Annotated in this window: 72 protein-coding genes and 2 pseudogenes (1 of these 74 running past the window's edge); 43 read left to right on the forward strand and 31 right to left on the reverse strand. The window is 61.6% G+C overall.

Going from position 1 to position 51,356, the window contains the following annotated elements; all coding sequences use genetic code 11:
- Window positions 1–250: 250 nt before the first annotated feature.
- On the forward strand, window positions 251–580 hold the full coding sequence (locus VB739_RS05845) for a nucleotidyltransferase domain-containing protein (RefSeq protein WP_323356170.1): 330 nt from the start codon (window positions 251–253) through the stop codon (window positions 578–580).
- The gene (locus VB739_RS05850; RefSeq protein ID WP_323356171.1) at window positions 573–911 is read left to right on the forward strand and encodes a HEPN domain-containing protein; all 339 of its coding nucleotides are present in this window, start codon (window positions 573–575) and stop codon (window positions 909–911) included. Before VB739_RS05845 ends, VB739_RS05850 begins: the two co-directional genes overlap by 8 nt.
- A gap of 88 nt (window positions 912–999) precedes the next feature.
- On the opposite strand, the gene VB739_RS05855 is transcribed toward VB739_RS05850, so the two are convergent.
- From VB739_RS05855 to VB739_RS05865, 3 genes are read right to left on the reverse strand one after another with little or no spacing between them, the layout of a single operon-like run.
- Window positions 1,000–1,332, reverse strand: coding sequence for a DUF86 domain-containing protein (locus VB739_RS05855; protein WP_323356172.1), 333 nt, complete (start codon window positions 1,330–1,332; stop codon window positions 1,000–1,002).
- Window positions 1,332–1,619: a nucleotidyltransferase family protein gene (locus VB739_RS05860; RefSeq protein ID WP_254951794.1), complete on the reverse strand. Its 288-nt coding sequence runs from the start codon at window positions 1,617–1,619 to the stop codon at window positions 1,332–1,334. Before VB739_RS05860 ends, VB739_RS05855 begins: the two co-directional genes overlap by 1 nt.
- Window positions 1,620–1,661: 42 nt before the next feature.
- Window positions 1,662–2,276: a DUF3427 domain-containing protein gene (locus VB739_RS05865; protein WP_416233305.1), complete on the reverse strand. Its 615-nt coding sequence runs from the start codon at window positions 2,274–2,276 to the stop codon at window positions 1,662–1,664.
- A 98-nt stretch (window positions 2,277–2,374) separates the two neighbouring features.
- Here VB739_RS05865 and VB739_RS05870 point away from each other — a divergent pair, with 98 nt between their 5' ends.
- Window positions 2,375–2,617: a hypothetical protein gene (locus VB739_RS05870; protein ID WP_037981546.1), complete on the forward strand. Its 243-nt coding sequence runs from the start codon at window positions 2,375–2,377 to the stop codon at window positions 2,615–2,617.
- Complete coding sequence (locus tag VB739_RS05875; RefSeq protein ID WP_323356174.1) at window positions 2,601–3,041, forward strand: putative toxin-antitoxin system toxin component, PIN family; 441 nt, start codon at window positions 2,601–2,603, stop codon at window positions 3,039–3,041. Before VB739_RS05870 ends, VB739_RS05875 begins: the two co-directional genes overlap by 17 nt.
- 14 nt (window positions 3,042–3,055) lie before the next feature.
- On the opposite strand, the gene VB739_RS05880 is transcribed toward VB739_RS05875, so the two are convergent.
- A complete protein-coding gene (locus VB739_RS05880; protein WP_323356175.1) occupies window positions 3,056–4,822 on the reverse strand; it encodes a DUF3427 domain-containing protein in 1,767 nt (588 codons plus the stop codon).
- 34 nt (window positions 4,823–4,856) lie between these two features.
- Window positions 4,857–4,967 (reverse strand): annotated as a pseudogene (locus tag VB739_RS05885) (hypothetical protein); the annotation flags it as partial.
- A gap of 374 nt (window positions 4,968–5,341) precedes the next feature.
- Between VB739_RS05885 and VB739_RS05890 the strand changes: the two are divergent.
- Genes VB739_RS05890 through VB739_RS05905 form a run of 4 tightly spaced genes read left to right on the forward strand, consistent with a single transcriptional unit; the run spans window position 5,342 to window position 10,863 of the window.
- A complete protein-coding gene (locus tag VB739_RS05890; protein WP_323356176.1) occupies window positions 5,342–7,048 on the forward strand; it encodes a hypothetical protein in 1,707 nt (568 codons plus the stop codon).
- A gap of 4 nt (window positions 7,049–7,052) precedes the next feature.
- Window positions 7,053–8,102 (forward strand): hypothetical protein, encoded by a 1,050-nt coding sequence (locus VB739_RS05895; RefSeq protein ID WP_323356177.1) that lies wholly within the window; start codon window positions 7,053–7,055, stop codon window positions 8,100–8,102.
- Entirely contained in the window at window positions 8,099–8,821 is a 723-nt protein-coding gene (locus VB739_RS05900; RefSeq protein ID WP_323356178.1) for a DUF6339 family protein, read from the forward strand. Before VB739_RS05895 ends, VB739_RS05900 begins: the two co-directional genes overlap by 4 nt.
- Entirely contained in the window at window positions 8,821–10,863 is a 2,043-nt protein-coding gene (locus VB739_RS05905) for a DNA cytosine methyltransferase (RefSeq protein ID WP_323356179.1), read from the forward strand. Before VB739_RS05900 ends, VB739_RS05905 begins: the two co-directional genes overlap by 1 nt.
- A 12-nt stretch (window positions 10,864–10,875) precedes the next feature.
- Here the strand turns inward: VB739_RS05905 and VB739_RS05910 are convergent, their stop codons facing one another.
- The 13 genes and pseudogenes from VB739_RS05910 to VB739_RS05965 all read right to left on the reverse strand — a co-directional run bounded on the left by VB739_RS05910 (window position 10,876) and on the right by VB739_RS05965 (window position 26,813).
- Window positions 10,876–12,699: an ATP-binding protein gene (locus tag VB739_RS05910; protein WP_323356180.1), complete on the reverse strand. Its 1,824-nt coding sequence runs from the start codon at window positions 12,697–12,699 to the stop codon at window positions 10,876–10,878.
- 168 nt (window positions 12,700–12,867) lie between these two features.
- Entirely contained in the window at window positions 12,868–13,257 is a 390-nt protein-coding gene (locus VB739_RS05915) for a DNA mismatch endonuclease Vsr (protein WP_323356181.1), read from the reverse strand.
- 40 nt (window positions 13,258–13,297) lie between these two features.
- The gene (locus tag VB739_RS05920) at window positions 13,298–14,281 is read right to left on the reverse strand and encodes a hypothetical protein (RefSeq protein WP_323356182.1); all 984 of its coding nucleotides are present in this window, start codon (window positions 14,279–14,281) and stop codon (window positions 13,298–13,300) included.
- Window positions 14,278–15,177 (reverse strand): hypothetical protein, encoded by a 900-nt coding sequence (locus VB739_RS05925; protein WP_323356183.1) that lies wholly within the window; start codon window positions 15,175–15,177, stop codon window positions 14,278–14,280. The genes VB739_RS05920 and VB739_RS05925 overlap by 4 nt, the downstream gene beginning before the upstream one ends.
- Window positions 15,174–17,000, reverse strand: coding sequence for a hypothetical protein (locus VB739_RS05930; RefSeq protein ID WP_323356184.1), 1,827 nt, complete (start codon window positions 16,998–17,000; stop codon window positions 15,174–15,176). Before VB739_RS05930 ends, VB739_RS05925 begins: the two co-directional genes overlap by 4 nt.
- A gap of 94 nt (window positions 17,001–17,094) precedes the next feature.
- The gene (locus VB739_RS05935) at window positions 17,095–18,090 is read right to left on the reverse strand and encodes a PD-(D/E)XK motif protein (RefSeq protein ID WP_323356185.1); all 996 of its coding nucleotides are present in this window, start codon (window positions 18,088–18,090) and stop codon (window positions 17,095–17,097) included.
- A complete protein-coding gene (locus VB739_RS05940; protein ID WP_323356186.1) occupies window positions 18,087–20,864 on the reverse strand; it encodes a Z1 domain-containing protein in 2,778 nt (925 codons plus the stop codon). Before VB739_RS05940 ends, VB739_RS05935 begins: the two co-directional genes overlap by 4 nt.
- A gap of 342 nt (window positions 20,865–21,206) precedes the next feature.
- A pseudogene (locus VB739_RS05945) lies at window positions 21,207–21,464 on the reverse strand (IS3 family transposase); the annotation flags it as partial.
- A 451-nt stretch (window positions 21,465–21,915) separates the two neighbouring features.
- Complete coding sequence (locus VB739_RS05950; RefSeq protein WP_323356187.1) at window positions 21,916–23,643, reverse strand: AAA family ATPase; 1,728 nt, start codon at window positions 23,641–23,643, stop codon at window positions 21,916–21,918.
- Between the two features lie 901 nt (window positions 23,644–24,544).
- Window positions 24,545–24,733 carry an HIT domain-containing protein gene (locus tag VB739_RS05955; protein ID WP_323356188.1) on the reverse strand — a complete coding sequence of 63 codons (189 nt, stop codon included), beginning with the start codon at window positions 24,731–24,733 and terminating at the stop codon, window positions 24,545–24,547.
- Window positions 24,717–25,010, reverse strand: coding sequence for an HNH endonuclease (locus VB739_RS16670; RefSeq protein ID WP_416233304.1), 294 nt, complete (start codon window positions 25,008–25,010; stop codon window positions 24,717–24,719). The genes VB739_RS05955 and VB739_RS16670 overlap by 17 nt, the downstream gene beginning before the upstream one ends.
- A gap of 27 nt (window positions 25,011–25,037) precedes the next feature.
- Window positions 25,038–25,214: a hypothetical protein gene (locus VB739_RS05960; RefSeq protein ID WP_323356189.1), complete on the reverse strand. Its 177-nt coding sequence runs from the start codon at window positions 25,212–25,214 to the stop codon at window positions 25,038–25,040.
- Between the two features lie 237 nt (window positions 25,215–25,451).
- Window positions 25,452–26,813: a 3'-5' exonuclease gene (locus VB739_RS05965; RefSeq protein WP_323356190.1), complete on the reverse strand. Its 1,362-nt coding sequence runs from the start codon at window positions 26,811–26,813 to the stop codon at window positions 25,452–25,454.
- Window positions 26,814–27,247: 434 nt separating this feature from the next.
- Between VB739_RS05965 and VB739_RS05970 the strand changes: the two genes are divergently transcribed.
- Window positions 27,248–27,529, forward strand: coding sequence for a hypothetical protein (locus tag VB739_RS05970; RefSeq protein WP_323356191.1), 282 nt, complete (start codon window positions 27,248–27,250; stop codon window positions 27,527–27,529).
- Window positions 27,530–27,631: 102 nt separating this feature from the next.
- On the forward strand, window positions 27,632–28,669 hold the full coding sequence (locus VB739_RS05975) for a hypothetical protein (RefSeq protein ID WP_323356192.1): 1,038 nt from the start codon (window positions 27,632–27,634) through the stop codon (window positions 28,667–28,669).
- Window positions 28,670–28,761: 92 nt separating this feature from the next.
- Here the strand turns inward: VB739_RS05975 and VB739_RS05980 are convergent, their stop codons facing one another.
- Together VB739_RS05980 and VB739_RS05985 are read right to left on the reverse strand one after the other, a co-directional pair.
- Window positions 28,762–29,142: an HIT family protein gene (locus VB739_RS05980; protein ID WP_323356193.1), complete on the reverse strand. Its 381-nt coding sequence runs from the start codon at window positions 29,140–29,142 to the stop codon at window positions 28,762–28,764.
- The gene (locus VB739_RS05985; protein WP_323356238.1) at window positions 29,043–29,402 is read right to left on the reverse strand and encodes an HNH endonuclease signature motif containing protein; all 360 of its coding nucleotides are present in this window, start codon (window positions 29,400–29,402) and stop codon (window positions 29,043–29,045) included. The genes VB739_RS05980 and VB739_RS05985 overlap by 100 nt, the downstream gene beginning before the upstream one ends.
- On the opposite strand from VB739_RS05985, the gene VB739_RS05990 reads away from it, so the two are divergent.
- From VB739_RS05990 to VB739_RS06000, 3 genes are all read left to right on the forward strand, one after another.
- On the forward strand, window positions 29,376–29,699 hold the full coding sequence (locus VB739_RS05990; RefSeq protein WP_323356243.1) for a hypothetical protein: 324 nt from the start codon (window positions 29,376–29,378) through the stop codon (window positions 29,697–29,699). The genes VB739_RS05985 and VB739_RS05990 overlap by 27 nt on opposite strands.
- Window positions 29,700–29,859: 160 nt before the next feature.
- A complete protein-coding gene (locus VB739_RS05995) occupies window positions 29,860–30,072 on the forward strand; it encodes a type II toxin-antitoxin system HicB family antitoxin (protein ID WP_255024643.1) in 213 nt (70 codons plus the stop codon).
- A gap of 92 nt (window positions 30,073–30,164) precedes the next feature.
- A complete protein-coding gene (locus VB739_RS06000; RefSeq protein WP_323356239.1) occupies window positions 30,165–30,299 on the forward strand; it encodes a type II toxin-antitoxin system HicA family toxin in 135 nt (44 codons plus the stop codon).
- Here VB739_RS06000 and VB739_RS06005 read toward each other — a convergent pair.
- Window positions 30,290–30,571 (reverse strand): HNH endonuclease signature motif containing protein, encoded by a 282-nt coding sequence (locus tag VB739_RS06005; RefSeq protein ID WP_323356194.1) that lies wholly within the window; start codon window positions 30,569–30,571, stop codon window positions 30,290–30,292. The two genes, VB739_RS06000 and VB739_RS06005, sit on opposite strands and share 10 nt — an antisense overlap.
- 95 nt (window positions 30,572–30,666) lie before the next feature.
- Window positions 30,667–30,951 (reverse strand): hypothetical protein, encoded by a 285-nt coding sequence (locus VB739_RS06010; protein WP_323356195.1) that lies wholly within the window; start codon window positions 30,949–30,951, stop codon window positions 30,667–30,669.
- Here VB739_RS06010 and VB739_RS06015 point away from each other — a divergent pair.
- Window positions 30,950–31,258, forward strand: a complete 309-nt coding sequence (locus tag VB739_RS06015) for a nucleotidyltransferase family protein (RefSeq protein WP_323356196.1) — start codon at window positions 30,950–30,952, stop codon at window positions 31,256–31,258. The two genes, VB739_RS06010 and VB739_RS06015, sit on opposite strands and share 2 nt — an antisense overlap.
- Before the next feature lie 40 nt (window positions 31,259–31,298).
- On the forward strand, window positions 31,299–31,607 hold the full coding sequence (locus VB739_RS06020) for a DUF86 domain-containing protein (protein WP_323356197.1): 309 nt from the start codon (window positions 31,299–31,301) through the stop codon (window positions 31,605–31,607).
- Between the two features lie 125 nt (window positions 31,608–31,732).
- Here VB739_RS06020 and VB739_RS06025 read toward each other — a convergent pair whose 3' ends face one another.
- Window positions 31,733–31,948, reverse strand: a complete 216-nt coding sequence (locus tag VB739_RS06025; protein ID WP_323356198.1) for a hypothetical protein — start codon at window positions 31,946–31,948, stop codon at window positions 31,733–31,735.
- 152 nt (window positions 31,949–32,100) lie between these two features.
- On the opposite strand from VB739_RS06025, the gene VB739_RS06030 reads away from it, so the two are divergent.
- Together VB739_RS06030 and VB739_RS06035 are read left to right on the forward strand one after the other, a co-directional pair.
- A complete protein-coding gene (locus VB739_RS06030) occupies window positions 32,101–32,436 on the forward strand; it encodes a type II toxin-antitoxin system RelE/ParE family toxin (protein WP_323356199.1) in 336 nt (111 codons plus the stop codon).
- A complete protein-coding gene (locus VB739_RS06035) occupies window positions 32,429–32,764 on the forward strand; it encodes a helix-turn-helix transcriptional regulator (protein WP_323356200.1) in 336 nt (111 codons plus the stop codon). Before VB739_RS06030 ends, VB739_RS06035 begins: the two co-directional genes overlap by 8 nt.
- Here VB739_RS06035 and VB739_RS06040 read toward each other — a convergent pair.
- Window positions 32,750–33,070 (reverse strand): hypothetical protein, encoded by a 321-nt coding sequence (locus VB739_RS06040; protein WP_323356201.1) that lies wholly within the window; start codon window positions 33,068–33,070, stop codon window positions 32,750–32,752. The two genes, VB739_RS06035 and VB739_RS06040, sit on opposite strands and share 15 nt — an antisense overlap.
- Window positions 33,071–33,226: 156 nt before the next feature.
- Between VB739_RS06040 and VB739_RS06045 the strand changes: the two genes are divergently transcribed.
- Entirely contained in the window at window positions 33,227–33,508 is a 282-nt protein-coding gene (locus VB739_RS06045) for a toxin (RefSeq protein WP_323356202.1), read from the forward strand.
- Entirely contained in the window at window positions 33,505–33,774 is a 270-nt protein-coding gene (locus VB739_RS06050; RefSeq protein WP_323356203.1) for a hypothetical protein, read from the forward strand. Before VB739_RS06045 ends, VB739_RS06050 begins: the two co-directional genes overlap by 4 nt.
- 224 nt (window positions 33,775–33,998) lie before the next feature.
- Here the strand turns inward: VB739_RS06050 and VB739_RS06055 are convergent, their stop codons facing one another.
- Window positions 33,999–34,622 carry an HNH endonuclease gene (locus VB739_RS06055; protein ID WP_323356204.1) on the reverse strand — a complete coding sequence of 208 codons (624 nt, stop codon included), beginning with the start codon at window positions 34,620–34,622 and terminating at the stop codon, window positions 33,999–34,001.
- A gap of 392 nt (window positions 34,623–35,014) precedes the next feature.
- Here VB739_RS06055 and VB739_RS06060 point away from each other — a divergent pair, with 392 nt between their 5' ends.
- From VB739_RS06060 to VB739_RS06095, 8 genes are all read left to right on the forward strand, one after another.
- Window positions 35,015–35,320 (forward strand): nucleotidyltransferase family protein, encoded by a 306-nt coding sequence (locus VB739_RS06060; protein WP_323356205.1) that lies wholly within the window; start codon window positions 35,015–35,017, stop codon window positions 35,318–35,320.
- The gene (locus tag VB739_RS06065; protein WP_323356206.1) at window positions 35,317–35,679 is read left to right on the forward strand and encodes a DUF86 domain-containing protein; all 363 of its coding nucleotides are present in this window, start codon (window positions 35,317–35,319) and stop codon (window positions 35,677–35,679) included. The genes VB739_RS06060 and VB739_RS06065 overlap by 4 nt, the downstream gene beginning before the upstream one ends.
- Window positions 35,680–35,786: 107 nt before the next feature.
- Complete coding sequence (locus tag VB739_RS06070) at window positions 35,787–35,993, forward strand: 2-oxoisovalerate dehydrogenase (RefSeq protein WP_323356207.1); 207 nt, start codon at window positions 35,787–35,789, stop codon at window positions 35,991–35,993.
- An 86-nt stretch (window positions 35,994–36,079) separates the two neighbouring features.
- Window positions 36,080–36,229: a hypothetical protein gene (locus tag VB739_RS06075; RefSeq protein ID WP_323356240.1), complete on the forward strand. Its 150-nt coding sequence runs from the start codon at window positions 36,080–36,082 to the stop codon at window positions 36,227–36,229.
- Complete coding sequence (locus VB739_RS06080; RefSeq protein ID WP_323356244.1) at window positions 36,196–36,381, forward strand: hypothetical protein; 186 nt, start codon at window positions 36,196–36,198, stop codon at window positions 36,379–36,381. The genes VB739_RS06075 and VB739_RS06080 overlap by 34 nt, the downstream gene beginning before the upstream one ends.
- A gap of 126 nt (window positions 36,382–36,507) precedes the next feature.
- Window positions 36,508–36,714 carry a DUF433 domain-containing protein gene (locus tag VB739_RS06085; RefSeq protein WP_323356241.1) on the forward strand — a complete coding sequence of 69 codons (207 nt, stop codon included), beginning with the start codon at window positions 36,508–36,510 and terminating at the stop codon, window positions 36,712–36,714.
- Window positions 36,711–37,064, forward strand: a complete 354-nt coding sequence (locus VB739_RS06090) for a DUF5615 family PIN-like protein (protein ID WP_323356208.1) — start codon at window positions 36,711–36,713, stop codon at window positions 37,062–37,064. Before VB739_RS06085 ends, VB739_RS06090 begins: the two co-directional genes overlap by 4 nt.
- Before the next feature lie 108 nt (window positions 37,065–37,172).
- Window positions 37,173–37,508, forward strand: coding sequence for a GNAT family N-acetyltransferase (locus VB739_RS06095; RefSeq protein ID WP_323356209.1), 336 nt, complete (start codon window positions 37,173–37,175; stop codon window positions 37,506–37,508).
- On the opposite strand, the gene VB739_RS06100 is transcribed toward VB739_RS06095, so the two are convergent.
- A complete protein-coding gene (locus VB739_RS06100; RefSeq protein WP_323356210.1) occupies window positions 37,418–38,185 on the reverse strand; it encodes an HNH endonuclease signature motif containing protein in 768 nt (255 codons plus the stop codon). The genes VB739_RS06095 and VB739_RS06100 overlap by 91 nt on opposite strands.
- A gap of 139 nt (window positions 38,186–38,324) precedes the next feature.
- Here VB739_RS06100 and VB739_RS06105 point away from each other — a divergent pair, with 139 nt between their 5' ends.
- From VB739_RS06105 to VB739_RS06125, 5 genes are all read left to right on the forward strand, one after another.
- Window positions 38,325–38,588 (forward strand): BrnT family toxin, encoded by a 264-nt coding sequence (locus tag VB739_RS06105; RefSeq protein ID WP_323356211.1) that lies wholly within the window; start codon window positions 38,325–38,327, stop codon window positions 38,586–38,588.
- Window positions 38,575–38,805: a type II toxin-antitoxin system BrnA family antitoxin gene (gene brnA, locus VB739_RS06110; protein ID WP_323356212.1), complete on the forward strand. Its 231-nt coding sequence runs from the start codon at window positions 38,575–38,577 to the stop codon at window positions 38,803–38,805. Before VB739_RS06105 ends, brnA begins: the two co-directional genes overlap by 14 nt.
- 161 nt (window positions 38,806–38,966) lie before the next feature.
- Complete coding sequence (locus tag VB739_RS06115; protein WP_323356213.1) at window positions 38,967–39,227, forward strand: AbrB/MazE/SpoVT family DNA-binding domain-containing protein; 261 nt, start codon at window positions 38,967–38,969, stop codon at window positions 39,225–39,227.
- 26 nt (window positions 39,228–39,253) lie between these two features.
- Window positions 39,254–39,607, forward strand: a complete 354-nt coding sequence (locus VB739_RS06120) for a type II toxin-antitoxin system PemK/MazF family toxin (RefSeq protein ID WP_323356214.1) — start codon at window positions 39,254–39,256, stop codon at window positions 39,605–39,607.
- Between the two features lie 49 nt (window positions 39,608–39,656).
- Window positions 39,657–39,926: a prevent-host-death protein gene (locus VB739_RS06125; protein ID WP_323356215.1), complete on the forward strand. Its 270-nt coding sequence runs from the start codon at window positions 39,657–39,659 to the stop codon at window positions 39,924–39,926.
- A 136-nt stretch (window positions 39,927–40,062) separates the two neighbouring features.
- Here the strand turns inward: VB739_RS06125 and VB739_RS06130 are convergent, their stop codons facing one another.
- Window positions 40,063–40,683, reverse strand: coding sequence for an HNH endonuclease (locus tag VB739_RS06130; protein WP_323356216.1), 621 nt, complete (start codon window positions 40,681–40,683; stop codon window positions 40,063–40,065).
- Between the two features lie 155 nt (window positions 40,684–40,838).
- Between VB739_RS06130 and VB739_RS06135 the strand changes: the two genes are divergently transcribed.
- The 8 genes from VB739_RS06135 to VB739_RS06170 all read left to right on the forward strand — a co-directional run bounded on the left by VB739_RS06135 (window position 40,839) and on the right by VB739_RS06170 (window position 43,569).
- Window positions 40,839–41,042, forward strand: a complete 204-nt coding sequence (locus VB739_RS06135) for a type II toxin-antitoxin system VapB family antitoxin (RefSeq protein ID WP_259735988.1) — start codon at window positions 40,839–40,841, stop codon at window positions 41,040–41,042.
- The gene (locus VB739_RS06140) at window positions 41,039–41,446 is read left to right on the forward strand and encodes a PIN domain-containing protein (RefSeq protein WP_323356217.1); all 408 of its coding nucleotides are present in this window, start codon (window positions 41,039–41,041) and stop codon (window positions 41,444–41,446) included. The genes VB739_RS06135 and VB739_RS06140 overlap by 4 nt, the downstream gene beginning before the upstream one ends.
- 213 nt (window positions 41,447–41,659) lie before the next feature.
- Window positions 41,660–41,878, forward strand: a complete 219-nt coding sequence (locus tag VB739_RS06145) for an addiction module protein (RefSeq protein ID WP_323356218.1) — start codon at window positions 41,660–41,662, stop codon at window positions 41,876–41,878.
- Complete coding sequence (locus VB739_RS06150) at window positions 41,875–42,171, forward strand: type II toxin-antitoxin system RelE/ParE family toxin (protein ID WP_323356219.1); 297 nt, start codon at window positions 41,875–41,877, stop codon at window positions 42,169–42,171. The genes VB739_RS06145 and VB739_RS06150 overlap by 4 nt, the downstream gene beginning before the upstream one ends.
- An 85-nt stretch (window positions 42,172–42,256) precedes the next feature.
- Window positions 42,257–42,526, forward strand: coding sequence for a nucleotidyltransferase family protein (locus VB739_RS06155; RefSeq protein ID WP_323356220.1), 270 nt, complete (start codon window positions 42,257–42,259; stop codon window positions 42,524–42,526).
- 76 nt (window positions 42,527–42,602) lie between these two features.
- The gene (locus VB739_RS06160) at window positions 42,603–42,842 is read left to right on the forward strand and encodes a DUF86 domain-containing protein (protein ID WP_323356221.1); all 240 of its coding nucleotides are present in this window, start codon (window positions 42,603–42,605) and stop codon (window positions 42,840–42,842) included.
- A 105-nt stretch (window positions 42,843–42,947) separates the two neighbouring features.
- Window positions 42,948–43,313: a hypothetical protein gene (locus tag VB739_RS06165; protein ID WP_323356222.1), complete on the forward strand. Its 366-nt coding sequence runs from the start codon at window positions 42,948–42,950 to the stop codon at window positions 43,311–43,313.
- On the forward strand, window positions 43,300–43,569 hold the full coding sequence (locus VB739_RS06170; protein ID WP_323356223.1) for a BrnT family toxin: 270 nt from the start codon (window positions 43,300–43,302) through the stop codon (window positions 43,567–43,569). The genes VB739_RS06165 and VB739_RS06170 overlap by 14 nt, the downstream gene beginning before the upstream one ends.
- 135 nt (window positions 43,570–43,704) lie before the next feature.
- Here VB739_RS06170 and VB739_RS06175 read toward each other — a convergent pair whose 3' ends face one another.
- The 3 genes from VB739_RS06175 to VB739_RS06190 form a co-directional block, all read right to left on the reverse strand.
- On the reverse strand, window positions 43,705–43,863 hold the full coding sequence (locus tag VB739_RS06175) for a hypothetical protein (protein WP_323356245.1): 159 nt from the start codon (window positions 43,861–43,863) through the stop codon (window positions 43,705–43,707).
- A 302-nt stretch (window positions 43,864–44,165) separates the two neighbouring features.
- Window positions 44,166–44,426: a hypothetical protein gene (locus VB739_RS06185; protein WP_323356242.1), complete on the reverse strand. Its 261-nt coding sequence runs from the start codon at window positions 44,424–44,426 to the stop codon at window positions 44,166–44,168.
- A 178-nt stretch (window positions 44,427–44,604) separates the two neighbouring features.
- The gene (locus VB739_RS06190) at window positions 44,605–45,192 is read right to left on the reverse strand and encodes a rhodanese-like domain-containing protein (protein ID WP_323356224.1); all 588 of its coding nucleotides are present in this window, start codon (window positions 45,190–45,192) and stop codon (window positions 44,605–44,607) included.
- Window positions 45,193–45,326: 134 nt separating this feature from the next.
- Here VB739_RS06190 and VB739_RS06195 point away from each other — a divergent pair, with 134 nt between their 5' ends.
- Together VB739_RS06195 and VB739_RS06200 are read left to right on the forward strand one after the other, a co-directional pair.
- The gene (locus VB739_RS06195) at window positions 45,327–46,853 is read left to right on the forward strand and encodes a glycosyl hydrolase family 57 (RefSeq protein WP_323356225.1); all 1,527 of its coding nucleotides are present in this window, start codon (window positions 45,327–45,329) and stop codon (window positions 46,851–46,853) included.
- A 28-nt stretch (window positions 46,854–46,881) separates the two neighbouring features.
- Window positions 46,882–48,558: an alpha-keto acid decarboxylase family protein gene (locus VB739_RS06200; protein ID WP_323356226.1), complete on the forward strand. Its 1,677-nt coding sequence runs from the start codon at window positions 46,882–46,884 to the stop codon at window positions 48,556–48,558.
- A gap of 36 nt (window positions 48,559–48,594) precedes the next feature.
- Here VB739_RS06200 and VB739_RS06205 read toward each other — a convergent pair whose 3' ends face one another.
- A complete protein-coding gene (locus VB739_RS06205; RefSeq protein WP_323356227.1) occupies window positions 48,595–49,320 on the reverse strand; it encodes a GAF domain-containing protein in 726 nt (241 codons plus the stop codon).
- Window positions 49,321–49,538: 218 nt separating this feature from the next.
- Here VB739_RS06205 and VB739_RS06210 point away from each other — a divergent pair, with 218 nt between their 5' ends.
- Window positions 49,539–51,356, forward strand: partial view of an ATP-binding protein gene (locus tag VB739_RS06210; protein WP_323356228.1) — the 5' portion only. Its footprint extends 39 nt past the window's final position; only the first 1,818 of its 1,857 coding nucleotides appear in the window; the start codon lies at window positions 49,539–49,541; its stop codon lies beyond the right edge, outside the window.

Here is a 51,356-nt window from a genome sequence, read left to right on the forward strand (position 1 = left end):
ACAACACCTACAGACCGCATTCGGCTCTTCAGGGGCGTACGCCACTGGAAGTCCTCCAGCAATGGAAAGCGGCCTGATCACCCCACCAGCTCTCATAGGAACTGGACCACTGATGGGGGTCACGTCACGTGCCGCCGAGCAGGGCGCGGTAGCGCAGGTCGAAGCGGTGGCAGGAACACGATGGCGCTCTCGGTGGGCCGCAGGAACAGCATCGTGGCCTGCTCGTTGAAGCTTCGCGATGATGAAGCCCATGACCACCACGCCGACACCTCTGGTGACCCGCGAGGCGCTGCTGGCCTTCACGCAGCGGCTGGTGGAGCGCTACGCCCCCGAGAAGGTGATCCTGTTCGGTTCCTTGGCCCGTGGTGAGGGGCGCTGGGATTCCGATGCCGACATCCTGGTCGTGATGCCCTTCGAGGGACGCCACCTGGCCAAGATCCGTGAAATGCGTCGACTCTGCAAGGCACTATTTCCCCTGGATCTCCTGGTCCGGCGGCCCGAGGAGATTGAGGTTCGCTACCGGGGGGGCGATCCGGTCGTGCGCGAGGCGCTTGATCATGGCGAGGTGCTGCATGGTTGAACCCTGGTCCGCCGTTCCGGAGTGGATAGCCAAGGCCGAGGGCGATTGGGAAGCCATGGAGATACTCCTGACCAGAAACACACCCGGCCTGCGTGATGCGGTGGTGTTCCACGCCCAGCAATGTGTGGAGAAACTGCTTAAAGCCCGGTTGATTCAGCTGGGGCAGACGGTCGACAAGATCCATGATCTGGCCGCCCTGTCCCGCCAGCTGGAAGCTGTGGATGGCCAATGGCGCTGGGACGGTGAGGAACAGGCAGATCTTGTGCAGATCGCCAGCAAGCTCAGGCAGGCCCTGAGGATCCTGCTTGGCCCAGAACAGCAGGAAGATTGAACAAAACGACTGATGTCGTTGGAGCTCACACAGCCAACGCCAACTCCGGCACCAACCCCGCCGGAATCGCCCGCTGTGGTTGTCGGCCTCAACTCTGATTGAGGATCGCGTCAATCTGGCGACGGATCTCAGCGAAGCGCTGATAGGCCATCCAGACCTCTTCAAGATCCACTTGGTCGTAGGCGTGAATCAGGTCATCTCGCATCCCTGCCATGGCCCGCCAGGGCAGAGCGGGGTGAAGACGGCGGAACTCAGGACTGAGACGCTTTGTGGCCTCGCCAAGGATCTCAAGGCAACGGATCACAGCATCCTGGAGATAAGCCTTAGCGAGGAATGTCTCTTCGTTGTCAATCGGGTAGCCGAGAGACCGATCCAGCACGCCTCGGATATCGACCAGAGCCTGTCGATCTCTCGCGTCCATCACAGGGGGATGGCTTCGGCTTCCACCGTGGCTTTGAGTTCGGGCTTGAGGTTGCGGCGGCGGATCAGATCCACCCGGGTGAGCAGTAGATCCTCAAGGGCCGATTTCAGCTCGACACGGTCAAACAGGCTGGCGCCGGCCGGAAGGTCCACGAGCAGATCCACATCGCTGCTTGGCGTGGCCTGATCCCGCGCCACGGAGCCGAACACGGCCGGATTGCTGGCGCCATGGCGTGCGAGCAGTTCATGGAGCTGGGGGGCCAGTTGCTGCAGCTCGGCGAGACGCATGGGCGCTCCAGGCCTGTCGTGCGCTGAGGGATACGGGACACGCTAAACCGCCAACGCCAACTCCGGCACGAACGCCGCCGGAATCGCCCTCTGCAACCGCCAGCGGATCGCCATCGGCCGCTCGCCCTCGTGGCTCACGTAATCCGCGAACCCCAGACAAAGAAACGGCAGCGTCACCCCACCGCGCCTGTTCTCCTCCCGCACGAACAGCATCACCCGGCTGCCGCGCTCGACGTGGTGGATATAGCGCTGACCGGTGGATGAGGCTTCCCGGGTGAGGCTCTGGCTCTCCCAGTGGAACTCCCACGGGGAGATCGCGTAATCGTTGTAGCGAGTGGTGGGGGAGAACAGGCGCTCGGACTTCTTGAGGGTGATGAAGAACACGTCGCATTGGGTGGCTTCATCGAAGAAGACTCCCTCACGGCCGGGGAAGGGGTGGGCCTCGTTCAACAACCCAAAGGCGGCGAACACCTCGGCGCGGGAGTAGCGGCCGTGGAGTTGGAGGGGGATGGGGGACGGATCGGCGCGGTCCCAGTCGAGCGGCGTCACCAGGTGGTCGGTGCGCTCGATCAGCAGCGCGAACAGCTCCACCAGTTCGGCGCGGAGGTCGGCGGCAGCCCAGAGCCGGACGAGGGCCTCGGCCAGGGGCAGGTGCAGCCGTTCAGGCGGCGGATCTGCCCGCGGCGGCCTGTGAGCTGTACCTCTGGGTGGAGATGCCGGCTACCCTCAGAGGCAAGCATGGTTGGGGTGCACCCTTGACCACCATCGAGATCACCCTCCCTGATGCGCTAGCGGCGGAAGCCAGCGGAGCTGGTCTGCTGGCGCCAGAAGCGATCGAGCGCCTGCTGCGGGACAAGCTGGCCTCAGACCGCATTGTCCGTTTGCAAGACGCCAGGGCTGCTCTTGCTGCTGACCCGCCAGAGGTTCTGACCCGGCAAGAGATCAACGAGGAGATCAGCGCTTACCGCAAGGGGCAACGACTTGCGGCTGGTTCTTGACACCAACACGGCTCTCTCTGCCCTGATCTGGCAGGGAGTTCCCGGGCAGCTCATGGATGCGGCCGTTGTTGGGCGGGTTCAGCTGATCAGTACCGTTCCTCTCCTCGCCGAGTTGGAAGGCGTGCTGCAGCGTCCGAAGTTCAGAGAGCCCATTTATCGGCTTGGTGTGAGGATTGCCGATCTGTTTGATGGCTATGCCGCCCTGATTGAGCGCGTGGAACCTGCTGATCTGGGAGGTCCCGTCAGTAGGGATCCCGACGACGATCAGGTCCTGGCTGCGGCCGTTGGTGGCCTCGCCGATCTGATCGTCTCTGGCGATGACGACCTCTTGGCCTTGGGCAATTTTCAAGGGATTGCGATAGTTCTTGCCAGGGAGGCCACGAGGCGCCTGCAGGAACCAGAGGGCCAATGGGATAAGCCTTGATCAGCTCCACGCCCTCAAACCGCCAACGCCAGCTCCGGCACGAACGCCGCCGGAATCGCTCTGTGCAACCGCCAGCGAATCGCCATCGGCCGCTCGCCCTCGTGGCTCACGTAGTCGGCAAAGCCCAGACACAGAAACGGCATCGTCACCCCGCCGCGCCTGTTCTCCTCCCGCACGAACAGCATCACCCTGCTGCCGCGCTCAACGTGGTGGATGTATCTCTGCCCGGTGGCGGACGCTTCCCGGGTGAGGCTCTGGCTCTCCCAGTGGAACTCCCACGGAGAGATGGCGTAGTCGTTGTAGCGGGTGGTGGGGGAGAACAGGCGCTCGGACTTCTTGAGGGTGATGAAGAAGACGTCGCACTGGGTGGCTTCGTCAAAGAACACCCCCTCCCGGCCGGGGAAGGGGCGAGCCTCGTTCAACAGCCCAAAGGCGGCGAACACCTCGGCGCGGGAGTAGCGGCCGTGGAGTTTGAGGGGAACGGGGGGCGGATCGGCGCGGTCCCAGTCGAGCGGGCTCACCAGGTGGTCGGTGCGCTCGAGTAGCAGCGCGAACAGCTCCACCAGCTCGGCGCGGATCGCGGGGGCGGCCCAGAGCCGCCCCAACGCCTCGGCCAGGGGCAGGTGCTGGCGGCCGCTGCCCCACAGCTGGGCCATCAGCATGCGCCAGCTGCGTTCCGTCTCCGGATTGAAGCCCGCTGGGTCCGGCGGCGCCGGGCGCTGCAGCTGATCCACCAGCCAGCGCAACCGCTCCGGGTCGTCCAGATGCAGCAGGCCGCCGGCGATCCCCCGCCCCAGCCGCTCCTCGTCGCCGCTGGCCGCCCCGGCACCCCACCCCAACTCCCGCTGCAGCAACGCCCACGACCCCGCCACCCGATAGAACTCCCCCACCTCCATCCCAAGCCCCTCCAGCAACCCCGCCAGCGAACAACGCCCGAGGCGGCGGGCTTCGGCGAGCAGCTGGGGCCGGCGCGTGGGCAGCGACTCGCGCAGATTGGCCAGCACCCGCTCGCTGGACACCCGATCGAGCTGCAGGCTGCAGCCGGCCGGCAGGAAGGGAAACCCGTCTTTGATCTGTTGCTCCAGCTGGTCGCGCGTGCCGCCGAGCAGGGCGCGGTAGCGCAGGTCGAAGCGGAAGTTCCGGTGCGCCTGGCCGATGAAATCCAGCACCGTGAGGCAGCTCTTGCCCCGGCAGAGACGCAGACCGCGGCCGAGCTGCTGCAGGAACACGATCGCGCTCTCGGTGGGCCGCAGGAACAGCACCGTGTCGATCTCGGGGATGTCGAGGCCTTCGTTGAACAGATCCACGGCGAAGAGGATCTGCAGCTCGCCGGAGCGCAGGCGGCGGATCTGCTCGGCGCGCTGCTCCCGGGGGCTGGAGGCATCCAGGGCAGCGGCGCGCAGGCCGGCGGCTACGAACTTGCGGGCCATCCAATGGGCGTGCTCCACGCTCACGCAGAAGCCCAGGGCCCGCATCGAATCCAGGTTGGTGACTTTGTCTGCGAGTTCGCGCGGGATCAGGCGCAGGCGGGCGTCGTCGGCGGTGTAGAGGTTGGACAGGGCTTCGCTGGCGTAGCCGTTGCGGCGCCACTCGATCTGCGAGAGGTCGGTGCCGTCGTGGAGGCCGAAGTAGTGGAAGGGCGTCAGAAGGCCCTGCTCCAACGCGCTCCAGAGGCGCAGCTCGGCGGCAATCCGGCCATCGAACCAATGGAGGATGTCCTCGCCGCCGGTGCGCTCGGGCGTGGCGGTGAGGCCTGGCGGCGGTGGCGTGGTGGAACTCATCGACGATCACCACGTCGAACGTGTCCGGCGCCAGGTCCGCCGGATCCAGCCCAGCGAGCGACTGCACCGAGGCGAAGACGTGGCGCCACTGGCTGGGACGCTGGCCATCCACCAGCAGCTCGCCGAAGGAGCCATCGCGCAGCACCTGGCGGAAGGTGGCGAGGCTCCGGAGGTACGGCCCGCTGAAAAGGTGGCACTGAATACAGGAGAGCAGTACGCCTGTTCTCTAGGATCACTTCGGCACTGCATCTAGTGTGCACGGGACTTCAGAGCGCTATGGCTGCCCCCCTGACATGGGTCTCAACCCCTGCTCTCGGCCAGGGCAGATCGAGCGGTGGCAGCGCGGCTGCCGAGCTCTTCGAGGGTGGTGGAAGCCAGCGTCGTCGATCTCTCCTCGAGACTCTCGTTCGTGAGATCTGTCAGAACAGCACTGATCAGCGGATCGGTCGAAAGGCCGCCGAGGTCTGTTTCGACCTGATCCTTCTGCGAGGAGATGAGCGCGTTGCCTTTCTCTCAGCCATGAACTGGGAGTCGCTGCGCCCGCATCTGGCTTCTGTGAAGGGGGCCGGGGGAGCTGCCCTGACGCTCCGTGCCGGTATCGACGCCATGGAGGCCGAGACGCTCGTCTGTCTCCGGATCAGCGACAGCGGCACGGCGGGGTTGACCGGAGATGACTGGGACGAGGAAGGAAACTTCCGCCGTCTCTGTGTCCAGAACTTCTCGACTGGGGAGGAAACAGGTCGTGGCGGAAGCTTCGGCCTCGGCAAGGCTGTGAGCTGGATGCACTCCCGCCTGCTCACGGTGCTGTTCACCTCCTCCGTCCACGGGATGGAAGACAGGGGGCTGCGGGTGTTCGGCCGCAGCGAGCTGCCCGCCCATGAGCTGGGTGGAGAAGCTTTTCTTGATGGCGCCTACCTCGGGGTGGCAGCGGAACGGGATGGGATCCCTGTGGCCCTGTCCGACTGGCGTGAGGCAGAGGCAGCCAGCCCGCTGCAGCTTGATCGCGCCGGCCTCAGGGGTTCCGGCACATCACTTCTGATCCCGGCATTCCATGAGCCTGATCGAGATGATGTGGGTAGCTTGGGGATTCGTGAGCCTGAGGAGCTCTGCCGCGATCTCACCGACGCTGCAGCAAAGTGGTTTTGGCCCGCCATCAGCTGGGGTCGCCTGAAGGTGCGCTCCCGTGTGCTGGCCTCCGGCGAATCTCGGGCCAGTTTCGAAAGCAGGGCTGAGGTGAGTGGGCTTTGGGCTCCCTTCCTCGCGGCCTCCCGGGCGGAACCCGCTGGAGAGCCGGCGCTGGTGCCCGGTGATTCTGCTGCCACCGACATCACCGGATTCCCCCTGCCCAGCCGTATCCACCCCGAAGACCGACCCGAGCTGCTTCACCCGGCTTTGGAGACCATGATCAGGGTCGGGGTGACACGTGTCTCCCCCAGTGAGGCCTGCCTCCCCTGCCGGTCCACGATCGCCATGATCCGTGGCGCCGGGATGGTGGTGGACTATGCCGAAGGGCTACGGCTCCAGGACGGAGGCAGTTACTGCGCGGTCGCCCTTGTCGGATCCGCGCTGCTTCACACGTTTCCATCCGAGGCGCTGGAAACCTGCAGAGAATTTGCAGGAGATGCCGAGGAATATTTCCGTGCCGCGGAGCCCGTCACCCATGACGATTGGATTCCCACCACACGCAGGTTGCGTGAAAGTTACGACTGGCGAGGCTCGGCTGGCCGGCTCAGGGGTCTTCGGGCTGAGATACGTCAGCTTCTCCAGCTTCGCCTCCTCAGTGCCGATGAGCCTGCACCGGATGCAGGCCCCGAACTTCTCATGCGAATGCTGAGCCTTGGAGAAGGAGCCGCGCCGGTTTCCTCCGCCACAAGGGGAGAGAAGCCACGATTGGAGGTGCGTGTGGATCGCGAAGGATCATGGTTTGATCCGCAACGGGGTGGCTGGGCTGTCCAGGGGGAGTTGATCCGCTACGGCTGCGATGACGATTCTGTGACGGCCGGGCTGAGTTTCCGCAGCATCGCCGATTCCGGCCAGGGTGATTCGTGGCGAATCTCCGGGCTTGAAATTCACGGCTCTCAGAAGAACCTCACCATGACAGACACCGATGGCCGTCGTTTGGTCTTTTCCGTGGCGCGTGGGTTTTCTTCCGTTCCTTTTCGCTGTCTCGTGTCCCCCCCCGCGGGTGTCGATCCGGCGCTGACCGGTTTCCGTCAGGGAGGTTGATCCAATGGAATTCCTTCCCTGGCGAACTGTTGATCTCGATGGGGCCTTCCGCGTCACGGCTCCTGAGAGCATCGCTGAAGAAGTTATTCAGGAGGTCAGCAATGCTGTCACGTTCCGATTCCGTGGTGATCTCAGTGATGTGCGGCTGGAGGTCCTGCTCACCCCCCCTTGGGGCTGGGAGGAGTGCTTCCTGCCTCACGAACAGGATGATCCACCCGCCCAGTTTCTCTGCAGACTGATCAGTCGCTCCACCGGCCGTCGCTTGGTGGTCCCCTTGGAATCCGATGGCCTGGGTCTGTGGTTTGCGGATATCGCGTACACAGCTCTGCTCGATGGTGAGGAGATCCGCGCCGAGGCCCTGCTCGTGCGGACCGGTGAGCCTCAGGCATCGATGGATGGTTTCGGCTGCAGGAGGGGGCAGATCCTCGGCCGCAGCAGAATTCACACCGTTCGATTCTCCGGTCGTCCACGTTCCGCAGAACCTCTCTTCCACTTGCGCTGGGAATCGTTCCCTTCCGGAAACAGCCAGCAGCTGTTCCGGATCCTCCCCGGTGAACCACCCACGATCGAACTGAACGCGGCCGTGAGCGCTCCACTGCGACGGCTGCTCATGAGCCGCTCGCGTCGGCGGAACGGCGGAGCCCTGCTGCGCGATGCGCTCTTCAGCTCCGTCTGTGCCACTGTCTGGCCCGTGCTGGTTTCCACAGCACTCCACGAGCTCGAGACCATTGCCTCAGCGGATCCTGGTGCCACGCCCGAGGAGGCCATTGATCAGCTGGGCAGCTGGCAGAGGCGTCTGCTGGCACTGTTTGCGGCAGGGCTGGCCGGTGTGGATCTTGAACCCCATGCCGCGCTCCCGCAGCTTGTCCTTGAACTCAGGCGCCCTGGGGGCTTCATGGCCCTCATGCTGAGGTTGCCTGCCCTGATCCAGCAGGAGACCAGGCTGGTCAGGCTGGCCGAGTCGATGGCGGAGGGGGCTCATCTCCCACTCGACACTGACATTTCCGGCACAGCCGCTGAAATCGCACCCATTGTGGGGGTGGACGTGGCATGAACAGCTTTCTCCAGAGGCTGCAGTGCCCCGTCAGCGAGCAGGGCTTGGTCGAGGCCCTGCGAAAGTCAGGCGAGTTGCCCGTGAGCGACCTTTCCAGCCGGGTGGACCTGAGCCGGTTGGATCAGACTGTCCGGGAGGCGATCGCTTCAGGTGTGAAGGAGTCGGCGCTTGATGCCTTCCTGGTCGAACCCCTTCACCTCACTCTCCGCGGTATGGGTGAGGCCCTTCGAACGGACATGCGCATCTGGCACTGGCTCACCGTGGTGCACTACCCCGAGCTGGTCTGGCTCCGATGGAGGGGTTCGGTGCCTTCTGATCCCGAAGAGGGCTTTGTGCTCGGGAACGGCCGAAGGCCGGTGCCCGCCGTGCGTTTTCTGGGCACGGCCTCGATCAATGGTCATGGCCGCAATACCTTTGCCCGCCTCTTTTTTGCGGCCGATCGTCTGATAGGCACAAGTGGCAACGATTATGATCTCGTCCGGAGGCTCTTCAGCAGCCAAGAGCTTCATCTTGGTCTCAGTGACCGCGAATACGGTCTGCTTCCCCATGTGAACCGCGTTCTCACCCGCAGACTTGCCGATCTGCCGGATCAACAGGTGAGAGCCGGTGTGAGGAGCCTCAACGCTCTTGGCGGTTCAATCTGTCTCGATCTTCTGGGTGAGGAGGAGATTGAGCGGCTGGTGTCTCCCGATCCCGTCCAGGCTTCCTGCAGATTGTGATGGCGAAATCAACTGTTGTTCAGGCAGATCCTCACCGCTTGAAGGCGCTGAAGGGCCCTGAGCAGAGGCTGGAGGCGCATCCCGAGGCCTGTGAGCTGGATGCACTGCCAGCGCATGTGCGCAAACTGAACGGCAACAGACCACTGGCGGTGGATCTGTTCTGCGGTGCCGGAGGGCTGAGCCTCGGCTTGCATCGCGCCGGATTCGAGGTGATCCTGGGGGCAGACATCCGGCCGGATTCAATCGCCACCCACCGTCACCACTTTGGGGGATGCTCCCACAAGGGTGATCTGAGTGATCCGGAAGAACTCCAGAGGATCATTCTGCAGCTCAACCGCTGCGGAGACATCGCACTGGTGGCTGGAGGACCACCCTGCCAGCCTTTTTCCCGGAACATCCGCTGGCGCAAGCACGACGAGGATGTGGCTGGACAGCACTGGGAACTGAACAGCAGTCGGAGGGAACTCTGGGAATCTTTCATGACTGTGGTGGAAGATGTGAGGCCTAGGGCCTTCCTCATGGAGAACGTTCCCGACATCGCCCTTACGGGCGACCAGGAGATCTTCAGAAGTGTGGTGAGCCGTGCAGAAGCGTCCGACTATCGCGTCCATGCCCGGATCGTCTATGCCTGGGAGTACGGCGTGCCGCAGCTTCGGCCCAGGTTGTTCATCGCCGGGACCCGCATCGGCTACAGCTCACCGCTGCAGTGGCCCGAACCCGAATACTCGGATCAGGGTTCGGCGCCATCATTGATGGATGCCATCAGTGATCTGCCTCCCCTTGAGGGTGACTGGTGGGAGGAGTGGCAGACGCGTGAGCACTATGACGGCCCGTCCACCGCTTATCAACGGCTGATGCGCGACTGGTTGCCGGTGGAAAGGAAAGAGGTGTATGACCACATCACTAGAAAGGTGCGTGAAGACGACAAATGCACCTTTCAGTTGATGCGATCCACCGGCAAGAAATACCACGAACTGGAGGATGAGCATCGGCGGTATCAGGTCACGAGTCGGGCCCAACGAGAGGGCCGCATTCAGAAGGAGAGCGGCAAGGAGCACAGCTTCGGCAACAAGTACAACATTCTCAGACCAGATGAACCTTGTATCACCATCACGGCGCATATGTCAAAGGATGGCTACTGGTACATCCATCCCTCGCAGATCCGCACGCTCTCCATACGTGAGGCAGCGAGGGTTCAGTCTTTTCCGGATGGCTTCCGGTTTCACGGCACACCCTCCAACCGGTTTCACCAAGTGGGGGAAGCGGTCGCCCCGTTGGTGGGCCTCGCACTGGGGAAGGCACTTCTCAGGGCTGTTGATGACTCTGAAGCCAGCAGCGACTGGAGGCAGCCGGAGGATATCCGCACAACCTTGGTCTGCTGGTACAGCGCTGAACCAGGGAGATCACAGCTCCCATGGGCGAGACAGAAAGAGAACGGCGATGAGATTCCTGAGGTTCTTCGTGCCTGGCGGGTGTTTCTTGGAGAGCTGATTGTGGCGTCGATGAAGCCCGCCCAGCAGCAGCAGTTCTGGAAGAGACTTCAGAGCCGCTGGCCTGATCATGAGGCATTCCTTGCAGATCCAGAACACAGCAGGCGCCGTGCTTTCCGCAGCCTTCAGCTTGAAAGATTCGAACATCTCCTTCACCAAATCGCCATTGAACTGCAGGAAAATCTGCCTTGGAGTGAGTGGGTGCGTCGAGAACTCGATGGACTGGGTCGCGACAGGATCAGACAGTGTCTAGCCATGGTCGGTATCACAGAGGATCGATCTTGCAGTGTCGGCCTTGGTCGAATGGTGGGACGAGTGCTTGCGATTGATGATCTAGTACACAGCTCATCAAGACAACAAAGAGAGCTTCACCTTGGTCTCATGTTAGGAGAAGATTCTGAGGGGAGGGTCTACAGGGCAGCCGTAGCCTTAGCAGAACGTTGGTGCGGCGTAGAACCAGTATGCGATGGAAACAGAGGCACCGATGAAGAACCTTGCCCACTAGCGAGCTGTTGCGCGTTCAACATGGGCGCTGTACGGCCAATCGGTTGATTTTCGCGCCATTTAGCATGGAGCTGCAGCAGCATTGGAATTATGTCGGTCAATAAACTGTCGAATCAGCATAACTGGAATGGGTTCGATTCCTTCAATTGGAATAACGAGAAGGTGGGTTGCCCCTTCTAGGCTTCCCGAACCTACTGCGCAGTTATCGTCCAAGGAAAAGCCGGCTTCGGCTAGCTTAAGCTCGTTTGCATCCCAGGCAACAAGAAGATGTATTGACATTAAGTGCTTACTGTCTTCTCTTAGGTCGTCGATTAATTTTTCTAGCTTATACTTGAACTCAATTACAAGCCTTAGTGGCTCTTCTCCGTGGCCCAAGGCATATAAAGCCCTTACATCATAGCGTGCGCTATATCCAGTAGTAATCGTCTGATATCGTGTTAAGATCTTGGCACCAATTAGTTCATGAAAAACTGCTGCTACAGCAGCCTCTTGGGCTCCAGGTTGTTTAAGATAAGAGATGGCCGGGAAACGCAAGTCCGGAAGTGCCAAAGCTTCTTCCCACTCTCTCCTTTCTTGTGCTTCACGAGCTGCTCTCGTATCTTCAGAAGGCCTTGGTTTTATCCGTGCGTCACCTTGTTGAAATCTTGCAAGAATGGCTAGGTCGGCAAATAGTCGGGAAACGGCACGCTCGAATCTACGACGATAGTGATGGTTGATGCTCTTGCGCCCCATATCAAAGGGTAACTGATCTGACTCGGCAACAAAATAACAGCGCTTATAGTATGCTGGATATTGGTGGCCAGATGTGGGAGCTGAAATGTCTATACCAGTAGGCATGCCTTTAGTTGCTATGTTAATCGTGCTTCGAAAAAGAGCTGAATCTTGATCGAATACTTCTGATTCCCCAAGTAACTGTAACGGATTGCGCGATATCGCCTCGAATGCGTTATTGCCGGGAAGCATTATCCCGTACACCTTCACTAGCCATCCATCTTGATTATATTCTTTGTGTGCCCATATCACCTTGTCCCAGAAAAATCTATGCCTTGCTTCATCAGTGCCTCGCCTGGCAAATACATTCAGTGCTGCGTCAAGAGTTAAGACAGATCCAGGTGCGAGCATTTCATGGGGCAATGGATATAAAGAAGGAAAGGCAATCTTGATGGGAGGGTCAGAGGACGAAACGTTATACTCAAGATACACAGTAAATTCTGGAGATGTAGATTCATCGTGTAGGCATGTTGTTACCCCGCAAGCCGTTTTGGTTTGCAAGAGAAAAACTAGCTGAGGTAGAGTTAGATCAAAAATATTGATTTCATTCGATCTAGGCGCCAAGCCCTTTAGCACCATCAAGCAATATGACGAGGTGTCGTAAGCTTGATTTTCAAATGAATAATTGTTGCCAATTGACTCGGTAACACTCACTGCTTGGTACTCTGGCCTTGTCGCAGCATGAGTGCCTTCGGCATTCAACCACCCCTTAGCATTCTCGACTATACCAGCGAATTCTGGCGTTGATGTCGTCCTACTTTGAATAAAGAAATTATTGCTTGAAAATAAGGCAAAAGTTAGGCCAACACCCTTTTCCCCAACCTCATTTTGCTGAGCATCCTTGTCGCTTCCGCCTGGGGCCAATATTCTTTCAACTAATGCAGGGCTAAGCCCTGTTCCATTGTCAAGCACTTTAATGCTATTCTCTTCCTTTGAAAAAACAATGTTCACGAAAGAAGGACCCGCATATCCATTGTTTCTTCGACGTGTTATCGAGTCTCTGGAATTCTGCAGTAACTCGGCAAGTATGTCCCAGTAATGATGATAGCTATCCCTTATGCCTTTCAGCTCTCTCCTAATTGCATCATCGGCGCGTGTGTTTAGAAAATCCATGCAAGGCAAAGTGGAGCAGGGCCTTCTATTGCGCCATCATGCTAGCTTGAGGTTTGATCGTGTCAAGTAGGCAAATCTGCAAGATATTGGTTATGTCTCGGGAATAAATCGGTAGGGAACTGCCTCACGCGGCATGATTGAAGAAATGAGCTACGGTGTGACTCATGATTATTTGAAGCCAAGGGATTCCGTTAGTCTTGTTTCAAGGGAGGCGAGGTCCCTGGTTTGGCATTCCCAAACAACGAGTACTCGCCAAGTGGCAGTTGTCAGCCCAATCCAGTTCTTCTTGTCTCTATCTATATTTTGGTGAAACTTGTTGTCCCAGAAAGTCCAATTCGTCTTCGGATTCGTTGTGAATCTGCAGCCAGGATGCCGGTGCCAAAAGCACCCGTGAACGAAAATCACCGTCTTGTATTTCGGTAAGACAATGTCCGGAGTACCAGGAAGATCGCGGCGATGCAGACGAAAGCGATACCCAAGGCGGTGCAGCATTTTCCGAACCGCAAGCTCCGGTCTCGTGTTCCGCCCCTTGATCGCAGCCATGTTGCGGCTGCGCATCGGTGAAACAGAATTCTGATCTATCGGAGCATCGCTACGCTTAGGCACCGCCGAACAGCCTCCTCAGAAGGCTCGGAGGTTCTAATGTAGGTGCCTCTGATGTCTGTGGCGTCTCTGACTGTTGGTCAGAGGAATCAGAGGGTGCTGCAGGCAAGGAGTCATTACTCCTTGGATCGTTGTGGACGCTGGGATCCCGCGCAGCAAGCTCGGATTGACCAAGATGAGCTGAACCATACATCTCCTCACGCCGCAGAAATGTCCTGCGGATCAGGGCACCCAGTTCCTCACGTGGGAGCAGATCGAGCGGCTGTACGACCCCGTAGGCTCGGAGATCCTTGGTGGCCTCCCGATAGACGCGTGTCTGGATCTCAGCGCTGCAGCCGCTGAGCCGCTCCCGCATGGCGAGGTACTCCTCAGCCAGACAAACAGCGACGTGGGGGTTGCTCCCAATGGTTGGCCTCTCGAGGATGTTGCTGAAATCGTCCTCCTTCAGCTCGCGGATTAGACCCCAGCGATCCGGATGGACTGGTCCTCGATCCAGGCTGAGCACGCGGCGATGGATTCGTTGAAAAGCATTGCGTCCCCCGCCCAGAACACGGCCCTTCCATGCCTTGTCGGATTCCGCAACAGCCGATGGAGGCCAGCGCCAGATAGCGACATCCGGAAGCACAACCACGGTAAGGAATGTCCAGCAGGCATTCCGCAGGGATTCACCGCTGGGCACGTCATCGATCCAGAGGGGTTCCCACCCGCCAAGAATCTCGGCCACCTGAAATTCGAACTCAAGGAAGCTGCGCGGACGCCTTTCCGGGAAACCTTGCTGACGGGCAGCTGCAACGATGAGATGGCGAAGAAGTTTCAGCGCAGGCTCTTCAACTGGGAACCCGCCAGTGGCCATCACGTAGGCCTGAGAATTCTTCAGCTCCCCTGTCGGTTCAAGGGTGGAAGGATCTGAGCAGAGTGCCATTTCGGCCATGATCGGCAGGGCGGCACTGTCCGGCAGCTGGGGAATCAGTATGCTCATGCTCCCTCCGACCCTCCGGCAGAGATTGCCTGGCAGCGCTGGCGAAGGACTCCGGGTTCCTTGCTTGCCTGCTCCCGCAGAGCCTGAGTGGCAGGCGTGCCTTCGACACCGAGGCTTCTCAGCCACGCGCTCACGACGCTCCCAAGGGAAGCCTCCGGATACTCCTCCTGGGGGTCATAGCCCAGCTCGTCGATGAGGAGGCAGGAGCTCAGGACACTGGCCATGACGTCGGCCCGGATAATCCAGAGGAGCAGCCCATCCTCCTCGGCGTTGAGGCGTTGGATGAATTCCGATCGGTCACTGTTCAGCAGAAGTGTGACGGAGGAAAGAAGTGGATCGGCAGGGCTCTCAGCCGAAAAAGCAACCATCCACAGTCCATCGCCGAGGCTGCTCTCGGAAAAACTGATGGCGCGAACTGGAAAGCTGGCCAGGTCTCCTTCCAGAGAGAGAACAGCATCTTCACGGTAGAGAACGCTGCCGAGGCGAACCTGAAGACCTGCGATGCTTCCGCCACCGCTGTAGATCAGCAGGGTTGCGTTGATCCTGCTGCAGAGATGAGCCGATGTGAGGCTGTACCTCAGTTCGGCAGGATCAGATGGGATGTCTCTGACAGGCTGATCCAACGCCACGAATCGGCGGCCGGTCTGAAGGGTCGAACCGGTCGAAACAATGAGGGCGACTCGGGCACCTTCGAACAGTGGTGCAAGGCCCGCTTCGGAAAAGAGTTCCTGCGGCTGCCACCCGAGCCGACAGGTGATCTGCAGCTCGGACTGGTAATCCCAGCTTCCTGATCCATCACGGAAATCCCTGAGGGTGTCATCAATTAGGGCCTGCCACTGCCCGGGTTGCCGTACCAGTGGGAAGAGTGTCGGATAGGGAAACGCTGTTCTGCTCATCGCTGATCCCCCTCGATCAGTTCAGCGGTCAGCCCTACGGCCACATAGTCGGGAACGCTTAGGGAGACGAGAATCTCCACACCCTTGGCCGATGGTTCGCATCGCAGGGAGCCATCTTCCGTTTCAAGGCCATCTCCATCGACGGTGATCCCCACGATCTCTGGTGCCCTGCCGTTTGGCGCCACGGGTTCCCTCTCTCTTGCATCACTCTGTACCCATGGAGTGAAGCTGATGATGGCTGTTCCCTCGCTGTCTCCGGTGAGGCGAATCCGGAACGTGGCGACAGGAATCCCATCCCTGAGCTCGGTGCCAAGCGGTGCAGGGGATGACAGCTTCAGAGGGCGGCGCCGACTCGGGCCGCTTCGTGGACTCGGGGGGTGGCCGGCCGATCCCCCCGGCCCAGTGCCGATGAGGGACCGTCCCAGTTCTCCGGCGAGAGCCGCCAGCGACTCCTGCTCCCTTTCCCTGATCCGCATGGCGCGGACTAAGTCCGTTCCGGATAACAATTTCACGCGGTCCTTGATGCGTTTGAGTCCGACATTGACATATGTGCGCTGGTGTGAAGACAGCGACTGATCGGCCTTCGGTTCCCAGTCGTCATGAGCAGGTGGCTCGGACCTGGCGTAAGCCTGCTCAACGACGTTGTCAGGGCCTCGATCACAGATATAGACGGCTCCCCACTGGGTCTGATCAGCTTCATTCAGTGAGCCAACCTGGTACCGGACGACTAGCTCAGCCGGTCGAAGCAGGGCCATATGGCAGAGCTTCTCGGGAATCAGGGCATCATCCCCAAGGTGGATACGGTACCGGTCATCTGCATGGAGCTGAAGAGACGCCTGACACTGTCCGAAGAACCCGATGCGTTGCCTCGGACGTTCACAGAAAACTTCGTCGGTCTGGCTTCTCGCATGCTGAAGGGCCTGTGTGAGAAGCCAGAGAGGCTGAATTGTCGAGGGGTCAGGGAGCTCGGCCTCCTCCCCTAGGATTGACAGCCGGCATGTCATCGGGACGGATCCATTCTCGCGTGAGGTGAACTTCGGCCAGCAATGCCAGAGAAGAATCTCCTGAATTCTCGCCATCAAGCGCTGTTTCTGCCCCAGCCCGGTTAACTCGATACGTCCGTTGTCGTCACGAAGATCCTGTAGTTCAGGATCGAGAATCATCAGCGTTGTCCCACGCTGCTCAGGAGTATGCCGTCCGTACATCCCGAGAGACTGAGCGATCCGAGAGCCCTCTTCGCCTCTCACAGGGTCAACGGATTCCCTTCCTTGGTCTCCGTTACAGTGAACACCCCACCAGTGGCGGCCTGTATAGCGTTTGCCGTCATGGTCGAAGGCCATGCCCAGTGCCTTTGCGATCAGCCGATTTTCCGGCGCTTGGGCAGTTCCTGTGAGCGAGTGAATGACGACCGTGCTGCAGCCGCTGATCCTGAACAGAGCAGACTTGCCGAAGCCGTAGGTACCACCTCCCAGCACCATATCCCGGGGACTGCCGATGTTACGTACGAAGTTCACGAAGTCTGCCACTTCCCCCTCCTGTAGCGCCTCTGCAGCAGAGATCGGTCCACCAAGACCCTTGGTGCGTTCATCGCTGATCTCCATCACGAGTGGCTCGGGCGAATCGAGAAATCGTCGGATACGCCCCGCAATCGGTTCACCGGCATCTTGGGGCGGGAGTTCGGAGAAGAAAGCTCGCATCGCCTCAAGATGATCGCTGTCGAGAACCCTTATCCTGATACGGAAAATCGGGGCCTGTTCACAGCCGAGGGACGCATCCCAGCTGTTCTGGAGGGCCTCTCGGATCACCAGTTCCAGAGGTGACATCGCCGGCTGACCGAGCAGCCGGATCGCTCCGTCAGCGGCAAGATTGCCATCCCGGCTGTAGGGCTCACTGTGGAGATGGATCGGAAACATGTTGTCACTCCATGGCCAGGATCGTGCGGCTCAGATCCTCTTCACTCATCCTGAGGTGAGCGGCGTTCCCAAGCAGCACATCGAATCTGAGCTTCGCAATACCTGGTGGCAGACATCCATCTGCGAAATCAGATTTGCGGATGCGAGGGAAATCATCAGTGACAGTGTACATCGACATTTCATGGAGCGTGAATCGATGTTCAAGCCAGAGATCCTTCTGTTCCTCAAGATAGCCTGCATGAGAGAGGCGCTCTGAGAACTCTTCCTGATCCTGGATGATGGCCAGAATGGAATCCACCAAATCCGGAACACAGACAGGGCCGATAGGATTTGAACTTAGGATGGAGTGGCAGAGATACAGCGAATGACCTTCAGCAGGTTCCAGCTGATCAAGCCCGTTCACTGTGAATCGTGGTTCGCCTGAGAGATGGGAGGCCTTCACCTCGATGTCATCGGTGCCCCACGAATAGTCACAGGCGGATCCCATCGGTCCGTTCCAGCCCTTCCACAGTTCGGGCCGGTGGCGGGCCAAGCGATCGATGAGGAGCAGTTCTCCGGTGAGTCCCAGAATCTCTTCCTGCGAAGGCAGTGGCCCCCCGCTGCGGGAGAGAAGTCGGCGAAAATCAAGCACCGCATCCATGCATGCGCGCGATGGCGTCGCCCCTCCCACGAGGTGATCGACGACTCGGTTGGCCAGAAACCCGAAAGGCTCCTTCAGGTCAGACTCAAGGCAGTCAATGCGTATATAGGTTTCGGCATTGCCTTGGCCATTCTGGAACTGCTGGCGAGTGATGTTAAGCCTCCCGCATCCTGGATTGGGCAACGGAGCACGACCTCCGGGATTGCGGAGCAGGATGCCCCGTGTGCCTCCATCGCCGAGACATAGAAGCGCATCGCCGGAACGTAGACCTTCCACATCGAGCGGCATGGCATCGAGACCGGAAGGACTTGGTCCGAGCCGTTCGATTTGGGCCCAGATCTGCAGCATCTGATCAATCATGGATTGCCCTCATCGTCAGTCTCGAGTGAAAGAATCTCTGCCTCGTCGAACGCCTCCCCCTCTGCAGGGCGTTCCAACTTCACCCTGATGAAGTGGCGTGCCGTGGCTCGCGAGACATTCGGGAACACGATGCCCATGCCTAGGATGTGATGAGCGAGCATCTCGGGACTTTCGAGGCCTGCGAGAAGGGGCAGTCGACTCTGCTGGTCAAGGGGCTTTTCAGGATCCCAGTCTCTTGGCTGAGATTGCCGATCGATTGGATAGAGCAGCAGCAGGGGGCGTTTACCCAGCTCCTCCTCCCGGTAACGCTTCACAGAATCCCAGGAGTCCTTGTCCGTGCTGAAGCCGGGATCCGAGAGACTCCCCAGCCAGGCCCGATAGGCCTCCCGGTTCACGTCCACAAGTACATCCGATACGCCCATCAGAGCCTTCAGATAGATGCGCGAGCGGAGTTCCTGATCTATAGAGCCACCGAAGGGGGAATGGTAGGCAGGATTGATCTTCGAGCGGTTGAGAAGCGTGATGCCACTCACCTCTCCGAAGCTGATGCTGCGACCACCACTGGCCCCGATCACTGCGACATTCCAGGTTTCCATGCATTCCTCGGCTGAATCAAGCTCTGATTCAACGAAGTCGCTGATGCCCTGCATGCTCTCCTTCTCAAGCCTGTAGGTACGCAAGAAACGGACAACAGCGCGATGATTGACCTCAGGGATGAGAACAGAGCTTCCTTTCCTTTCCGGGTCTCTGCCGCTGTGCTGCACAGCCTCCTTCAGCAGAAGGGCTCCAGCTTCCCAGTTGCTGGCATGAAACTCATTGCTGACAGGAAATCCTATCGTCTGTTCATGGGCTCCATAGTAGCTGATATCGCATTGTTCCAGATTCTCCATTACAAGCTTATTCCTCGCCGTGATGCTGAGGCTTGCAATCTGCGGCACGCGGATGGCCATGTCGGCAGGTGTCCAGCCTCTCCGCGTGATCTCTGAGATCTCAGCGCGGATCAGTTCTTCGACATTCACAAGGTCACGGAAAGCGTTGTCAAGCTCTCGGGTCATCCAGATCCGCGGCAGATCCTCATAGCCTCGGCGATAGCCGAACCATCGCCCCATCTGCATCAGTGTGTCGTACTGGTTAGTGGTGCGGATGAAGAAACTGCAGACCAAGCCCTCGATGGTCAGGCCTCTGGCGAGGACGTTGCCACCGATCACGATGGTATGGAGCGGTCGATGCGATGAAAAGTCAAGGCGTTCGGAGAGCTCCGATTCAGAGTTCTCCACGGTGAGGGTGATGGATTCAGCTGCTGCGAGCAGAAGGGGGCTGAGCTGCTCAAAGTCCTCCGCCTCAGCGGGGCAGTCGAGTTCGGCTCTCCTCCCGTCTTCCAGTGAGCTGGATTCGCGCTGCCAAAGCGACCGGAGTTCCTCAATCCGCTGTGCATTTCCTGATCGTAGGTCTTGCAGAACAGCAGCAAGCCATTCGTTGTGAACAAGGTTTCGCAGTCGCCGATGGCAGCCGGCGTAGATGGTCGTATGGATGAGCATGCAGCAGTGATGCTGCTCTTGCCCGCGATGTGCTCTTGCTGCGAGGGCAAGCAGAAAGTAGTCGCAGGCTGCCCTCAGGCTTGGCGTGAGGGCAGGAGTGAAGAGATCACGATTGGTTCTCGAGACAGGCTGTAGAAAGGTGGCGTCGTCATCCGGCACCCTGCGGATGAATGGAAGCTCGGCTTCAAGGTCAGCTCCCTGCTCATCAGCAAAGAGTCTTCTCACACCGAAATATCCTTCCGGCTCAGCCAGCGAAACGATGAATTCACTGGGATAGAGATCTCTGCTCCCATCGACCGAGGTCTCTGCCATCAGGATATTTGCGTACGGAGTTGCCGTATAGCCGACATAGGTGACTCTTGGCAGCTGATCACAAATGTCCCTGATCAGTCCATTGATGCGAGAGACGGCACTTCTGTAGGCTGATGTGTTGATACTGGCCTGGTCACACTCGTCATCAATGATCAGAGTGGGGATGCTTTTGCGTTCCAGCCCTGACAACCTGCTCATGGCTCTCTTCAGCCGCCTGAGCACTGCAGCATTTTTTTTGACCACCAGCAGAGCGCACTTCCCCCGCTCCAGAGTGGGAAGTTTGATCCCATCTTCCAGCCTGAAATCCTGACCTTCCGTTGTCCCAACCCACCAGCGCTCGGGGTTGTGCACCACGACGTCGGTTTCGATCCGTCGCTGGGTCTGCTGACGCAGAATGTTCGTCAGTCCCGCCAAGATGATGACCATCCTATAACCGCTGTCAGCAGCTTTCGCGATTGTTGCCGCCATGCTTGCCGTCTTGCCGCTCTGCACATAGCCGAGCACCAGCCCCTGAAATCTTCCCTCAACTCCTGAATTCGGACAGAGCAGCTCGTTGGTGATTCTTGTGGAGGCCTCATCAATGGAGGAGACGGCCGTCTCACCCCATCCCTTGCTAAGGAGATGATCCCGATACGCGTACCAGTTGGGGCTGGCGTTCTCTCTGGCTCCCAGATACCAGCGGCTCTGTCTGCGGCTGCTGATGACCGGAACCGGAAAGAGCCGCACCAGGCCCGCCTCACGCCTTCGGAGGCCAGCGAGCGCTTCGTCGATCAGCGCTTCCTGATCCGCAGTTAGGCCGGGGAAGGCAGATTTGATCTGATCTCCGGCGGCATCGATCCCGCCGGCTTCCGTCTGGAGCATGAGCTCCAGCTGCATGGTCACCATGCTCAGGAATGGGCTGCTGGCGCCGGCTGCCTTGGGCACGGATGCATAGGGTGTTTCAGCGCAGACCTTACTCAGGTTTTTCGGGATCTGCCTACCTCCATGGCGCCACCGTTTGTCCTGCTAAGCGGCGGTGGAGAGGCTGGAGGAGTCGAAGGAGGCGGCCTAGGCGATCCCAGTACGATGGATCGGCTAAGCCTTGGAGCACATGGCGCCAGGCACGCTCATGGATCTTCAGGCTTAGCTTCTGCTCCTCGATTTCCGCCACAAGCACGGGCCGGCGTTGGGTAATGAGTTTCTGGCCCATCAGACTGCCGGCCTGGCGCTGGATTGCCCGGAATCGGTCCTGAAGAACTTCGACAGCTCCGCGGCGGCTCTCTGAGCTTAAACCTTTCCATCGGCCAGCTCATTGAGTACCCACTCATCGATCTTAGGGTCAGCCACTAAACGTTTGAGCCGACTGTTCTCCTGTTCCAGTTTCTTGGGGCTCTTGGCCTCTGCGGCTTTCATGCCGCCGGAGAGCTGCTGCAAGAATTTGATGGAATGTGCCGACAACTTCAGAGTTTCGTAGACACCGGCGACGGTCTGTCCCTTGTTGAGGAGTTGTTCATCGTTGCGCAGGCTGCGGATGATCTTCTCGGGGGTATGGCGCTTGTGTTACATGGGGCTTGTTTTAGGCAAGTCTGGCCGGCATGGAAGCTTGCATATAGTTTGCTTCAGTTTCTGGGTTCCATGTCAGCCTTGATCATCTAGGCATGCCGCCGCTCCGCCATCAACGGACGAGCCGCCTGCCCCCAGTGCTACATCAAGCCGATCAACGCCAAAAAGCTGATCGTGCAGGTGTTTGCTTGGACCAAACAGACCGCTGGCCTGCTGCAGTTCAAGTCCTGAGGCCTGGCACGAATGCGAGCAGTGTTTCGGCTGCATGTGGTTGCTAGCAATCTGATCCTGCTGGCAAATCTGCTCAGCCCACAGGAGGCTTTGGTATAAAGGCGATGGGCGTGGGCGATCAGAATCAGTGCGGTGCCTAGAAAGTGCCGGAGGTGGCAGGTGGGAACGATCAAATCTGTAGCTCTTGGCCTAATACGATTCTTCATTCATCTTCAAGAAGCTCTTCAAAATATGTGAACTTTGTCCGCACACTCTCGAAGTCGGAATCACTGATATCTTTCGCATGACAATCATTTCTTCCCCCACCCTCAGTTGAGTTAATGTCGCCGAGGTACAATCTTACCCTTTCTTTTTGGTGCTCGCCGAAAAAGCTTGAAAATCCTTCCACCCAGTTTTTCGAGATGATGCTCGACAATTCTAGAAGGAATAAAGGGCTTTGCCCTCCCAATAGATCATCGAAAGAGTAGTCCTTATTCATTAGCCTAGTTCGGCGATCTTCAGTGAGGGACCGATAAACTCTGTTTAAGCAGAACTCATCTATAGGCATTGCGCTTTCATCGCCGTTATTGCACTTCCTGTTTCGCGCTGATTGTTTGAGTGAGCGCTTAATCAACTTTCGGATATTCCGCTCGAGGCGGTTGCGACGCCCTGAGAGCTCAAGCTCCTTCTCCTCTTGGCTTACGCCTCGTTTGCTGTACTTCCATTTGCTACTTAGATGGTCTCTAATGCAGTCAATGGCAATCTCATAGCCCAGAGGGGTTTTGGAGATGATTCCGTATCCTTCCAAGTGGTGAATCAACTCCCTGTTGTTAACTGCGTATTCTTCAAATGTTTCGCTGCCTTCCGTGACCATAATCTTCAGCATCTCATATTCGTCGGGAAAGAATCTCAGCGCATCAACAATAAGTTTTAAGTAGGATGATATATGGTGTAGGCTGCTTTCTATGTGCTTGCTCCAAGTGAGGTTATCAATAAGTATCGGCTTGGATTGATCGGAGAGTAACTTATTGAGTCCGCTGCAGGCTTGTCTTGTCAGAAAGGGATGCCCGCCAAACTTCTGAAGCAAGTAGTATATGGCATCGTCTTTAAATTCAAGCCCCATATAAAAACCGATCTCGTTTAGCATTTTTTTCATTTCTTCAAACCCAAACGACGGTAAATAGATTGGCTTGGCGTGTTGAAAAATTGGATTCTCGAGCCGATTGAACCAATATGTTGACTCTAGAGCACATGGATTCGTGCCACTAATCAGATATGTGCATTTATCTGTATGCAGCTGAGTAAGGTTTCTTATTGCATGCCAAAAATGAATAAAGTCATCATCACTCCGCCATGAGCCAGTCCCAGTCTCGGGAGTCATTCTTTCGATCTCGTCAAACATTAACAATGCCTTGCGCGACTTCTTTGATTCGTAGACTCGAAAAAAGTCATCCGTAAAGAGCTGCTGGGCATTTTTAGGGTCGTACTCAATCTCCTCCGCTGCTACTCGCACTTTCGAACCCAACTTCCTTTTATACTCCTTGATAATATGACCAAGTACCTGGTTCCACCGATTTAAGCCGAATCTGTTGCAGTCAACTAATATCGATAAGCTCTCGTTGTTATCGAGCTGTCGCTGTAGTGCGTATAAAACAGATGTCTTGCCACTTTTTCTTAGGCCGAAAACCCCTGTATTCTCTCCAGCTCGATGCCTGCCTACGCATTCGGCAAGAATGCTAGTTCTTCCGTAGAAGAGGGAGTCATCTTTAAGAGGATTTCTGTAGCAGAATAAGTCCTGACAATGGAACGACTGCCGAAATCGTTGCTCAACAAATGTTGCCTCTCCTATATTCTTCTCCTTGGAGAACAATGCTCCGCCTTCGTGAAAAGCAAAGGGAATAGTTGCAGGGATGTCATTATTCTCAGATAGAAGGGTCTTGATCTTGCTCACGACTGATTCGTCTCTAGATATTATCAGCTGGCAAGCGCTTGACAGCCTGCCTCGCTGTGCCTTCTCCTCAAAGCAAGTTCTTATTGCATCGAAAGCGGCTAAAGTCCTTGGCTCAAATTGCGGATAATCACTAAACAGGCATATTAGCTCTCGGTCAAGCCTGAATGCTTTGGCGATAACGCGGCTGGGTTTAAGCAGGCAAAAGCAATACGTTGAGCGACCATTGCCTAGCTCAACACTAGAAGCGTAGGTTACGGTAAAACTCTTTGATAGCTGCCTGATAAGGAATTGAATCTCTTGCCTGAATTGGTTTAGGTCAACATGTGACCGAATTCCTGTGTCAGCAGTCTTTCCGAGATTCGAGCTATGCACGAGTGGAATCGCACCTTGCTTCCTTATGGTACCCGAATTGCTTCGCTTGGCAAGTATCTCTGGTGGCCCTAGTGTTAGTATGCCGGCTTAACCGTTATCTTGATTGCGCATATTGGGTGCTGCTATTGGGAGAATGTCCCTTTCCTGCATTGGTGCCTACATCGCCTTCGTTCCTGGTAGGACTGGCTGGTTGGTTGGCGATTGGACTGACTGGATAATGCAGTTCCTTTCTGAAGGCGCCTGTGTCGTATTCATAGCCCAAGGAATCATCTGCCTGTTCATATTCTTGTCGTATAGTTCTCCTGAGCCTCTGTCGTACTGGTTTGCTTGCGATATGGATCTATCAAGATGTCTGTCATGCGGAGGACAGTGTGAGCCTGGCGCATGTGTAGCAATTATGGATTACCTTAATGGGCTTGTTTCGCCAGAATCATCCCTTGATGGGCCAAGCTGTTCATAGTCGCCTTACGCCTCGGGTTTAGATGCAAGTGTGGATGAAACTCCGTCTAGAAGGCCGCTTCGTCTGAATTCAACCCCACACGCTCCAGCCACTAATCATGGCGTCCTGGAAACTCTGCAACTCCACCAAGGCGATCCACTCAGGTCGATGCAGCTCCAACCCGTCGGCCCCATGCCGACGCGGGATCACCAGACTGTGCCCCTCGTTCACGGGATAGGCATCGGCGACGCAGAGCGCCAGCTCATTCTCCAGCAGCACCCAGCCGCTGCCCCCAGCGCGCAGAACACACAGCCCGCTTCGCGGTGGCCGTAGCTGGCCTGCACACCGCGGAAGTGGATGCGCCCTCTTGCGTAGACAAACAGCCGTCGCGCTTGCCGGTCTTGCAGCGGAAGCAAAGCGCCTGCAGGTTGGTGATGGCGTCGGAACCGCCCTGGTTCCTGGGGAGGATGTGGTCCACCTCAAGTGCCCGTTGGTGCTCGTGCGCCCCGAAGCACTCGCAGCGGCCCCGGGCCGTGGTGAGCACCTGGTATTTCACCGAGCCGCTTATCGGGGTGTGGTTTCGTTAGCGATGGGCAAACACCTCCTCGCCGCGCTGCTGGCGGAAGGCATCGAGGCGCTGGTGGCACAGCTGTTGCAGCGCATCGCGCTCGGCGTCGCTCAGTTCGTCGCTGTCGATAAGGCTGTAGGCGCCGTTGCCGTAGGCGGTGATGCCGTTGCCGGTGAGCACCTTGCCCACCATGCGCTTTACAGGATTCGTCGGGCCACGTCCTGCGCTGGGGCGGGGCTGCGGCGGCCGAGCAGTTCCATGGGCATCAGGGGTCGGTCTATGGGGCTCTTGCGCATGCGCTTGGCGATGGTCTCGCGCAGGCGCTCCTAGGTGGCGGAGGGGGGCGGGGAGATTGTCGAGGTGGGGGGATGATGCTCAGATCTGCTAATGGCACCGGCAGTTGCGCCCAGCTTCAGAGATTGGGAAGCGTCAGTCCATCGCTGACAGCTCTTCCCCCGGGTCATAGACCCATCCCATGGCCTCGGAGCCTGCCGCCAGGTCCTTGATGTCACATACCAGCAGCACCGGCAGCTGCAGTTGCTTGGCTTCGCGCATCTTGGTGTTGTTGGACGCAAGATCATCCGCCAGCAAAAAGGTGGGCTTGCGGCGCACCGGCACCTTCTGGGCCTTCCGATACACCAGGCCGAGGTGCTGGGCGAGAGCGTCGGCGACGGCGTCAGACACATCGGTCTTGATGAATTCCGTGCCGGCCACCAGCGGCACCGGCAGTGATTTCCAGCCCTCCGGCACTTCAGTCGTCTGCAATTCGGTCTGCACCGCTGAGCGGGGTTGCAGTTCACAGCCGCCGGTGGCGCCGTTGCGCTCAACCGCCACGGCCGCCTCGGCCGGTTTCAGATGGTTGATCCCCTCCAGCAGGGCCTGTGCAAGGGCCCGGGCGTCGACGAGGGCACTGTGGGCCTGCTCCGGGGGCAGGTCCACACCCAGCCGCTGACAGAGTGATTCAAGGCTCTCTCTGCCCTGCATCGTGTTCAGCCCCCGGCCGAGGTTGATGCGGATGCCCGCCACCGCCGCTAAGCGGCGCTCCAAGAAACCCTGATCGAACGGCAGGTTGTGGGCCACCAGCACATGCCCGTCCAGCCGCGCGGCCAGGTCGGCTGCCACGGCCGAAAAGCTGGGGGCGTTCGTCACCATCCGATCGTGGATGCGGTGCTTCTCCTGAGCCTTGCCGCCGGGGATTGCCATGCCGGGATGCACGAGCGTGTCCCACACGTCCTTCAGGAGGCCGTCGGGCTCCAGGCGGAGAACCGCAATCTCCAGGATCCGGTGATCGGCGCCGAAGCCGGTGGTTTCCAGATCGATCACGGCGAAGCCGCGGGCGCCGCTGGGAAGCAGGGAGGCCAGGGGGGCGGGTCCTGCCAGTGGGGCAGGCGCCAAGGAGGTCTCCACGGTTTCCTCGGGCTCCTGGGGCTCCGTCTGCGGCGCTGGCCGGGCGTGGCGAGGCGGGCGCTCACCCTTGAGCGGGATCGCGGACACGAGCAACTCGCGGATCAGCCCAGCCGAGGTGAGGGACCACAGCTCCCCCTCCACCGTGTAGTCGAGCCTGCTGATCCGCTCGATCAGATAGATCTTCGGCGTGGGGTTGCCGCTCTCGCGGACGTTAAGCGCATGGCGGCCCTCCCCCTGCAGCTTGCGGCTATGGATCACCACCTCACGCACGCTGCTCTGCCCCTTGGCATCGGTGTAGTGCACGGTCGCCTTGAGCGGGGCCGATGGCAGCACCGGCGCCACCGTCGCCAGGGTCGGCGCCGGCAGGGTGGCTGAAGCAACCACTGCAGCTGGGAGATCGGCGTGCACAGAGGCCCGGCGCCGAGCTGCACGGAGGCCCCGCAGGATTCCAAAACTCGCGAGCAGCCCGAAGGCCAAGGCCAGGGTGAGCATCACTGCGTTGCTGCCAGTCATCCGATCTCTCCGTGGTGCTTCCGTTCAAAGCGGCCGAGGTCGCCCAGAGCCCCCTGAGGGCACGGCCGAAATGGCACAGGTAGAACAGCAGGGCAGGCCGATTCTCGCCGACTCGGGCCAGGGCAGACCCGGTTGAGCCCGGTTCTGGGCCAAGCAACTGTGCAGCAGGCATGACCTCACTGCCTGGGTTTTGAGCTTTCCTCATCGTCCTTTCTCGGCCCTGCGCCACTATCCAGGCTGGAGTACTGAAATCACGCCAGCTAGAATAGTCAGAGCAGCTCTTCATCTTCTTGGTTATGCATCAGATGAATAAGTCAAGCACCACGGTGTTGCCGCTGCTGGCTTTGAGCTTGATCTCAGTAACACTCCCTAGACCGGCCTCTGCACAGGATGATGAAGAGGAATTCACCTGCCGCGACGGCCTCTTCGGCACACGCTCCTGCCAATCCGACAGCGGCACCACCATCAAGAGCAGGCCCGACCTGTTCGGCAACACCAACTCCACCATCACCCGCCCAGACGGCTCCACCACCAAATGCTGCTCTCGCCAGGGCCTGTTCGGCACGATCACCACTGTCTGCGAGTGAGGGAGATGAGCCTGCGCGCGGGCTGGGATCCCGTCCTTCGCACGGGATGACGTTCGGGACGTATCGGGCGCAGGCATGATCCTGTCAATAGCTGCGACACCGATGGAGCGGAACACACCCGGCACCCTCTACTTCATCACCGAACAGGATCCGTTCGGCGATACCAGTGGCAGTTACGTCAAGATCGGCCTAGTTCGCGACAACGACACCGGTCGCTCCAGCCTCGACCGTCTGCTCGAGCACCAGACCGGCAATCCCAGGATTCTCGTGGTGGCCGAATCGCTCACCACCACGGCTCCGATCTCCGAGCTTGAAACATCGGTGCACCAGCAACTGGCCCGCCACCGCGTCAGTGGCGAGTGGTTCCGCGCCGGGGGCGAGGGCATCCGCCCCTTTGTGGATGTAGCCGAAGCGATCCGCCGCGAGCTGGAACATCTCCACACCCATTCGTCCGAGCTGGAGACTCTTGCCGCCACCGAGGACACCGCAGAGGAACTGCTGCCGGACAGCGAGGCGAAGGACATGCACCACGAGATGGTCGGGGTGGTGCGCGCCATCAAGGAACGCAAACAGCAACTCAATCGAGTGGCTCTAGAGCTTCAGTTGTTCGGGGGCACAGAAACGTCAGACATTGAGGGCATCTGCGGCCACCATTACACGAAGGCTGGCAGCCGTTTCGATTCCAGTGGATTCGGCCAGGCCTACCCCGATCTGCTCGCAGAACTGGGATCAAGCCGGATCCAGTCGCGATTCAGCCTGCGCCAGGCGCCGAAGCTTACACCGTCTGACGACATGAATCCCCTCAAGGAGCTCTGCGCAGCGCAGACCATCGCCGGATCGGAACCGCTGAAGCTTGCTCGCTCCTCCCGGACCGAGGCCCTCCACGCCGACTGGATCGAGCTGCACAGCGGCCTGCAGCCTTTGAAGCAGAAGGAGGATCTGTTGGAGGCTCGGATGAAGCTGCTCTGCGGACCCGCCGCTGCCCTCAAAGGCATCTGCAGCTGGAAACGAACCACCATCCGCACCATCTCCCAGAAGGAGCTGCTCCCCAGCCACCAGGAGCTGGTGGACGCCTTCACCATGCCAACCGCCCCGCGCTGGAGTTTCAAAGTGAACCCATGGCGGCCATATCGGTTCTGATCAGTCTCACGACCACAAGAGGAATGACTCGCATCGTGATCCAGTGGCACCGGGCGCTTTCTGCGTTGTAGCTGAGGTTGTTCAGGCTGTCGTCAGCAGGCCTGATGCCCTGGGATGACACCCCGCACCCCACCCCGCGGCTCCTCAGAATCCCCCTCCCGCCTCGGAATCAGAAGCCAGTGCGGATGAAACACCGTCTGCCCCGCCGCCTCGCCTGAGTTCAGCCCCCCTCTTGCGTTGAGCAAACCAGCCCAGCCGCTGATCGACGCGTCCTGGGCACTCAGCTGCTCCCGCCGCAGCTTCAGCACTTCCACCACGGCGTTCCACTCCGCCTGGTGCAGCTCCAGCCCGTCGGCCCCATGACGACGCGGGATCACCAGGCTGTGCCCCTCGTTATCCAGCAGCACCCGGCCGCTGTCCTCCAGCGCGCAGAACACACAGCCCGCTTCGCGGTGGCCGTAGCTGGCCTGCACACCGCGGAAGTCGGTGCGCCCTCTTGCGTAGGCAAACAGGCGTCGCGCTTGCCGGCGTTGCAGCGGAAGCAGAGCGCCTGCAGGTTGCTGATGGCGTCGGAGCCGCCCTGGTTTTTCGGGATGATGTGGTCCACCTCCAGGGCCCGCCGGTGCTCGTGAGCGCCGCAGCACTCGCATCGGCCCCGGGCGCATCGGTGAACCCTGTCTTTCACCGAGCTGCTGATCGGGCTGCGGTGGCGGCTGCGGTGGTGGGCAAACACCTCTTCGCCGCGCTGCTCGCGGAAGGCATCGAGGCGCTGGCGGCAGAGCTCCAGCAGCGCGTCGCGCTTGCCATCGCTCAACTCGCCGCCGCCGATCAGGGTGTAGGCGCCGTTGCCATAGCGGGTGATGCCGTTGCCGGTGAGCACCTTGCCCACCATTCGCTGCCCTGGATCCGCCGGGCCACGTCCTGTGCCGGGGCCGGGCTGCGGCGGCCGAGAAGTTCCAGGAGCATCAGTGGCTGGTCGATGGGTCTCATGCACATCCGCTCGTCGATGAACTCGCGCAGGCGCTGGTAGGTGGTGGAGGGGGGCGGGGACATGGGGGCATCCTGGCTGGGGTGAGACGGGGGGTGGCACTTGTAGACGAGAAGACCATCACCCTCCGATGGATGTCCCACACCAATCGGCACGCCCAGCCGCGGTACCTACGATGCGGCCAGTGAAGGTTGGTCAGATCGTGCGTACCTACTCCGCCGTGATCGAACGCTGCAGCGAGACAGGTCTGCTTGTGGGCCATGTGCCTGGCTTCCCCGGCGCCCACAGCCAGGGGGCGACGCTCGACGAGCTGCAGGCCAATCTCCAGGAGGTGATCGCCATGTTGCTGGAGGACGGCGAGCCGAGCCTGGAGAGCGATTTCGTCGGCCTGCAGCAGATCGTTGTTCCGGCTTGAACGTGGGCTCGACACCGGTTCTCAAGCCCTCGGAGGTGGTCGGCATCCTGCGGAAACTGGGTTTTGAGCTTGTCCGTTAACGCGGATCCCATCTGCAGTTCCGCGATGCACGTGGACGCGGCACCACCGTTCCAGCCCATCAGGGCCGTGACATCGCGCCACCGCTGCTTCGTCAGATCGCCAAGGACATCGGCATGACCATGGAGGAATTCCTTGGCTACCGCTGAACGTGGCAGTTGCCCATAGCCCTGGGGGCACAGCGCTTGAAGCTCATCGCTTGGCCCTCGATCACCAGGTCGGCAACGGCGATGCAAAGCGCCTCCAGGTTGCCGATGGCGTCGGAGTTGCCGTGGTTCCTGGGCACGATGTGGTCCACCTCTAGGGCCCGCTGGTGCTCGTGCGCGCCGCAGCACTCGCAGCGGCCCCGGGCACGGGTGGGCACCCTGTACGTCACCGAGCCGCTGATCTGGCTGCGGTGGCGGCTGCGGTGGGCGAACACCTCTTCGCCGCGCGGCTCGCGGAAGGCGTCGAGGCGCTGGCGGCATAGCTGCTGCAGCGCGTCGCGCTCGGCGTCGCTCAGCTCGTCGCCGCCGATCAGGCTTTAGGCGCCGTTGCCGTAGGCGGTGATGCCGTTGCCGGTGAGCACCTTGCCCACCATCCGCTGCCCAGGATCCGCCGGGCCACGTCCTGCGCTGGGGCGGGGCTGCTCCTCCCCAGCAACTCCATGAGCATGAGGGGTTGGTCGATGGGGCTCATGCGCATCTGCTTGGTGATGGTCTCGCGCAGGCGCTCGTAGGTGCCGGAGGGGCCGGGGACATGCAGCCAGAGTGGACCGTGGTCGCGTCGGGGGCCAGTGGCGGACAGCAGAATGGGAGCCATGGATCCCAGACAGCCACCCACGCTTGAGCGGCTCAGGCAGATGGCCCCCGAGCTGCTCGCGCTCACAGCTGCCCACGGTGGCCAGGATCTTCGCGTCTTCGGCTCTGTGATCCACGGTGCGGCAGGGCTGCAGAGCGACGTGGACCTGCTGGTGGATTTCCCCTCCAGCCCCAGCTTCGAGCAGTACATGGACCTCAAGCTGGCCCTGGAAGACCTGCTCAGCGCCCGGGTGGACCTGGTGACGCGCCGCGGTCTTCGCCCTGAACTGCGGCAGCGGATTGAGCAGGAGGCCATTCCGCTTGCCTGAACGGGGAAGTGCCCGCAATTGGCCGCTGTTCCTCCAGGACATGCAGCTGTGCTGCTCCAAGGTGCTCCGATATAGCCAGGGACTCACCAGGCAGCAATTTCTTGCTGACGAGATGTTGGTTGACGCCGTACTCCGCAACCTGGAGGTGCTGGGTGAAGCGGCGAAACAGATCCCGCCAGCGGTCCGTGAGCGGCACCCCCAGCTGCCCTGGCGACGCATTGCTGGCCTCCGCGATGTTCTGGCGCATGCCTACTTCGGCTTGGAAGAAGACACCATCTGGCAGATCGTTTCCGAGAGCATTCCGGCTCTGGCTGACCAGTTGGACCAAGTGGTTGAGGCTGAGCTCTGAAGGCGGCTGAGGTGCGCAAACACCTCTACGCCGCGCTGCTCGCGGAAGGCATCGAGGCGCTGGCGGCACAGCTGCTGCAGCGCGTCGCGCTCGGCGTCGCTCAGCTCGTCGCCGCCGATCGGGCTTTAGGCGCCGTTGCCGTAGGCGGTGATGCCGTTGAAGGTGAACCTTGCCCACCATGCGCTGGCCAGGATCCGCCGGGCCACGTCCTGCGCTGGGGCGGGGCTGCTCCTACTCAGCAGCTCCATGAGCATGAGCGGTTGGTAGATGTGGCTCATGCGCATGCGCTTGGCGATGCACTGCCGCAGGCGCTCGTAGGCGGCGGAGGGGGTCGGGGGCATGGCGGAATCCTGGCGGGTGTGACGGGGGTGGCACTGACAAAGGAGAAGCCTTGCTGCCATGGCACTCATGCGCTCTCCTTCACCCCACAACGGCCTGGCGCCCAGAGCCCATCAGCGGGTCAGCCCCGTGGGCACGTAGCACGCGCGCTAACATGGAAGGGCCGTTTCGGGTTGAGTACTACAACGCTCGTGTTCGCGAGGACATCGAGGACTGGCCCGTGGATCTGCTGGCGCGATGCGACGAGCTGCTCGACCTCCTCGAAGATCACGGTCCCGAGGTCGGGCTTCCTCACTCCAAGGCCATGGGTGGCGGAATGTTCGAACTCAGGCCCAAAGGCCGTTCAGGTATCGGCCGGGCCTTCTACTGCTTCTGCAGTGGGCGAGTGATCACCGTGCTCCATGTCTTCGTGAAGAAGACCCAGAAAACACCCAGGCGTGAGCTCCTCATCGCTCGCGAACGCCTCAGGAACGTCAACCGCCATGCCTGACATCCCCTATCAACCCGTCATCCGCAATCGCGGTGCCGAACGCGCCCGGCTCGATCAGGTGCCGGGCTACAGCCAAGCGCGGCAGGAGGCCGCCGGGGAATTCCGTCTGCTCAGGCAGCTCTTCGAGGCACGCCAGCGGGCCGGTCTCACCCAGGAGGAGGTCGCCGTGCGGATGGGCACCACGCGCAGCGCCATCAGTCGGCTCGAGGGATCCCGCAAGCACCTGCCCGCACTGTCTACTCTCCGCCGCTACGCCGATGTGCTCGGCTGCGATGTGGAGATCCAGCTGGTGCCTCGAACCCCTGATGAAGCTTCACCGCCTTGTTGAGCGGCGGTGGAAGGAATCGAGGCGCTGGCGGCACAGCTGCTGCAGCGCGTCGCGCTCGGCGTCGCTCAGTTCGTCGCCTCCGATCAGGCTGTCGTGGCCATTGCCATAGGCGGTGATGCCGTTGAAGGTGAACCCGCCCCACCATGCGCTTCCCAGGATCCGCCGGGCCACGTCCTGCGCTGGGGCAGGGCTGCGGCGGCCGAGCAGTTCCAGGAGCATCTGCGGTTGGTCGATGGGGCTCATGCGCATCTGCTCGGCGACGAACGTGCGCAGGCGAAGGAAGGCAGCAGAGGGGCTGGAGGCCATGGAGTGATGCTGGCGGCTGCCGGGCGGCCGGGCCAGGTTTGGTTTTGGGCGGCCCGTCAGGCCATCGCCCCTGCTGGAATCCCTTCGGGCTCTGCCGCGCCAGTCCCCCACCCCAATGCTGATGACAAAAGGCACACAGGGTCTTAGGGTGTTGCCATGAAGCCCTTTCGCTGGAGCTCAGGCAAGAACGAGGTCCTTCAGCTTCAACGAGGCGTTTCCTTCGAGGCCGTGGTGGTCGCTATCGAATCCGGTGATCTGCTCGACATCGTTGAGCATCCGAACCAGGGCCGCTACCCAGGCCAGCGCATTCTTGTCGTTCTGATCTCCGGCTATGCCCATCTGGTGCCTTATGTCGAGGCTGACGATCACCTCTTTCTCAAAACCATCATTCCCAGCCGTAAAGCCACCATCGCCTACCGCCCAGGAGACGCACCATGAACCCCCTTGATCACGAAGAGCAGGAAATCCTGGAAGCCTTCGAAGCGGGCACGCTCCGTTCGGCGGCTACGGCTGCAGAGCGCTCCCGCCTGGAAGCCTCCGCAAGGTCAACGGCCACCAAGGATCAGCGCATCAACATTCGCCTCACCAGTGAGGATCTGGGCGCCTTGCGTGCCCGTGCCCTGCAGGAGGGCATTCCCTACCAGACCCTGATCAGCAGTGTCCTTCACAAGTATGTGAGCGGCAGGCTTCTCGATCGACTCTGAGCGTGGGGAGCTTGAGGGTTGCCGTCAACCTGGCTTCGGGTGTGGCTGTGCCGCCCCAGTCCCCTTCATCCGCACGACCGACGGGCAGGCCAAGGCTCAGACGTGCTGTTTGCCCTTGACCCCCCCCCCGAACGCTCTGCGAGGGGAATCGTCATCAGCTGTGCGCCGGGGAATCAGATGCCCATGCGCATGAAACACCGTCTGCCCCGCCACCTCGCCTGAGTTCAGCACCCGCTTGCATTGAGCAAACCAGCCCAGCCGCTGATCGACGCGTCCTGGGCACTCAGCTGCTCCCGCCGCAGCTTCAGCAGCTTCACCACGGCGTTCCATTCCGGCTGGTGCAGCTCCAGCCCGTCGGCCCCATGACGACGCGGGATCACCAGGCTGTGCCCCTCGCTCACGGGATCGGCATCGGCGATGCAGAGCGCCAGCTCGTTCTCCAGCAGCACCCGGACGCTGCCTTCCAGCGCGCAGAACACACAGCTCGCTTCGCGGTGGCAGTAGCTGGCGTGCACACCGTAGAAGCAGAGCGCCTGCAGGTTGGTGATGGCGTCGGAGCCGCCCTGGTTTTTCGGGACGATGTAGTCCACCTCCAGGGCCCGCTGCTGCTCCTGCGCCCCGCAGCACTCGCAGCGGCCCCGGGCGCGGGTGAGAACCCTGTATGCTACCGAGCCGCTGATCGGGGTGCGGTTTCGCGAGCGGTGGGCAAACACCTCCTCGCCGCGCTGCTCGCGGAAGGCATCGAGGCGCTGGCGGCACAGCTGCTGCAGCGCGTCGCCGCCGATCAGGCAGTAGGCACCGTTGCCGTAGGCGGTGATGCCCTTGCCGGTGAGCACCTTGCGCACCATCCGCTGATCAGGATTGGCCGGGGCACGTCCTGGGCTGGGGCTGGGCTGCGGCGCCCCAGCAGTTCCAGGAGCATGAGCGGTGGGTCGATGGGGCTCATGTGCCTCTGCTTGGTGATGAACGTGCTCAGGAGAAGGAAGGCAGCAGAGGGGCTGGAGGCAATGGAGCGATGCTGGCGGCTGCCGGGCGACCGGGCCAGGTTTGGTTTTGGGCGGCCCGTCAGGCTGGCGCCCCTGCTGAGATCCCTTCTGGTGTGGGCGTAATGCGGCTGCGGGCAACCCGGCTCCGGGTGTGGGTGTGCCGCCCCAGTCCCCGACCCACGCTCGCAGCAACTTAGAGCCGCGGTGCAGCACGGACACCATCCCGGCAGAATGGCCTCCAGATCGGAACCCCGATGACCATCACCAGCCCACGGACAGAACAGGTGCTCAGCACCCTGCGGCTCCATCGTGGCGACTGGCAAAAGCGCTTCAACGTGGTCGATATCGGCGTCTTCGGTTCCGTTGCCCGTGGCGACGCCCGCCCCGACAGCGATGTCGACGTGTGGGTGCGGCTGGATCCGCTCACCCCCTATGCCCTGGTGCACCTCAAGCAGGAGCTGGAAACCTTGCTGAGCACGTCTGTGGATGTGGTGCGGTTGCGCGAGCGCATGAACCCCTCCCTCAAGCAGCGCATCCTTGATGAAGGCCGGCGTCCATGACGGAAGGCTCCGGCCCGTTGCTGGATGACCTTTTGGCTGCCCTTGAACGTGCCAGCAGTAAGAGTCAGCCTCTTCTTCAGGATCCCTCACAAGTCGATTCGGAACTGGGACGAGATCTTCTTGATGTGATCTGCATGCAGTTCCTGGCGATCGGAGAGGCTCTCAAACGTTTCGAACGTCACTGGCCTGGGCTTCTGCAGGCTGAATTTCCATCGGTTGATTGGAGGGGTGCCATGGGGTTTCGCGATGTGATCGCCGATCAATACTTCGATCTCGACAGTGAACAGGTGTTGCTGATCTGTGAGCAATCCCTGCCTCAACTGATCGCGGCTGTTCGGGCCTTACGGCAGAGACAATGATCATGATGGCCTTCGGGCTCCAGCTGTTGGGGCATTGATCGCGTAGCTGCAGGCAGGGGTGCAGCATCCCGCCCACCACTGCAAGACTGGTGACACAGGAGGGCGCCATGCAGGAAATCCTTTTCCTGGTCGAGGAAGCGGAGGTCGGCTCCTACCGGGCCAGTGCAGCCGCTGCCGCCATCCATACCGAAGCCGACACCCTTGAGGAGCTCCATCAGGCGATCCGCGACGCGGTCGTCTGCCACTTCGATCCCGGCGAGGCGCCCCCCCTGATCCGCCTCCATCACGTGAGGCAGGAACTGCTGGCCCTGTGAGGATTCCGCGGGACGTCAACGGCCAGTTCCTGGCCGAACGCCTGGGGCGCCATGGCTACGTCCTGACCCGTCAAACAGGTAGTCACATGCGGCTGAGCCGAAGCCCTGACGGCCAGCAGCAGCACCTCACCATTCCAGCCCACAAGCCCCTGAGGGTCGGTACCTTGCGGCAGATCCTCCAGGACGTGGCCTCGGTGTCGGGATGCTCCAGGACGCGATCCGTCGGACGCTGGTGATCGCTGATCAGGCCGGAATTCGGGCGATCCCGACCCATCCCATCGACGAAGACGCGGCACGCTTTTACACCCGGTTCGGATTCACTGCATCGCCGCAGCGCCAGCAGCAACTGCTTCTGCTCCTCAAGGACGCGAGGAAGATCCTCCGGTGAGCAATGGGGGCATCCGGCTGGGGTGAGACGGGGTGGCACTGGTGAGGGAGAGGCCCAAAAGATCCCCATGCCAGCGCCACTACCAGCTCACGGTCGTGATCTGCTGTCCCCCTTAGGCGCATCACCATCAACCCTGAGATCTGCCATGGAAAGCCAACCATCCGCGGCTTGCGTTATCCCGTGGAGATGGTGCTCGAACTGTTGTCAGCTGGGATGAGTGCGGCTGAAATTCTTGCCGATTATCCAGATCTCGAGGCTGAAGACATCACGGCAGTGCTTGAGTACGCAACCCAGCTTTCCCGAATTCAGCGAGTTGACGTCCTCTCTGCATGAGGATCCTGCTGGATGCCCAGCTGCTACGATCTCTCGTTCGGCCGCTGGAACAATTGGGTTGCGACGTCCTGCACACCCTTGATCTGCCTGATGGGAATCGCAGCGCTGACAATATGATTTCCTCCATTGCCGACAGCGATGGAAGAGTTGTCTTCAGTAAGGATGCTGATTTCGTCCGCAGTCATCTCTTGCGCGGCACTCCTGCCAGACTTCTGCTTGTGGCCACGGGCAACATCGGCAACCAGGATCTCACCGCCCTGCTGCTTCGTGTTCTGCCGGAGCTGAGGCGGCTGTTTGAAACTCATGTCCTCATCGGGCTGAGTCGGAAGGCATTGATTGTTAGGCATTGAACTTCAGTGTTCTCGGCGCCGGGCAGCCGTTTCACCACCTGGCTCATGGGCATCCGCTCGGCGATGAACGCGCGCAGGTGCTCGTAGGTGGATGAGAGCGGCGGGGGTATGGGGGAACCCCAGGCCTCCGGCTCCGTGGCCGTGGCCTCAGCCCCTGGGCGTTTCAGGCGCCATAGGCCCGATCCCATTCCAGTGGTGGTGCTGGCGCGGTTGGCGGTCTGCCGCAGTGTCCAGGGACGCGGCATCGCTCGCGCCCTGCTCGCCGATGCGTTCGAGCGGGTGCTGCAGGCCAGCACTCAGATCGGCGTGCGGGCCATCGTGGTTCATGTCGCCTCCGCGGAAGCCCGCAGCTTCTATCTCCACATGGGCTTTGATCCCTCACCCATCGACCCCGACACCCTGCTGATCCGTCTCTCGGATGTGGCGGCCACCTTGCCGTTCTGATCTGAGCGGCGCAGGGTGTCGCTGGCCTGCAGGTTGCTGAGGTCGTCGGAGCCGCCCTGGTTTGTCGGGATGATGTGGTTCACCTCCAGGGCCCGCTGGTGCTCGTGGGCACCGCAGCACTCGCAGCGGCCCTGGGCACGGGTGAGAACCCTGTATGCCACCGAGCCGCTGATCGGGGTGCGGTTTCGCGAGCGGTGGGCAAACACCTCCTCGCCGCGCTGCTCGCGGAAGGCATCGAGGCGCTGGCGGCACAGCTGCTGCAGCGCGTCGCCGCCGATCAGGCTGTAGGCACCGTTGCCGTAGGCGGTGATGCCGTTGCCGGTGAGCACCTTGCCCACCATGCGCTTCACCCGTTCGGTAGTGCACTCGATCTGGGTCACGTCTTCGCCCAGGATTCGCCTGGCCACGTCCTGCGCCGGGGCGGGGCTGCTCCTCCCCAGCAGCTCCATGAGCATGAGCGGTTGGTCGATGGGGCTCATCCGCATGCGTTCGGCGATGTACTCGCGCAGGCGCTGGCAGGTGGTGGAGGGGCTGGAGGCAATGGAGCGATGCTGGCGGCTGCCGGGCGACCGGGCCAGGTTTGGTTTTGGGCGGCCCGTCAGGCTGGCGCCCCTGCTGAGATCCCTTCTGGTGTGGCTGTGCCGCCCCAGTCCCCGACCCGTGCTCTCAAGCGCCATGTGGGCCAGGGTCCGGCGTTGTGAGGGTGGACGGCAGGCAGAAGGCAGAGAACCGGGATCCAGCATCCTGTCCCGAGGACGAGGGCTTTCTGATTCGGAGATGACCCTGAGAGCCGAAAAGGTATAGAATCAGCACCGTATGGAGTTCGCGTTCGATCCGGCCAAGAGTGCCTCCAACCTTGCCAAGCACGGCATCGATTTCCTTGCTGCCCAGCAGCTCTGGAACGATTCGGAGCTCCTGGAGCTTCAGGCCCGCACCACCGGGGAGCCAAGATTTCTGGTGATCGGCAGGATTGGCCTCAAGCACTGGTCAGCCGTGATCACCTACCGCGACCAGTGCATCCGATTGATTTCCGTTCGGCGGTCCAGACCAGAAGAGGTGGAGCTCTATGAACAGTTCTGATTTCGATCAACGTTTCGATGCCGGCGAGTCCGTGCTCGAGGCCCTCGACCTCGGCGGTGCCCGTCGCCGTCGACTGGAGCAGAAACGCGTCAATGTTGACATCCCCGTGTGGATGATCGATCAGCTCGATCGCGAAGCCAGTCGCCTCGGCGTTACGCGTCAGTCGATCATCAAAGTGTGGCTGGCGGAGCGGCTGGAGCAGCGAATGTCTGTTTGAGCGCAGAGCTGTGACTTCTATCCAGAAGGATCTAGCCGGGCGACCGGGCCAGGTTTGGTTTTGGGCGGCCCGTCAGGAAGGAGCCCCTGCTGGGATCCCTTCTTGCTGTGCCGCCCCAACCGCTTGAGGCGTCTATACCTCTGTCTATACGCCTGATTCCCATGGCTGCTGCCCCTTCGCGCCAGGCCCTGCGCCGCTGGGGCAACAGCCTCGGTATTCGCCTGCCCGCAGCTATCGCCCGGGAGGCTCAACTGCAGGAAGATCAGTCCGTGGAACTCTCCGTCGTGGAAGGTGGGGTACTGATCCGGCCGGTTCAGCCTCGCCTGTCTCTGGCCGAACGGCTGGCGGCCTACGAGCCCATGCCTGGCGAACCCACGGAGGCCATGGCCTTCCCTCCGCTCGGGGCTGAGGTCATCGAGTGAGCCCCCGCCGAGGAGGCCAGGCGTGGGTGCCCGATCGCGGTGACGTGATCTGGATCGACCACAACCCCCAGGTCGGCCGCGAGATGAAGGATCACCATCCCTTTGCGGTGCTGTCCAGCGCCTCCTTCCACTCCACCGTGGGCCTGGTGGTGGGTTGTGCGATGACCTCAGCTCCCTACAACCGTGGCTCCACCCTTGCCGTGGATCTGGGCCCCATCCCCGATCGGCCGGGTGCCCATCGCTATGTGCTGTGCCATCAACTCAAATCCTTCGACTGGCGCGCCACGGGTGCACGCCCCCATCCCATCGGACGACTGCAGGACTCCCAGTTGGAGGAGGTGCTGGCGATCGTGGGGCAGATCCTTGGCTTGGTGGTCTGAGCCATGGTCCTGCAACTGAAAGTGTGTACACATTTGCCAGGAGGCAAGCGTGGCGACCCGTATTGGCATCCGTGAACTCAGGTCCAGGCTGGCCTCCCATCTGGAATCCCCCACGCCGATGGAGGTGACCCGCCATGGCCGCACCATTGGCCTCCACGTGCCCTTGCCCCAGCAGGGCAACCTGAGTGATCGGGAGAAGGTGTTGGAAGCTGGCCGGCTGATGCAGGCTGAACTGGAGCGTCTCGGTCTCAGCGAAGACGCGCTCAGTGCCAACTTCAAGGCCTGGCGGAAGGGTCACCGTGAGACGCCAACGGCCTGAGGGTGGAGCGCAAGCGCCTGGTCCTGGACGCGAACATCCTGATTCGCTGAAGCCAACGTGGCTGAGGCGGCCGCCTACGTGACGGATCTCGGCAGAAAGAGAGGACTCAGCGCAGAGGTCTGCGCCGAGGCGTTGTTCAGCCTGCTGTTGATGGTCCGGGTTGTGGAGAACAGCGTGCTGGGGGCGGCCAAGGGGGAGGCCTTGGAGAATCCGTGACAAGGATGACTGGCCCACCAACACGGTGGAGCGTGACCTGGAGACCTGAGCCCATCCCGTCCACCAACTGTCGACGCGGGATCACCAGGCTGTGCCCCTCGCTCACCGGGTAGGCGTCGGCAATGCAGAGCTTCGAATGCGTTCTCCAGCAGCACCCTGCCGCTGCCCTCCAGTGCGCCTGCAGGTTGGTGATGGCGTCGGAGCCGCCCTGGTTTTTGGGGATGATGGGTGCCACCTCCAGGGCCCGCTGGTGCTTATGCGCCCCGCAGCATTCGCAGCGGCCCCGAGCGCCTCGGTGAACCCGGTATTTCACCGAGCCGCTGATCGGGCTGCGGTGGCGGCTGCGGTGGGCGAACACCTCCTCGCCGCGCTGCTCGCGGAAGGCATCGAGGTGCTGGCGGCACAGCTGCTGCAACGCGTCGCGCTCGGCGTCGCTCAGCTCATCGCCGCCGATCAGGCTGTAGGCGCCGTTGCCACAGGCGGTGATGCCGTTGAAGGTGAACCTTGCCCACCATCCGCTGGCCAGGATCTGCCGGGCCACGTCCTGCGCTGGGGCGGGGCATGGGGGAATCCTGGTGGGTGTGACAGGGGGTGGCACTGATGGAGGAGAAGCCCATGCCAGGTGCCATGCCTTTGCTAGCCCCCTCAGCCAGGCCGAAGGATCTAATGTGTAGCCACCTCACAGGGAGGTCACACATGGCCACGAATCTGGCTCTCGATCAGGACCTGCTTGATCACGCGTTCCGTGTGAGCGGTGAGCCCACCAAGAAGGCCGCCGTGACCCGAGCCCTTCAGGAGTTCATCGCGCGCCGGGAGCAGCGACAGGTTGCCGAGCTCTTCGGCAAGCTCGAGTGGGACCCTGGCTACGACTACAAGGCCGAACGGGAACGCCAGCGGTGAGCCTGCTGGTCGACACCTCGGTCTGGTCGCTGGCCTTTCGCCGTGATGGCCAGCCAGGCGTGCCTGAGGTGGTCGCCCTCCGTGCCGCTCTCCAGGGTGCCGAGCAGGTCTTCACCACGGGATTGGTGCTCAAGGAGGTCCTCCAGGGTTTTGCCGGCCCCAAAAACCGAGAGCAGCTCGTGGAGCGCCTTTCCGCCCTCGCTTTCCTCCAGCCCGACAAGCAGGACCACATTGCAGCAGCCGAAATCCGCAATGTCTGCCGCCGCCGAGGGATCCAGATCGGCACCATCGATGCCCTGCTCGTTCAACTCTGCCAGCGCTACGAGCTGACGCTGCTGACAACCGACAAGGACTTTCAGGCAGCCTCTCAGCAGGTGGAGTTCCGGTTGTGGAGAACGGCGTGAGGGTCGCTCTCTCTTCGCACCCCCCCAAGCAGTTTGCCCACCAGTCGCTCGTAGGTGGCGGAGGGGTGCGGGGGGCATGGGGGAATCCTGGTGGGTGTGACAGGGGGTGGCACTGATGGAGGAGAAGCTCACGTGCCATGGCATCCATCTCTTCAGTCCCTTTGCCCGGCTTCGACCGCGCTTACGATGGATTGCTTGCCGGGAGGAGTGGCGATGACGCCCAAGTCTGACCTGCTGCAACTGCCCCAGAACGAGCGGCTGGCCCTGGCGATCGCCCTTTGGGACAGCCTCGATGACCAGTCCCGGGATGGCGCGCTGCCGGTGGACCCTGCCCTCTGCGCCGAGCTCGACCGGCGCTGGGCGACCCATCGCGACAACTCCGAAGCGGCTGTGCCCTGGGATGAGGTGCGGAGCCAGCTCGGCATCGGATGACCATGCCCGCGGTTCGCTTCCTGCCGGAGGCGGTGGAGGATCTGCTGGAAACCCAGCGCTGGTACGGGAGACTTGAGCCGGCATTGGCTCGGGACTTCGCTGAAGCCGTCGCTGTTGCGGTGGAGCGCATCCGCCGCGATCCCCGATCCTTCCCTCTGATTCACGGGGAGATCCGCAGGCTCGTGCTGCGGCAGTTTCCCTATGCCGTCTACTTCCGAGAGCAGAGCGCTGAAATCCTGGTGATAGCCCTTCATGGCCGCCAGAATCCCCGCCGCTGGCAGCAGCGCACCTGAACGTACCGCTGCTGGGCGCGGAAGGGGCAGCACAATGCGAGCCATGGATCCCAGAGAGCCACCCACGCTTCAGCGGCTCAGGCAGTTGGCGCCAGAGTCGCTCGCGCTCATCGCCGCCCACGGTGGCCAGGATCTTCGCGTTTTCGGCTCTGTGATCCACGGGGCGGCAGGGCTGCAGAGCGACGTGGTGGACCTGCTGGTGGATTTCCCCTCCAGCCCCAGTTTTGAGCAGTATGTGGACCTCAAGCTGGCCCTGGAAGACCTGCTCAGCGCTCGGGTGGACCTGGCGACGCGCCGAGGTCTTCGCCCTGAACCGCGACAGCGGATTGAGCAGGAGGCCATTCCTCTTGCCTGAAAGGGGAAGTGCCCGCAATTGGTCACTGTTCCTTTACCGCCAGGGGCTTGCCAAGCAGCACTTTCTTGCGGACGAGATGTTGGTTGACGCCGTACTCCGCAACCTGGAGGTGCTGGGTGAAGCGGCGAAACAGATCCCGCCAGCGGTCCGTGAGCGGCACCCCAAGCTGCCCTGGCGGCGCATTGCTGGCCTCCGCGATGTTCTGGCGCAGGCCTACTTCGGCCTGGAAGAAGACACCATCTGGCAGATTGTTTCCGAGAGCATTCCAGCCCTGGCTGACCAGTTGGACCAAGTGGTTGACGCTGAGCTCTGGTAGCGGCTGGTGCGCCGATCGCGTTGCGCAGAGCCATCCCCAGCTGTTCGGCTCCTGATCACAGACAAACCCAATCCGGACATTCACCGAGCCGCTGATCAGGCTGCGGTGGAGGCTGCGGTGGGCAAACACCTCTTCGCCGCGCTGCTCGCGGAAGGCATCAAGGCGCTGGCGGCAGTGCTCCAGCAGCCCGTCGCGCTCGTCATCGCTCAACTCGTCGCCGCCGATCAGGCTGTCGTGGCCATCGCCCTAGGTGGTGATGCCGTTGCCGGTGAGCACCCGGCCCACCATGCGCTTCCCAGGATCCGCCGGGCCACGTCCTGCGCTGGGGCGGGGGCATGGGGGCATCATGGCGGGTGTGACAGGGGGTGGCACTTGCCCTTTGAGGTTCCCTCTCCCTTTGCCATGCCCACCCTGCACGAGGGTTCAGTCAGCGGCTCCACCCCAGCCACGCAGGACGGTGATCCGCTTTGATCCCCTCAAGCGGCTGCGCACCCTGGAGCAGCGAGGGCTGGATTTTCTCGATGCTGAACGCGTCTTTGCCGGGAGGACCCTGGAGTTTGAAGACCTGCGGCGCGACTATAGTGAGGTTCGGACTGTTTGCCTGGGTCTGCTGGAGGGTCACGTGGTTGTGATCGTCTACACCCAGCGTTCCTTTTTCCGTCAGATCATTTCGATGCGTAAGGCCAATGCAAGAGAGCAACTTCGTTTTGGCCACCACTTCTCCTGACGATCCGATTCGCTCGGATCTTCAGCGTGTGGATGCGCATGTGATCCAATCCGAAGAGTATGACGAGATTCCGGAGATCACCGAAGCCGATCTGGCCCGTGCTGTGATCAAAGGGCTCCACACGCCTGATCAGCATCAGTAGCTTTGCTGCCCCTTGTTCGCCCCTCGGCCGCGCATCATCCCCCTGAAGCTCAGCTCGTTGCCGCCGATCAGGGAGGTGGCACCGTTGCCATAGCGGGTGATGCCGTTGAAGGTGAGCCTTGCCCGGCCTGCGATCGAAGTCGTCGGGCACATCGCATGGCCCCTGCAGCAGGCCCAGGCGTCGCCGCTCAGGTGCTGCGTTCGTGGCGTCCTCCAGGGCGGTGACGCGCACCATCGGCCGGCCGGCCTTGCAGATCACGAACGCTTGATCTGCCGCCGCTGCCTCCACAAGGCGGGAGAGGTGGGTCTTGGCTTCGTGCATGTTCACCTGACGCATGGCCACCGCCAGATCCTGTTCAACCAACCTGGTCGACTCAATCGGCCCTGAGGCGTGGCGCCCCGATCGACAAGCCCGTGGGCGCCACTGGCTGAGGGGCCTCAGCAGGCCTGGGTGATCAGAAGATGCCCAGGGTCTTCTTCTTGCAGTAGCCCGCTCCGATGTTCATCCAACCCGACAGACAGGGCTTGCCGTAGGTGGGCCTGACTTGGTAGTAAATGGGTGAGTTGCAATGCTGCTTCAGATCATTCACATAACCAAGCGGGCATTGGTCGTTTCCCGGCAGTTTGGGAATCCGCTTCTGTGCCAAAGCTGGGCCAGGGCTCAGCAGCGGCAGGGCCAGTAGCACGGCGGCCAGATGGAGGAGAGGGTTCTGCATCTGGCGTTTTCTCAAGTGTTCCAACCCTAGGAGTTGGTGGCCGGTGGCGCCGTTGGTCGGCACGGCGGCCTCACCTGTCAGCAGCTTGATGTGGCTCAGAACCTCCATCTCCTGCATCGCATGTGGAGCCGATCGGCTTCATGGGACGATGGCCTTCTGTTGGCACAATGCAGGCTCTTCAGGGAGTCGATGGCGGCGCCTTCGAGACGACGGGCTCATAGCCGCGGGGCAGCAGGTTCCAATCGGCGTTGTACACATGCACCCGGCGGGTGGCCTTGCCTCTAGCTTCGAACGGCAGGCCGGCATGGGCCCAGGCCAGGGCACTGCCCGCCAGATTGCGCACCTCGAAACCCTGGCGTCTGAGGTCCCTGGTGTAAATCCCGCTGCGCAAGCCGATGGTGCAGTAAGGAACCACCACCCAGGAGCGGTAGCGGGCGCTGTTGCGCTCGAAGTCCTCCTTCGTGATGGCCCCCGGCAGCATCGAGACGCGCCGTTCGTGCGGCTCGCGCACATCGACCAGGACCGCCGGCCGCTGCTTGGGCCGCGCCAGCCACTCGGCCACGGAGATTTCCGGTTGGCCGGGAAACAGCAGACGCTTCATGCCCCCGTAGCGGCGCCCCACCTCGGCGGAAAGCTCGCTGTCGGCGGCGCCCGCTGCCGGCCCCCCGCGGCCCACCCCGATCCAATGCAGCGCCAGCCCGACCACGGCGGCGGCGATGGCCGTGGCGGCTACCCGCCGACGCCGGAACAGACCTGGGGGTGTCATGGCTTGGGGACTCCTGGCACTGGCAACGTCATCGATCCAGCCTGGCGCAGGGATGGCGACAGCAGCGTTTCCCCCTGGCCCGCAGACTGATCCCGCACGACCTGCCCAGCGCGCGGGCACCCCCAACCCCAGCCATGACCGACCCTGCCCTGCCGCCGATCGCTGGTTCAGAAGCGGAGATCCTTGCCCTGGTGCAGCAGCCCGGCCCGGTGTTTCTGCCCCGCACCAACCTCAGGCTGGAGGAGATCCGTTCCGGGTTTGCCTGCGCGCTCCACATGCACCAGCCCACGATCCCCGCCGGGGCGCATGGCGAGCTGATCTCCCATCTGCAGTACATGTTCGAGCACCAGGGTGAAGGCGATAACCACAACGCTGAACCCTTTGCCCAGTGCTACCGGCGCCTGGCCGACCTCCTCCCCCAGCTGGTTGGCGAGGGCTGCAATCCCCGGATCATGCTGGATTATTCGGGCAATCTGCTCTGGGGCCTGGAGCAGATGGGCCGGCGCGATGTGCTGGATGCCCTCAAGCAACTCGCCTGCGATCCCGTTCTCCAGCCCCATGTGGAGTGGCTTGGCACCTTCTGGAGCCATGCCGTGGCCCCCTCCACCCCGATTCCCGATCTGAAGCTGCAGATCCTGGCCTGGCAGCACCAGTTCGCGGCCCTGTTCGGGCGGGAGGCCCTGGCGCGGGTGAAGGGCTTTTCGCCCCCGGAAATGCACCTGCCCAACCATCCCGACACGCTGTTTGAGTTCGTCAAGGCCCTCAAGGAGTGCGGCTACCGCTGGCTGCTGGTGCAGGAACACAGTGTCGAAAACCTCGACGGCTCAGGCCTGCCTCAGGAGCAGAAGTACATCCCCAACCAGCTCGTGGCGCGCAACTCCAGCGGCGAAGCGATGTCGATCACGGTGTTGATCAAGACCCAGGGCTCCGACACCAAGCTCGTGGGCCAGATGCAGCCCTGCTACGAAGCTCTGGGGCTGGGCCGACAGGTGCTGGGAGCCAGCACGGTGCCGTCGCTGGTGTCGCAGATTGCCGATGGCGAGAACGGTGGCGTGATGATGAATGAGTTCCCGTCCGCCTTCCTCCAGGCCCATCACACCATCGCCACCAAGGGGAGTGGGCCAGCCACGGTGGCGATCAACGGCACGGAGTATCTCGAGTTGCTGGAGGCTGCCGGTGTGACCTCAGCAGACTTCCCGAAGATTCAGGCGGTGCAACAGCACAAGCTCTGGCAGCAGCTGGGCGGCGCACCCACTTCCGAGGCCATTCCTGAGGCCACTCTTGAGGCCACAGCGGCGGCTATCGCCCAGCTCCAGGCCAGCGATCCCTCCTTCTCGATGGCCGGCGCCTCCTGGACCAACAACCTCAGCTGGGTGGAGGGCTACGCCAACGTGCTGGAGCCGATGAACCAGCTCAGCGCCCGCTTCCACCAGCTGTTCGATCCTCTGGTGGCCCAGGATCCCGGCGTCACCCAGAGCCAGCCCTACCAGCAGGCCCTGCTGCACCTGCTGCTGCTGGAAACCAGCTGTTTCCGCTACTGGGGCCAGGGCACCTGGACCGACTACGCCAGCGAGATCCACCGGCGCGGCGACGCCGCGATCGCCGCCGCCGCGTTGATGAAGGAGTCGTCGATAGGCGGCCGAAAATTTCAGGCTGGCTAGGTTTTTTGTAGCGTTCGTCACAGCAGCCATGGCGTCACCATCCGTCGCCCAATACACCCTGAATCGGTTGTCCCAACTGGGGATCGACCGGATCTTCGGGGTGCCCGGTGACTATGCCTTTGCCATCGATGATGCCGCTGAGCTGGTGCCCGGCCTGTCGTGGGTGGCCTGCGCCAACGAACTCAACGCGGCCTACGCCGCCGATGGCTACGCCCGCATCCGCGGTGCGGCCATCCTCTCCACCACCTATGGCGTGGGGGAACTCTCGGCCATCAATGGCGTGATGGGCAGCAAGGCCCATCGCCTGCCGGTGTTTCACCTGGTGGGCATGCCCAGTGAGCGCATCCAGAAGCAGGGGCTGATCACGCACCACAATCTCGGCGACAACGTTTACGACCGTTTTCAGCCCCTCTCGGCTGCCGCCGCCTGCGTGAGCGCCGTGCTCAGCCCCGACAACTGCATCGATGAGCTGGAGCGGGTGATCCGTGAAGCGCTGCGGCAGAGCATGCCGGCCTATCTCGTGATCTCCGAGGTGAACGGTGGCCTGCCGGTGATCGGCACCCCCGCCGCCGGGCAGCCGCTCACGGCGGTCAAGCGTCAACGCAGCGTGCCCCAGGAGCTGGAGGCCGCTGTGCAAACCATCCTGTCGCGGCTGGAGGCGGCCAGCCATCCGGTGGCGGTGCTGACCCATCTGGTGAGCCGCTACGGCGTCAGAGAGAAGGCGCTGGAGTTCATCCGCAAAACGAATCTTCCCACCGCCCTCACCCCCAACGACAAGGGCACGATCGATGAGGCGATGCCCCAGTACGTGGGTCTCTATGCGGGGGACTGGTCGTCCTCGGAAGCGGTGCGGGACTGCGTGGGCCAGGCCGATCTCGTGCTCGATATCGGCGGCATCGTCACCACGGAACTCAACACGGGTCTGTGGACGGGCCAGTACGACCCGGCAAGGCTTGTCTCCATCCACGACAACTGGGTGCGGGCTGGTGGGAAGGTTTTTGTGAATGTGGCGATCGACGATGTGCTGAACGCCCTCTGCGAGCGCGTCACCACCCGTTGTGCTGACCACGGCCTGAAGCTCGCCGCACCGGCCCTCACCGGTGCGGCCGCCGATCCCACCACATCGGCGACCTTCTACCCACGCCTGCAGCAACGGCTGCGTGCCGGGGACACGGTGGTGATCGAAACAGGCACCTGCATGACGCACCTCAACCGCATGCTGTTGCCGCAAGGTGTCAGCGCAGAAGGCCAGGGCCTCTGGGGATCCATCGGTTGGGCCACGCCGGCCTGCCTTGGGGTGGTGATGGCCAAGACCTCCGGCCATACCTGGATGGTGACCGGCGACGGTTCCCACCAGCTCACCCTCAATGAGATCGCGGTGATGGGACGCTACGGCGTCAAACCCAGGATCTTTGTGCTCAACAACGGCCTCTTCGGCATCGAGGATGTGATCAGTGAGCGCGGTCACGGCTACGACGATCTGGCGGCCGTCCAGTACCACCGGCTGCCCGAGGCTTTGGGCTGCAGGAACTGGCTGACGGCGAAGGTGAGCACCGTGGCGGACCTCGACCAGGTGCTCGATCAGATCGACACCCACGATGGCGCCGCCTACATCGAGGTGATGATCCCCAACGAGGAAAGCCAACCGCTGCCCGACAGCACCATTGACAGTGGCTACAAGCTGCGAACCCCCCAACCCGGCTGAGCCCCCATCAGGGGATTCGCCTCAGCACGGGTGCGATCAGGGCTGATCGGCTTCCTCCGCAGAGCCTTCCGCGAAGGGAGCCACTTCCGGGAAGTATTTGGCCATGCAGGCGTTGCACACGCCATGGGAGAACTCCACGTTGTCGTGGCTCTTGATGAAGGCCTCGACGCTTTGCCAGTACCCCTGGTCGTTGCGGATCCCCTTGCAGTACGAGCAGATCGGGATCAGCTTCTCCATCACATCGATGCGCTGCAGTGCCGAAGCAAGCTGATCGGAGCTGCGCTTCAGTTCCAGCTGCAGCACCACCTGATGGGCCAGCGTCTCCAGGGAGCGGATCTGCAGGGCGCTGAGTTCCCGGGGGCGGCGATCGATGACGCAGAGGGAGCCGAGTCGGGCGCCGGCCGGCGTGCACAGCGGCACCCCCGCATAGAAGACGATGTTGGGCTCGCTGCAGACCAGGGCGTTGTCGCGGAAGCGATCATCCTCACGGGCATCCTTCACCACCAGGGTCCGGTCGCCGAGGATGGCGTGGGCACAGAAGGACACATCGCGGCTCGTTTCGCTCACGTCCAGGCCGAACTTGGATTTGAACCACTGCCGATCGGAATCCACCAGGCTGATCAGGGCGATGGGTACATCGCAGAGCTGGGCGGCCAGAAAGGTGATGTCGTCATACGACTGCTCGGCGTCCGTATCAAGGATGCGGTAGTCGTTCAGCGCCTCCAGGCGGGCCGCTTCGCGGGGAGCCACGTTCGCGGGCATGGGCAGCTGTATCACCTGATCAAACGTTCGCAGGGTCCCGTGATGGACCGGACGGGGGTTCACATCTCCTCATGCCGTCGGGTGGGGTCGCGGCGGGGGGTGCCGCCGGTGTAGACAAAGGAGGTGCCATGAGGTGAGGGCTTCTGGCTGGCTGGTTTCCCCGTGTGTTCGGCGTCTTCGGGTTGTCCGAGCGCGATCCCTACGGCTCCACCCCAGAAATGAGACGCCGGCGCATTCGCCGCGAGAGTGTGCTGATGGCCGCCACGGTCTTCACCGTCGCGGCGGTGGCGCTGACGATCAATTACCGGGCCGCCAGTGAGCTGCTGCGGACCAGGGTTCGCGAACGATTGCACATCCTGGTAAGCATCGCGGCCAGCCAGATGGATCCAACCCTCACCGCCAGCCTCACCCGGCCCGAGCAGATGGGAGATCCGGCCTACGTCCGTGCCAGCGCGCCGTTGCTGAAGCTGCGCAAGCTCGTGCCTGAGATCTTCTATGCCTATGAACTCACGCCCACGCCCGAAGGCCTTCGCTTCGGCCTCGACACCTCTTACTTCATCAAAAACAAGGGCGACACCACCCCCGTCGCGACCCCTGGTGAGCTCTACGACGAGGCGCCGGAGGCGGCCCGCCTGGCGGCCCGCACCGGCCAGACCACCGTCAGCCCCAGTCCCTACACCGACCGATGGGGCACCTTCCTGAGCGGCTTTTCCCCCCTTAAGGACAGCCAGGGGCGGGTGGTGGGTGTGGTCGGGATCGATCTTTCGCTGGCCCGGCTTTACGAGGAACAGTTGCCTCTGCGGCGGGATTTTGGGCTGGGTCTGCTCGGCAGTGCCGGACTCTCGGTGCTGGCGGCCAGCTCCCACCGCCGCACCCTGAAGGCACGCGCCAAAGCCTTCGAGGCCATGGCCTCGGCCGACCGCGCCAAGAGCACGTTCCTCGCCACCCTCAGCCACGAGATCCGTACCCCCCTCAATGGCGTCATTGGCATGACGGGCCTGGTGCTGGCCACGGACCTTTCCGCTCAGCAACGGGAATGCCTCGACATCGTGCACAACTCGGGGGAATCCCTGCTCACCCTGCTCAATGAAGTCCTCGATTTCACCAAGAACGAGTCAGGAACTCTGGTGATCGAACGGGCTCCGTGCCAGCTGCGTTCCCTCGTCGAGGACACGCTGGCCACCTGCTCGAGCCTCGCCTTGGCCAAGTCGATCGCCCTGTCTCTGGTGATGGGACCGGAGGTTCCTCCGGTCATCCGCACCGCCGCCATCCGCCTGCGCCAGATCCTGCTCAACCTGATCGGCAATGCGATCAAGTTCACCGACGCCGGCAGCGTCGTTGTCTCCGTTCAGGCTCCGGCCCATCCGAGGCGCGACCCGCTGCTTCTCGTGTTCGCGGTCACCGACACCGGTGTCGGCATCGCCGCCGACCAGATGGGGCACCTGTTCCAACCCTTCACCCAACTGAAGGCCTCCGCCAACACCCCCCTTCCGGGCACCGGCCTGGGGCTGGCCATCAGCCAGCAGCTCGTGGAGGCCCTCGGCGGCACGATCAAGGTGGAGAGCACCCCCGGGCGAGGCAGCGTGGTCAGCTTCAGCTTGCCGGTGGAAGCGGTGGCCGAGGCTCCCCCTCCGACTCCTGCGGCCGCTCCGACCCCGACGGACGGGGACAACTTCGCGGCAAGCCATCCCCTGCGCATCCTGGTGGTGGACGACAGTGCGGTGAACCGGCGGCTCTGTGAGCTGATGCTGCGGCGTCTGGGCTACGCGCCTGAATCCGCCGTCGATGGCCAGGAGGCGCTGGAACGCCAGGGCAGCCTCGACCCCGATCTGATCCTGATGGATGTGCAGATGCCCCGGCTCGATGGGCTGGAAGCCACCCGCCGCATCCGCGCCGCCACCGGCCAGACGGAGCGGCCCTGGATCGTGGCGATCACCGCCTTCACCTCCACCGAAGAGCGGGCCGCTGCCCTGGAATCGGGCATGAATGAGGTCCTCGCCAAGCCCCTCAAGCCGGAGGCCCTGATGGCCAGCCTG

The organism is Cyanobium gracile UHCC 0281 (genome assembly GCF_034931305.1).
Classification (GTDB): domain Bacteria; phylum Cyanobacteriota; class Cyanobacteriia; order PCC-6307; family Cyanobiaceae; genus Cyanobium; species Cyanobium gracile_A.

What these genes read in the sequence shown, in the direction of transcription:
- VB739_RS06045 (WP_323356202.1), top strand. Translation starts at nt 33,227, where the DNA reads ATGAAGCCCTTTCGCTGGAGCTCAGGCAAGAACGAGGTCCTTCAGCTT.
- VB739_RS06055 (WP_323356204.1), bottom strand. Translation starts at nt 34,622, where the DNA reads ATGGTGCGCAAGGTGCTCACCGGCAAGGGCATCACCGCCTACGGCAAC.
- VB739_RS05925 (WP_323356183.1), bottom strand. Translation starts at nt 15,177, where the DNA reads ATGAGCAGAACAGCGTTTCCCTATCCGACACTCTTCCCACTGGTACGG.
- VB739_RS06025 (WP_323356198.1), bottom strand. Translation starts at nt 31,948, where the DNA reads ATGCCCCCGACCCCCTCCGCCGCCTACGAGCGCCTGCGGCAGTGCATC.
- VB739_RS06010 (WP_323356195.1), bottom strand. Translation starts at nt 30,951, where the DNA reads ATGGCTCCCATTCTGCTGTCCGCCACTGGCCCCCGACGCGACCACGGT.
- VB739_RS05845 (WP_323356170.1), top strand. Translation starts at nt 251, where the DNA reads ATGACCACCACGCCGACACCTCTGGTGACCCGCGAGGCGCTGCTGGCC.
- VB739_RS05855 (WP_323356172.1), bottom strand. Translation starts at nt 1,332, where the DNA reads ATGGACGCGAGAGATCGACAGGCTCTGGTCGATATCCGAGGCGTGCTG.
- VB739_RS06160 (WP_323356221.1), top strand. Translation starts at nt 42,603, where the DNA reads ATGTTGGTTGACGCCGTACTCCGCAACCTGGAGGTGCTGGGTGAAGCG.
- VB739_RS06200 (WP_323356226.1), top strand. Translation starts at nt 46,882, where the DNA reads ATGGCGTCACCATCCGTCGCCCAATACACCCTGAATCGGTTGTCCCAA.
- VB739_RS05895 (WP_323356177.1), top strand. Translation starts at nt 7,053, where the DNA reads ATGGAATTCCTTCCCTGGCGAACTGTTGATCTCGATGGGGCCTTCCGC.
- VB739_RS05905 (WP_323356179.1), top strand. Translation starts at nt 8,821, where the DNA reads ATGGCGAAATCAACTGTTGTTCAGGCAGATCCTCACCGCTTGAAGGCG.
- VB739_RS06015 (WP_323356196.1), top strand. Translation starts at nt 30,950, where the DNA reads ATGGATCCCAGACAGCCACCCACGCTTGAGCGGCTCAGGCAGATGGCC.
- VB739_RS06040 (WP_323356201.1), bottom strand. Translation starts at nt 33,070, where the DNA reads ATGGCCTCCAGCCCCTCTGCTGCCTTCCTTCGCCTGCGCACGTTCGTC.
- VB739_RS06080 (WP_323356244.1), top strand. Translation starts at nt 36,196, where the DNA reads ATGCTCCAGGACGCGATCCGTCGGACGCTGGTGATCGCTGATCAGGCC.
- VB739_RS06020 (WP_323356197.1), top strand. Translation starts at nt 31,299, where the DNA reads ATGCAGCTGTGCTGCTCCAAGGTGCTCCGATATAGCCAGGGACTCACC.
- VB739_RS05915 (WP_323356181.1), bottom strand. Translation starts at nt 13,257, where the DNA reads ATGCGCAGCCGCAACATGGCTGCGATCAAGGGGCGGAACACGAGACCG.
- VB739_RS05850 (WP_323356171.1), top strand. Translation starts at nt 573, where the DNA reads ATGGTTGAACCCTGGTCCGCCGTTCCGGAGTGGATAGCCAAGGCCGAG.
- VB739_RS06195 (WP_323356225.1), top strand. Translation starts at nt 45,327, where the DNA reads ATGACCGACCCTGCCCTGCCGCCGATCGCTGGTTCAGAAGCGGAGATC.
- VB739_RS06105 (WP_323356211.1), top strand. Translation starts at nt 38,325, where the DNA reads ATGGAGTTCGCGTTCGATCCGGCCAAGAGTGCCTCCAACCTTGCCAAG.
- VB739_RS06135 (WP_259735988.1), top strand. Translation starts at nt 40,839, where the DNA reads ATGGCCACGAATCTGGCTCTCGATCAGGACCTGCTTGATCACGCGTTC.
- VB739_RS05970 (WP_323356191.1), top strand. Translation starts at nt 27,248, where the DNA reads ATGAATAAGTCAAGCACCACGGTGTTGCCGCTGCTGGCTTTGAGCTTG.
- VB739_RS05920 (WP_323356182.1), bottom strand. Translation starts at nt 14,281, where the DNA reads ATGAGCATACTGATTCCCCAGCTGCCGGACAGTGCCGCCCTGCCGATC.
- VB739_RS06145 (WP_323356218.1), top strand. Translation starts at nt 41,660, where the DNA reads ATGACGCCCAAGTCTGACCTGCTGCAACTGCCCCAGAACGAGCGGCTG.
- VB739_RS05880 (WP_323356175.1), bottom strand. Translation starts at nt 4,822, where the DNA reads ATGAGTTCCACCACGCCACCGCCGCCAGGCCTCACCGCCACGCCCGAG.
- brnA (WP_323356212.1), top strand. Translation starts at nt 38,575, where the DNA reads ATGAACAGTTCTGATTTCGATCAACGTTTCGATGCCGGCGAGTCCGTG.
- VB739_RS05890 (WP_323356176.1), top strand. Translation starts at nt 5,342, where the DNA reads ATGAACTGGGAGTCGCTGCGCCCGCATCTGGCTTCTGTGAAGGGGGCC.
- VB739_RS05930 (WP_323356184.1), bottom strand. Translation starts at nt 17,000, where the DNA reads ATGTCACCTCTGGAACTGGTGATCCGAGAGGCCCTCCAGAACAGCTGG.
- VB739_RS05860 (WP_254951794.1), bottom strand. Translation starts at nt 1,619, where the DNA reads ATGCGTCTCGCCGAGCTGCAGCAACTGGCCCCCCAGCTCCATGAACTG.
- VB739_RS05900 (WP_323356178.1), top strand. Translation starts at nt 8,099, where the DNA reads ATGAACAGCTTTCTCCAGAGGCTGCAGTGCCCCGTCAGCGAGCAGGGC.
- VB739_RS05975 (WP_323356192.1), top strand. Translation starts at nt 27,632, where the DNA reads ATGGAGCGGAACACACCCGGCACCCTCTACTTCATCACCGAACAGGAT.
- VB739_RS06065 (WP_323356206.1), top strand. Translation starts at nt 35,317, where the DNA reads ATGACGGAAGGCTCCGGCCCGTTGCTGGATGACCTTTTGGCTGCCCTT.
- VB739_RS06070 (WP_323356207.1), top strand. Translation starts at nt 35,787, where the DNA reads ATGCAGGAAATCCTTTTCCTGGTCGAGGAAGCGGAGGTCGGCTCCTAC.
- VB739_RS06030 (WP_323356199.1), top strand. Translation starts at nt 32,101, where the DNA reads ATGGAAGGGCCGTTTCGGGTTGAGTACTACAACGCTCGTGTTCGCGAG.
- VB739_RS06075 (WP_323356240.1), top strand. Translation starts at nt 36,080, where the DNA reads ATGCGGCTGAGCCGAAGCCCTGACGGCCAGCAGCAGCACCTCACCATT.
- VB739_RS06090 (WP_323356208.1), top strand. Translation starts at nt 36,711, where the DNA reads ATGAGGATCCTGCTGGATGCCCAGCTGCTACGATCTCTCGTTCGGCCG.
- VB739_RS06050 (WP_323356203.1), top strand. Translation starts at nt 33,505, where the DNA reads ATGAACCCCCTTGATCACGAAGAGCAGGAAATCCTGGAAGCCTTCGAA.
- VB739_RS06095 (WP_323356209.1), top strand. Translation starts at nt 37,173, where the DNA reads ATGGGGGAACCCCAGGCCTCCGGCTCCGTGGCCGTGGCCTCAGCCCCT.
- VB739_RS05910 (WP_323356180.1), bottom strand. Translation starts at nt 12,699, where the DNA reads ATGGATTTTCTAAACACACGCGCCGATGATGCAATTAGGAGAGAGCTG.
- VB739_RS06115 (WP_323356213.1), top strand. Translation starts at nt 38,967, where the DNA reads ATGGCTGCTGCCCCTTCGCGCCAGGCCCTGCGCCGCTGGGGCAACAGC.
- VB739_RS06185 (WP_323356242.1), bottom strand. Translation starts at nt 44,426, where the DNA reads ATGCAGAACCCTCTCCTCCATCTGGCCGCCGTGCTACTGGCCCTGCCG.
- VB739_RS06150 (WP_323356219.1), top strand. Translation starts at nt 41,875, where the DNA reads ATGACCATGCCCGCGGTTCGCTTCCTGCCGGAGGCGGTGGAGGATCTG.
- VB739_RS06190 (WP_323356224.1), bottom strand. Translation starts at nt 45,192, where the DNA reads ATGACACCCCCAGGTCTGTTCCGGCGTCGGCGGGTAGCCGCCACGGCC.
- VB739_RS06035 (WP_323356200.1), top strand. Translation starts at nt 32,429, where the DNA reads ATGCCTGACATCCCCTATCAACCCGTCATCCGCAATCGCGGTGCCGAA.
- VB739_RS06100 (WP_323356210.1), bottom strand. Translation starts at nt 38,185, where the DNA reads ATGGCGCTTGAGAGCACGGGTCGGGGACTGGGGCGGCACAGCCACACC.
- VB739_RS06175 (WP_323356245.1), bottom strand. Translation starts at nt 43,863, where the DNA reads ATGTGCCCGACGACTTCGATCGCAGGCCGGGCAAGGCTCACCTTCAAC.
- VB739_RS06205 (WP_323356227.1), bottom strand. Translation starts at nt 49,320, where the DNA reads ATGCCCGCGAACGTGGCTCCCCGCGAAGCGGCCCGCCTGGAGGCGCTG.
- VB739_RS06060 (WP_323356205.1), top strand. Translation starts at nt 35,015, where the DNA reads ATGACCATCACCAGCCCACGGACAGAACAGGTGCTCAGCACCCTGCGG.
- VB739_RS05935 (WP_323356185.1), bottom strand. Translation starts at nt 18,090, where the DNA reads ATGATTGATCAGATGCTGCAGATCTGGGCCCAAATCGAACGGCTCGGA.
- VB739_RS05960 (WP_323356189.1), bottom strand. Translation starts at nt 25,214, where the DNA reads ATGGTGGGCAAGGTGCTCACCGGCAACGGCATCACCGCCTACGGCAAC.